We start from the raw sequence: 57671 nt of genomic DNA on the forward strand, positions 1-57671 counted from the left end.
ATAATCATCAGATGAATTATTGTATTTCATCTGACAACCATAAAGGGATTATCGCATCGGAAAATTTTCCGAATCCTTTTTTAATTTAATTATTTAGCTGTTGAAGAATTTGATGATGATGAACCTGAAACATACCCTGAAAGAATATCTTTAAGATCATTATCCTTGATTGAAACATCAGCCTTCTTCAAGACTTTAGAAATAACTTTTTGCATAACGGTTGAATCTTGCATCCATTCTGCATAGATCTTAGATTTCAATAGAGCCTTGTGATCAGCAAGTTTACCCTTAGCAGGTTTCTTAACTAATTTGATTACTGAGTAACCATAACTTGTTTTAACTGGTTCTGATGTAATATCGCCAACTTTATCAAGCTTGTATGCGGCTGTCTTGAAGTCTGAATCAATTGTTGTACTGTCTTTGTCAAATGCTGCCATCTTACCACCATTATTCTTTGTGGCAGAGTCAGTTGAGTATTCTTTAGCTAAATCAGCGAACTTCTCACCGTTATTAAGTTTATCAATAACTTCTTGAGCAGTAGCCTTCTTCTTAACTAAGACTTGAGCAACAGTAATTTTTGGTTGATATGATTTCCATTCGCTCTTAAGCTTCTTATCAGAAATCTTCTTGTTATCTTTCAAAGCAACTTTTGTAAGAAGGTTAGTACGGATATTCTTCTTAAATTGTTTTGTTGTCATACCATTTTGTTGAAGAATTGAACTGAATGAAGAACCATATTGTGACTTGTACTTGTTATATTCTTTAGTAACTTGCTTGTCACTAACTTTTTTACCATATTGTTCTTCAAGAGCTTTAGAGATGATCATTGTTTGAAGTGTTTGCTTACCAGAAGAAGAACTCTTCATTTCATCGTAGTATTCTTGTTGAGTGATTCTTCCACCCTTCATAGAAGCAACGGTCTTGTTACCGGAACAACCAGCAACAACGGTTATCATTAGAAGACCAGCAATTGCTAGGATCCACTTAGTAAATCGTTTATTCATCCTTTACACATCCTTATTTAATATGTCTACAATTGAAGAGAATACCATAAAATGGCACTTTAAGTCGGATAATTCGGGAAAAAGTCATAAAATCTTCATAATTTATCTATTTATGCTCTTAAACTCTTCCATATTATCTTGCAACTCAGATATTGAAGATTGTATGTTCTCTACATCAGGTTGTATATCGTTAGTATAGTCCGAAAAATCTTTTTGAAGGTCTTTAACGACTCCAGGGACGACTTTAACGCTGTCAGATAGTTCTGAAATAGATTCTTTAATAGTTGAAACGGTGGATAAAACCTTATTTGCATCGTCAGTAAAAGAACCTTTTTGGAAGTAATTTAATGCAATACCAGAGACAGCTCCAATAATAAAACCAGTAGAAAATTTCATATATTTAGTCCTCCAAGTTTTTCTTGATGGCATCAGCACGTTCTTGAAGTTGTTCATTAGATGCTAGGCCAGTATTGTCAGCCCATTTCATTGAAAAACCGTCATCTTTAGAATATCTAGGTACTAGATGAATATGAGAGTGCATAACGCTTTGATATGCGATTTCTCCGTTATTTAAGCAAATGTTCATACCAATAATATCAGGATTAGATTCCTTGATGGCACGGGCAATCATTGGGACTTTTTTAAAGACTCTTTGAGCAAGGTCTTCGTCGTATTCAAAAATGTTCTTAATGTGTTTCTTTGGTACTACTAAAGTGTGTCCAGGAGTAACTTGAGAAATATCAAAGAATGCTTTGATATCGTCATCCTCGTATATAGTAGTATTTGGAATTTCGTTTCTGATTATTTTACAAAAGATACAATCGTCCATAAAAATCTCCTCTCGAAAACAGTGTATTTACTATAATGCTATCATAATTGATTGAAACTGTTTACACAATTCTATATAACTCTGTGATAGTATTGATTATTTTTAATTAGGTAAATGTTCTGTAGCGTAATTAGCTTCATCAGAAGTAAATTGATCACCATCTTTTGAAGTTAATTGTTCATAAATCTCTTGTTTAGATAGCGACATTTTCTTGTAGTTTTTGGCAGTTGCTAGTGCATTTTTATTCCAATTTGCTTTGACATGATCAATGGCATATTGAGCTTCTGTTGTTGACATGTTATCTCCAGATTTTGAGGTTATCTGCTCATAAATTCCAGCTTTAGACATGTTCATATCTTTAGCATAGATTTTAGCTTTTTTAAGAGCTGTTTTGTCCTCAGAAGTTGGATCGTCATCATCAGTGGTTTTTACATCATCATTGTTTGTATCAGAGGCATTAGCTTGTTCTTCAGATGATTTACCATAATTATCATTTGCAAAGTTTACTTCGTGCAGCTCACTTTCAAGAAGGCCTTTTGATTTAGAAGTGATAGAGAAGGTAGTATACATTAAATCTTTACTAGTTTGACCATTATCTTCTAATTGTGCTGACCATTTTTTGCTTTTGCCAATTCTAATATTTTTGACTACCTTGTAGCTGTCTTGATTATCTTCAATCTTTACAGTTGAACCCTTTGGAGCTGTTCCTGAAACCTTGATTGATTTAGTGCCTTTATCAACGTATAGATCACCGAATTCATCTTGCCCCTTGATAGTTAGTTTAGTATGAGCACTAGATGGAATTGCTCCGACCTTTATTTTTTTTACTTCAGATGAGCCATTTTTGTTCTTGGCATGTAGTTTGTAAGTCGCACTAGCTTCAAGGTGCTTTAGTGTAAAGCGGCCATTGCTATCAGATTTTACTTTTATGTTTCCAGTAAATCCATCGTAATTTTTTGCGATTACATTGGTATTAGCGGAAGTTTTACCACTTAGATTTCCCGTAGTGTTTGTACCGGTTATCTTTACGTGGTTGGTATCTACAGAAATCGTGGGCTTTGAGTGGAAACTAGAGATTAAGTAGATTAATGCAATAATTACAAATACAGCAATTACGGCCATAGAAATCAAAATATTACGGTTTTTTCTTTGAACTTCTTTAGTATCGACCTTGTTAAGATTGTTATTATTCGTTTTTATTTCTTCAGTTTTAAAATCCTTTGAAATTGTAAAGTCAGGCTGTTTTTTTCCACAGTAGGGACAAAAAACTACATCTTTTTCTATTTCTTTACCACAGTGCACGCAAAATCGTTTATCTGGCTCCATGATTTCTCCTTAAATTTATTTGATTTTTGATGTTTACTTAGATGGCCCCTAAAAAGCCGCTAATAAATCCAATCATAAATAAAATTCCAAATAATATAGCTGATGGGATCCAAAGCCCCATACCCGCACCTTTGTGGTTAAATTTCTTTTGAATAACTATACCTAGAGCTAAGGAAACAAGAAATCCTAGATCAAGACCAGGAACAAATGAAAATACAAATACGACCCAACCGATAACATCTAAGATGACCCATGTCTTAGAATCAACATTTTGCGTGTTGATATTGTTGTTGTTTGGATTATTTGATGTATCATTTATTACTTTTGATTCCGTTTTTATTGTGTTAGATTGTGGTGCTTGATCAGCTCCACAATACGGACAAAATTGAATATCCCCAGTAAGTTCCTTTCCACATTTATAGCAAAATTTTTTGCTGTCATCTCCCATAACTAAAACTCCCTTATGTTTTCAGTTTTTAACGTCGTCTGATTTTAGACGTAGAACCCTTTAAAGAGTAGCATTGCGTTGATATTTGGACAATGAATTATTTTATGTATCAGAGTAATTACAGAAAATTATATGTAATAATTTTCAACAATGTAAATTGATTAGTGCTTGGGTTATAATATTAATAAGAATAAGCACAGTTCAAAGTCAGATCGGCTTAGAATTGTGCTTTTGTAATTAAAACAGGTATAGGTGGTTATCTATGACTCTAGAACTTAAAGAACTGACTGGTGGTTATGGCCAAGTATCAGTCTTAAAAAAAGAAACCTTTACAGTTGAAGATGGACAAGTAGTTGGATTAATTGGTCTAAACGGAGCAGGTAAATCAACAACTATTAAACATATTATTGGCTTGTTGACTCCTCGTGGCGGTCAAATTTTGATCGACGGCATGAGTTTACAAGATAATGTTGAAGAATATCGAAAAAAAATTGCGTATGTGCCCGAAATGCCAATTCTCTATTCAGAACTGACTCTAAAAGAACATATTAACTTGACGATTATGGCTTACGGGCTTGATCACGACAAAACATGGGAAAAAGCACACGAGCTTTTAAAGACTTTCCGTCTTGATAATAAATTAGATTGGTTCCCACAAAATTTTTCAAAGGGTATGAAACAAAAAGTAATGATCGTCTGTGCTTTTATGACTGATGCCAGACTGTTTATTATTGATGAACCGTTTACTGGTCTAGATCCGTTAGCTGTTAATGATTTATTGAATATAGTTGAAGAAAAGAAGCAAAAAGGTTGTTCAGTATTGATGTCTACTCACGTTTTAGCAACCGTTCAAGATCATGCTGATAAATTTATTCTATTGAATCATGGCCAAGTTAGAGCTGATGGTACTTTAGATGAACTAAAGGAGAAGTTTGACATGCAAAATGGTAATTTAGATGATATCTACATCAAAATGTCAAACGAAGATCAATAATGACTGATTTGTGGAAAGAAAGATTAAGAAGACATCAACTTGATCAATTTAAATATTTAAGACTTATTTTCAATGATAATTTTGTATTGGCTTTTATTGTCTTAATAGGTGCTTTAGGATTTTGGTATTCCAATTTCTTAGATACTATTAATCAAGTCAATATTTTTGGTAAACCAATAGTTATTATTTTGTATTGGTTAATTGCTCAATCGGGTAGTGTAGCTACTTTACTAGAGGAACCAGACAGTACTTTCTTGCTGGTAAAAGAAAAAGATTTCTATGACTATTTCAAAGCCGCAAAAAATTATAGTAGCATGTTGCCAATTGTTACTATTGCCCTGGTTGGGTTTTTAATGTCACCATTTGCTTTTAAAGCGGCGGGATTGTCCGTTTTGTCAATTGTTATCCTGACATTAGGGGTAATTGTTTATAAGTTTACAATGATAAATTTTGAAGTATTTGGTATATATGGTAAAGACAGCTTTAAAGGGATGTCAGCCAAGAATTGGTTGAACTTGTTACTGTTAGCTTTACTTATTGTATCTACTTATCTAAGTAGTTTTGTTTTGGTGATTGTAGCCGTTATTTTATTAGGAGTTGTCATTTCAAAAAGTCAGGCGATTTGTGAATCGGGTCAACTTCAATGGCAAAGTGCGATTGCTAAAGAAAATCAAAGAATGTTTAGAATCAAACGATTCTATAATTTATTTACTGATGTACCTGGTGTTAATAGTAAGATCAGACGTCGTAAATGGTTAGACTTTTTATTCAAGGGAATCAAGCAAGAACAAGGTAATACATATCTATATTTGTTTGCTCGAGGATTTGTTAGAAATAATGAATATATTGGATTGTTCTTTAGATTGACAGTTATTCAAGCAATTATGTTATGCTTGATCGATAATTTTTACATCTCTTTAATAGTAGAAATGTTATTTATTTACTTAGTAGGGTTTCAGTTAAAGCCTTATTTTAAAGAGACTATGCAAAACTTAATGCAAAGAATCTACCCAGTAAAACAAGCTGATAAGATCAAGGACTTTACTAAATTAAGTACCTTTGTATTGTTTGTTCAATGGTTGATCAGTGCTTTTGCAATTTTGTATAAATTTAGTTTTAGTATGAATAGTTTGATTATTATTGCAGCTGGACTTGCTGTATTAGTATTTGTTGGATATTTCTATATTCCAAGACAACTTAAAAAAATAATTTAATAGTGGAGTGTATTTAGATTTATGAGATTAAGAAACAAACCGTGGGCTAAAGATATGATCAATGACAACCTGGATTTGATTTCGGTTCAACCGGAAAACATGCAAGGTAAATGGCAAGAAAGATTTGAGGAAAAACAACCTTTGTATCTTGAACTAGGTTCAGGTAAGGGTGCTTTTATCACAGAATTAGCTAAAAGAAATCCGCAAAATAATTATATTGCGATGGAAGTTCAAGAAGGAGCAATTGCTTTGATCCTGAAGAAACAAGTTGAAAATAAATTGCCTAATTTACAATTACTTTTAGCAAATGGTTCTAATTTATCTGATTTATTTGCTGAGAATGAGATTAAAGGTCTTTATCTTAATTTCTCTGATCCATGGCCTAAGACTCGTCATGAAAAGAGAAGATTAACTTACAAGTCATTCTTAGAACAATATAAATATGTACTTGAAGATGATGGAAACATTGAATTTAAAACTGATAATCAAGGTTTGTTTGAATACTCATTAGTAAGTATGAATAATTTTGGAATGAATTTTAATGAGTTGTCCTTAGATCTTCATAATGATGAAAAGTTAAACGAGAACAATATTCAAACTGAATATGAAGAAAAGTTCTCAAAAAAAGGCTTCAGGATAAATTACCTGAAAGCCTCATTTTAAAATTATTATGTAAGTACTGATTATTGAACTTTTTTAATGTTTAGTAATTCGCCAGATACTGCATCAGCAATAAAATGGTATTGAGCAACATCGAATTCATCCATGGTTGTTACGCCACCAACGATTCCCCATGAGGATTGTCCATTGATATCGACACGTTGGTAGAATGGTTCAACCCATGAACCAATTACTTTGCTGTCTTCGCCAAGAACTGATTTAACTTTATCAATAATTTTTGCACTATCTAGATGATGCTTTACTAAAACAGTAGTAGCGGCACTAGCTACAAGCACAGCACCACAAGCAATTAGAGAACCGAAACCTTTTTTACTCATTTTGAATCACTCCTTGATGTTTTATTAACCATATATTAACACTATTATATATTAATCTACTAGCCAAGGACATTTAATTGACCGAAATAGAAATAAAAAGTATCTTAATTACGAGAGGTGAATGATATGAAAGAATTTGAAGATTATGGAATAAAAGATTGGCATGAAGTAACAAAAGAGGGGAAGTTTATTTTATTCTTCCACGCTGACTGGTGCCCAGACTGCAAATTTATCGAACCTAAGTTACCTGAACTAGAAAAAGAGTATTCTGATTTCAACTGGATCAGTTTTAATCGTGATAATAACATGGATATTGCCAGAGAATTAGATATTATGGGAATTCCTAGCTTTGTTATTATTGAAAATGGTCAAGAAATTGGTAGACTAGTAAATAAAGATCGTAAAACTAAAGAAGAAGTTGAGACCTTTATTGATTCAGTAATAAATAAATAATAATTGAGTGAGGAAATAATGTTATTAAGCTTTTATAACCCAGATGTCCTAGGTGACATTTTGATTGTGGAATTAGCAGATGATGCTGGAATTACCCAATCAAACGAGAATAAGAATAATGTTGTAAGAATTTTTAATGATGATACAAATGAAGCCATCGGCTTCAATTTTTTTGGTCTAGGTAAAAAGCTTAATTTGACCGAAAAGGGTCAAGTATTTTTGGATGACGACCAAGTTTCAATTTTAAATGATGCAATTTCAAAAGCTGGATTTAGTGACAAGCTTGTTGCTGATAATAGTCCTAAATTTGTAATTGGTCATGTTGATGAAATGAAGGAACATCCTGATTCTGATCATCTACATATTACTCAAACAGATGTTGGTCTTGAAAAGCCTGTTCAAATCGTCTGTGGAGCACCTAATATTGAACAAGGTCAATTAGTAGTGGTAGCTCTACCAGGAGCTGTAATGCCAACTGGTACTGAAATTTGGCCAGGTGCATTACGTGGTGTGGATAGTTATGGAATGATTTGTTCTGCTAAAGAATTAGGCATTCCAAATGCGCCACAAAAACGTGGTATTTTGGTGTTAGATTCAGGTAATGCTGGAGAAGCATTTGATTTTGATAAAGCAGCAAAAATGTTCGATTAGGAGTTTTTTTATGGAAAATACAGTCTATCATTTCGTTGGTATTAAAGGTACAGGAATGAGTGCTTTGGCACTTATTTTGAAAGATTTAGGATATACAGTTCAAGGTTCTGATATTGATAAATATACATTTACTCAAAGAGGACTTGAACAAGCAGGAATCAAAATTTTACCATTTGATGCAGATAACATTCATGATGGTTTAACAATTGTTAAAGGTAATGCCTTTGATGATGATCAAGTTGAAATAAAAAAAGCTAATGACATGCATTTGCCAGTTGTTACATATCCACAAATGGTAGGTAAATTAGTTTCAGAATATACATCTATTGGTATTGCAGGATCTCATGGTAAAACAAGCACAACCGGTTTATTAGCACATACTTTAAGTGGTATTGCTAAGACATCATACTTGATTGGTGATGGTTCTGGTAAAGGTGTTAAAGATGCTAAATTCTTCGTATTTGAAGCTGATGAATACCGTCGTCATTTCTTAGATTATTCACCAGACTATTTGATCATTACAAATATCGATTTTGACCATCCTGACTACTTCTTTGGTGGAATAAACGATGTTGTTGATGCCTTTGAGTCTGAATCACGTAAGACAAAGAAGGGTATCTTCATCTGGGGTGAAGATAAGCATGCTAAATCTATCAAAGCAGATGTTCCTATCTACTATTATGGTTTAGATGAGTCAGACGATATTCGTGCCACAAATATTAAGAGAACTGTTAAGGGTTCATCATTTGATGTAACTATAAAAGGTGAAAACATCGGTAACTTTGAAGTTCCTTTGTATGGTGAACATAATGTTCTTAATTCATTGGCAGTTATTGGTGTTGGACATATGGAACACCTCGACCATTCATTGATCAACAAAGAATTACAAACATTTAGTGGTGTTAAGAGACGTTTCAGTGAAAAGAAAGTTGCTGACATGGTTATCATTGATGACTACGCTCACCATCCACAAGAAATTAAAGCAACAATTGATGCTGCTAGACAAAAGTATCCTGACCGCGAAGTAGTAGCTGTATTCCAACCACATACTTACACAAGAACTCTTGCCTTAATGGACGATTTTGCCAAGTCATTAGATCTTGCAGATGAAGTTTATTTAACTAATATCTTTGGTTCAATTCGTGAAAAACATGGAGATATTACAAGTAAGGATCTTGGCGATAAGATTCATAAGGGTGGAAAAGTCCTTGAACTTGAGGATATGTCACCATTATTGGATTACCATAATGCTGTTATTATCTTTATGGGCGCCGGAGATGTTCAAAAGTATGAAACTGCTTATGAACAAGTCTTAAGTAACTTGAATCCTAATCAACAATAAAATTTAAAAATAAAGAAAGTGGAACAAAACATGTTCAGCTTTCGAGCATTAAGGCAAATAACGCCAGTAATCCGAATTTGGATTGCTGGCGTTATTTGATTTAAGCGGAAAAAGCTATGTTTTGTTCCACGTTTATGCTGCATATTTAAAGATAATAATAGTTTTGTCCCAAACTCTTTTTTTGTATTTCAAATAAAATTATTTATAACGGGAAAAAGTTGGTGACAGAGCTAGTTGGGCTTGGTTATAATGTTATTGTTATAAGGAATTTTATAGGAATAGGGAGAAAACTAATGACAGAGGCCATTCAAGAAGCAGACCTTAGAACAATTGAGAGAAATTTGAGCGTTTTGGCAAACAATATAGGAAATGTTGATGCCAATGTTCAAGAAGTTGATAGTAAAGTCGATTCAGTTCAAGATGAGATTTTGACCTTAAGACAAGAATTCAACGACTATGTTGAACAGCAAATGTTAAGTAACAATTTAAGTATTGCACATACTAAAATAGTACAAATTGAGCAAGAAATCGAAAAGAATTATGGTCATTATGATGAAATAAGAAGAACTACGGTCGGTATTCTGCAAGCAGATGATTTAGAAATAGTTCGAAAAGAAGTAATTACCTCTGCTAGTGAAAAAATGATGATATCAGCCCCTGGATATTGGCTAGCACCTTGTTTAGTAGCACTATCTGCCTGGATAAATAACGACCACGAATTGGCGGATAAAGCTTTGAATGAGGCTTTAAAAAGAGATAAACAAAAAACATCATTACTATTTGCTTTGATTTGTCGTAGAGCGGATCGTAAAAACGCCAGCTTAAAATGGACATCTTATTACCTTCAAAGTCAGGATGAAACACAGCTTGACCGAAATTCCATTATTATCATAGATGCTTTTTCTAATGGCTTGTTGGGTGTTGATGCAGAGGGTGCTGTATCAGGTACTCTTGAACGTTGGTTAAGCAATCTAGAAAATCGTCCTAACTTTGCCCAAGAACAAGAAGAACAGTGGGGTGAAGCTCTAGCGCTCTACAAGCCAGAAACACTAGATAATCCATATCCAATGTTGCAACAATATTCCTCCAGCTGGGGTGATCTTGAAGATACTTTGAAAGGTGCATATCTTCACCGAGAGATTTTGGATTATTTTGAAGAAATATTTAATAAAGTTGATTCAACTGAAAATATTAAAATGCAGTTGGATGATATTTTATTGTCATTAGTAACTGGATTTGATAATGAAGAATTGAAGTATAAACGTGAAGAACGTCTTAATGAACTTATTATTAAATATGACGGTAACAAATCAAGAGCCAGACAAGATATGGAAGTAGAAGATAAATCATACGTCGAAAAGAAAGACTTCTCTCAATTATTAACTGATGCTGCTTTAATGAATGGTGGTAGTGGTGGAAGTTCTTCAACTCAAAAGTTTGCCATTGCTCTTTCAAAAGATTGGATCAAAGATGCCTATGGTGATTTAGTCTTAAAAAATAGAGCTAGAGTTCCTGAAAAAATAAATTATCACATAAATGGATTTTCAGATTCGACCGAAAATGGTGAAAATGAAATTGAAAGTATAAATAATTACCAAGCTGATGTTGAATCTAAGAAACAGACTGAACTAAATAAAAATAAAATAAGTAAAAATGGATTCTACGTTGGTGGAGTTCTAGGTGCAATAGGAGTTATTTTGGCTTTATCCGGTCATGCAATTATCGGAGTAATTTTAGCCTTGATGGGTGGATACTGGGCTATTCATTCTAAACGAAAAATTGATGAGGCTGAGAAGAGAAAGCAAGAATTGATTCAGCAATTTGAAAGTCAAAAAACAGATGGTGCTAATATAATCAGACAAATTATGGCTGAAACAGTAGATATTAGAGAAGAGTTTGATGAAATAGATACAGAATATGATAAAGTTATCGAATTTTTAGAGCAATTGACACCACAACAATATATACGCAATCTAAAAACTACAGCTCGTCACATTAATATTAAAAGTGAGGTTTAGTCATGGATAATAAAAATAACTCTGTATTTTCATCGATCGATGAAGAAAAAAATACTTTTAAACCAGTTGAAACTTCTAATGACTCAAAGATTAAAAATCAACTTGATGACGTTTTTGCAAAAGGTCTACCAGACTGGGACTTAGTTCCAGGTAATGTTGTAGTTAGGAGACACCAATAATGGTAAATATTTCGACATATCGTGAGTGGGCAAACCTTTTTAAGAAATTTGATGCTAGGGAAAATGATGAACAAGTTTTGGAAGATGCTAAACATGGTACTTTAGTTTGGCAAACTGGTGTCGCCGATAGATTTATGAAACGTCTAACAGCTTCCATCAATAAACGAATGAATGATTCAGTTTCTGTCTTTGAAAAGCAGATAAGTCAATCAGGAATACCTGAAGCCAATTTTGTTAAATCAATTCATCAATTAAAAGATGAATTTGAAACAATGAGAAACTTTACTAATATTGAAGCCATTCCTACAGAACAAAGACGAAAATTGGTAGAGATGTTATACGAATCTCGTAAGGATCTACAGAGTAACTTAGAAGAATCCGCGAAAACTGATCAAAGCGGAAAGTTGTCTAGTTTGGTACGTAATAATCGCATAGATAACTAAGGAGAAAATATGAGCGGAATCAAAGAAACTAAAGAGTTGTTAACTAGATATTCCATTGCCAGAATACCTTTTATTGCTTTGAATACTATTGAACGTTCCAGAGCTTTGGGACTATTAAAATCAATATCAGAAGAATTAAATTTAGGCTTTTTAGTTCATACTCTGTCTAAAGGTACTTATAATATTGAAAACGATCAGGTTGTTAATGAGGACAAATCTGTCTACGGTGCTATGGACTATATTGGAGAAGAGATGAAGCATCGTCAGAATCTTACTTTGATTTTGACAGAAGTGCCTGATATTTCGACTGATAACGATAGTGCTAAACAAGTTCTTGATTTGGTGACTTTAGCAAATGAGTCGGGTGGAATGGTTATTACATTAACTAATACTTCCGTATGGAGTCAGTTGCAGCGCTTGGGGATGGTTCTCAAGCTAGATCTTCCTGACGAAAATGAAATGTATGGAATAATATCTGGATATATTGATGATTATCGCAATGAAATTCCGATTGAATGGGATGACGAAGATGTTAGAGAGGCTGCTACATCATTAGTTGGCGTTACTAAAATTGAAACGGAAAATGTTATTGCATCTTTGATTGCTAAGAAGTCGATCAAAAAAGATGACATAGATGAAATTAGAAAGTCTAAAGATAGATTATTTACTAATATATCAGGATTAGAAAAAATAACTGTTGATGATAGTGTTAAAGAAGTTGGTGGACTATCAGGATTACAACAGTGGTTAGCAGCAAAGAAGAAATTATTAACACCAACAAAGCACGCTGAATTACGCAAACGTGGGTTAAGACCTCCTAGAGGGATTCTTTTAGTCGGAGTACCTGGTTGTGGTAAATCATTGTCGGCTAAATCAATTGCAGCTAATTGGAAACTGCCATTATACAGATTGGATTTTGCTACAGTTCAAGGTAGTTATGTCGGTCAAACTGAACAGCAACTAAAAGATGCGCTTAACACAGCTGATCAAGTATCTCCTTGTGTGTTGTGGATTGATGAGATTGAAAAAGGATTATCAGGAGCAGGTTCTAGCAATGATGGTGGAGTTTCGACTAGAATGGTTGGTCAATTTTTGTTTTGGCTTCAAGAAAGTAAAAAACAAGTCTTTGTTGTGGCGACGGCAAATGATGTCAGTAAGTTGCCTTCAGAATTGTTGAGACGAGGTCGTTTTGATGAATTATTCTTCGTTGATCTTCCAACAGCTGAAGAGAGACGAGATATTGTTTCAATTTATATGCGTAAATATCTTAAGGTAGAATTTGCCGGTCCATTGTCAGATGCGGTTGTTGAAATGTCTAATGGATTTACTGGTGCGGACTTAGAATCAGCTGTACGTGATTTAGCCTACACAACACTTTCTGAGGAGACTGAGCTATCGGAGAAATTGATTACAGATACTTTCCAAAATGTAGTCCCATTATCTCAAACAAGCCCTGAAAAAATCGATGATATAAGGGAATGGGGTAAAAGTCGTGCTGTACCTGCGTCAGGTCGACCAATTGGTGCAGAAAAGAACGATTTAAATAAGGTTTCTAAGACTAGAAAGGTACTTTTGTAATGCCAAGAAAGCTACTCAATATGAGTTCTAATAGTTCTATCAGTTTATCTAGTAAAGAAAGTGTGAAAGCCAATACCAGTACTGTCACTAATACTGGCAGAATTGCTAACATCTTGCGAAAAAAACGTTCCAAAGAATATATGAGTGCCCTTAATAAGCTAGATATTGGTGATGGAAGGTTAAAACAAACTGAAATAGATCAAATTATTAATACGATTAAAGGTGAATTTCCAGAAGTTAATTTAAATGGAATTTTGAAAGGGTATATCTCTAAATGTTATTTAGGTGGTACTTATGAAGTACATACTTTGACATTTGTTTTAGAGATACTAACTCACTATCATACCGGTGAAGTTTTACCAGATGATATGGAACGCGCACGTTCATTAGCTAAAAAAGGGATGTATGAATATATCGAAGTTTATTCTGATTGTTGTAGAGCAGTTAGTGAAAGTGGCGATGTGTCGGTTATAAATATATAAAAAATACGCTAAATTCCTAAATTGGAATTTAGCGTATTTTTACGGTTAATTAACGGTTCACATCAATATCTGCTGCTTTAACGAATTCGTTCGTTGAAACACGATAATATTGTTCACCATTAATAGTTGTAATACTGTCAGTCTTCCAACTGCTGTGAGCACTTAGGCTTCTATTTGAAACTAAGTCACCTTTGGCGGTATAAAGACGTGCAGAAGAACCAGAATGTGTTGTGACGATTTCGTTTACTGGTGTATATTCGTAAACATCTTTTTCGTCAACAAATTCATTAGTTGAAACACGGTAGTGTTTTGTACCATTGATTACGTATGTTTGGTGATCAGCGACCCAGCTACTATTTGCAGCGAGTGATCTGTTTTTAATTAAATCACTTTCTGCTTTATAAAGAGGTTTAGCAGAATCACTGTATGCTCTAACGTAAACATTAGGAGCAGTATATGGATAAGCTTGACTCATCTTTGCCCATTCGTTAGTTGAAACACGGTAGTAACCAACACCGTCAACTGTAATAACAGCATCACTTTGCCAATCAGTTGCTGTTGCAAGTGAACGATTTGTAACAAGAGTCATTTTACCATCTTGGCCTAGTTGATAAAGCTCAACGGCAGGCTTGTCAGCGTATGTGGAAATTGTTTGATTCTTGTATTCGATGTCACCATTTTCTTGATTGTCAGTGTTTCCTGAATTAGTTGGAATTGGTGTGTATGTTAGTTTGTCAGTTGATAGGACGGTCTTATTAGGATCACTGGCATAGCTAATTGTTGGAACACCACCGATTGTGTAAGTAACGATAACGGAAGGTGAGGTATATCCATTTACGGAATCAGCCGTGTAAGTGATAGGTGCATCACCATAGTTACCAGCACCTTCAGGGATGTCAATAACTTGTGTAGTACCATCTGGCTTTGTAAATGTGATAGTTGTTGCTTTGTTTGGAGTACCGATGTATTTTGCTGGTGCTTCTTTTGTAATAGGGTTACCAGTTGCCTTATCAACAATTGTAAGTTCACCGTTAGGACCGTATGTAACAACGATTGTTGGATTGGTATAGCCCGGTTCATCTTTAGTAAGAGTAATTTCTTGGGTATCTCCAACTTTACCAGCTTTTAAAGTAACCTTTTGCGTTTCATCGTCGCCACCCGCTATTGCTGGTATATCGATATCTTTAGATTCTACAGGATTACCAGTTAAAGTAAGAGGATTATCATTGTCGATAACTTTTCCATCTTTATCGGTATAAGTAACAACATTTTGACCATTTACAACATTGGTAGTAGCTAAAATATCCTCAGATTGATAACCAGGAGTAGAAACAGTGACATGAACTGTGGTACCGATCGTACCAGCAGGGACAGTAACAGTAACAGGAATGTCCTTATTAGTACCTTGATTAGTAAATACTGAACCATCGTTGATAGCTGCAACATCGTCACCAACTAGTTCAATAGTGGATGTTGATGTACCAGTTATATCTGGATTATCTGTAGTTGGACTAATGAATTTTACTTCTATATCCGTTGATTCTGCATTGTTAGCTAGATGATATCCGGGTGCTAAGTTTTTGATTTGGTCGTTTGTTACAGTTACTGTTTTAGTATCTCCAATGGTGTCTGTATCAGCTGCCGTAACAGGAATATCAATTGAAGTTCCATTACTTGTTTTAACACTTACGTTACCGCTTTTGGCTACAGCTGGAGTATATGGAACTGTATCTGTGGCTGTTGCTTCAGTGAAACCAAGGACTACAGGAACTGTTTCAACAGAAGTAACATATGGGGATTTATTTGGATCGAATGAATACGAAGTTGGTACTTTTACATTAACCGTGCTATTCCAAGTACCGTGTGCTGTAGTAGTGATATCGGATGTAGTTCCATCGTGAGTAGTGTGTATTGTAACTAGATTTGAAACTTGTGTAGTACTATCTGGTACTCCACTAGCATTCCATACAAGATATTTATTTTTTAAATCATCTTTACCCTGTAATTGTGTGGTGCTTATCCCAGTATATAAAGAACCTAATCCACCGGTTGGATTTCCGTTTTCGTCAAAAGTTGGAACACCGGAGAATGATTGACCAAATGTGGTATCAGTCCATTTAATACCTTTACTAGAAGTTAAAGCCGTTTTGGGATTAAACTTTAAAGTAGCGCTGATTTTTATACTAGATAAATTGGTACCATCAAACATACCTTCACCTAAAGATGAATCACCAGTTTCCGTTCCATCTTTCCAGCCCCAAGTTGTTAATTGGATTGTATTTAGTGACTTATCATTTTTAAACATAGATATAAGATTTGCGACGGTATCTTTTTCAACATACCAAGCATTTGTACTTGAATACTGAGGTGAATATTGACCTAGGAAGTCAGTTAAATTTTCACAATCGGCAAAAGCGTAACTACCATTTACAATACTTTTAAATGGCATTGCACCTAGTTGAATGGTTATAAGAGCATGATCATTTTCAAACATATGACTAATGTTTTCCATCTTTGAAAAGTCATTGTTGGAAAAATCAGGAGTAGTTAAACTTGTATCATTTGTAAACATTCCTTGAGCATTTATTGTATCGCCTGTTTCCAAATGAGAAAAGTCCGAATTAGTACTTGTCAAACTTGTCATATTAGCAAAAAGATATGACGAATCAACAGGAGCGATTGCTCCTTCTACAGTTTTGATCGTTGTAATATTGGCAGTGTTTCCACCCCAACGATCCTCTTGGTATGAACCATTTCCTTCATCCAATTGACCATTAATTGTTAAAGTTGTTGTATCAGGATCATAGCTCCAACCATTACCGGAATTTTTAGTAGCTGAAGTATCTTCAACAATAGGTGTTGATTCTGCACTAAATGCTTGTACTTGAGGTTGATTTTGTGTATTTCCGTCACCATTTGTTGTTTCAGTACCATTATTACCAGTACCATCACTATTTGTAGTGGAGCCTGATGTAGCTGATTTATCATCAGTACCATTAATTGGTGTATTTGTATCTTCAGAATCTGATTTTACTGTTTCTTTTGTACCATTTGTTGCTGAACCGGTTACACCATTGTCTGGTGATGAAGTATCAGTAGAACCATCAGAAGCAGTTGTTGATGTCGTGCCCGAATCTGAAGATGTAGGTGTCACAACTTCTTGTTGAACGGCATCAGTAGTAGTTGCGGCATTAGCAACATAACTTGGTGCGCCCAGTAAAAATAGTCCTCCTGCAATTGACAGGCTGCTTACTACAACCCAGTTTTTCTTTGATTTAACTAATTTTTTTCTCATGACTGTATTTGGGTCACGATTTAATTGTTGAAATCTCATATTTTATCCCTCTATCCTTGATAATTGTCAAATTATAATTACCCTGTATGACATAACTAAATTATATTATTCATTTAATAATATATATTTCAGTTATCGTAAGAGATGTTTTCCGAAAATGAATTTTTCCTTGCATAATTCATTAAGTTAAATAGAAAAATTATGAAAATTGAATTTATATAATTTAGGCAAAAAAATAAAGTGTCTCTTTATCCCTTAATATATAGGAAAGGAAACACTTATTTTTTAAATTAATTTCAAGAAAACCGAGGCAATAATAACTGATGCCATTGAAACTGTTGCGAAACCACCAACCAGCATTTTAGGCAACATGTTTTGTGTTAAGTATTCTTCTTCTTGATCGTTGTCGGCAATTGTATGACAAACTTCTGTTGTTAAAATGAAGTCTGCTGGAAATCCGAATAAGGCAGTCAACGAACATGCGAAAGCCATTTGTTTGCTCATACCAAAAGGCTTAGCTAGTAGATATGAAGCAATGAACATTCCTAAAATTCCTAATGCAATCAAAACTAAAATCTGAATAAGAATTCCACCAATGATATCTGGCGTAGTTAAACTTAATTGAGAGAAGACATAGGCCATTAATCCATAAATCAACCAATTGAAAACACCGGCACGAGTCAAGGCGTTATCTTCAAGTAAACCTAATTGATGAGCCAAAACACCTAGAATAAGACAGATAACATTAGCGTTTATAACTCCGTTCATTAATCCTGCTAACCAGTTTCCCAATAAAGCAATTAAAGCAACACGAACAATGATAAATACTGGTGATTGAAATTGCTCTGGTAAGTGCAAGATATGTTTTTTAGTATCTAGTGAATCTGCCATTCCAGTTATCTTGGGAGCATTTGGATCAATATGACCTTTGCCACTCTTGAATTCTTCCTTTAATCTGCGTCCTTCTTTTCTTAAAAGAATTGCAGTCATTGGATAACCAATAAATGAATGCAGAATGAACATTGAAACTGGCAAAGCTACCAAAGCTGTTGCACCAGCAGCTTTTAATCCATCTGTCATTAACAAAGTTGCGACCATACCACCTGTTAGTGGAGGAATAGCAGCGACAACCGTGTGCCAGTCAAATATCAATGTACCAACAGTTAATGTAAGAACTAATGTACCTAAAACCCCTAATAAAGCAATACATACTGCTTTCCATTGATTAATAAGTTCTTTTAAACTCATTAAAGTACCAAGATGTACTAATAGCAATGAAACACCCATACCAGTAAAAGCTGTGTTGAAGGATGCCTTTGCAACAATATCCTTAGGGATGATCGTCCAAAATCCGATAGCAAAAAGAACCGCCGTAATAAAAATAGATGGTATGAATGCTTTAGTGACCGCTGAAACCCAGTCACCGATCAACATGAATACCATAACAATTGTGAATGCAATTAAGTATTCCATAAAAATAGATCCCCCTTGAATATTAAATAAATAATAGGTCTAAATTTAATCTTTTCTAATCTTTATGTCAATGACAAATCCACTTAAAACAATGTTTTTAAACTGCAAACGTTTACTTTAACTAATGAAAACTTCATGAAATATAAAATTTCTAATTTTAGTTTGACAATAATTAAAATTACTCTTAGTATTTAATATACATTTTAAAAAGCTAGGCCTTTTGACCTGACCGATAAGGGGAGAATTTTTTATGACAACATTCACTAATTTAAATTTATTTAATGGAACTGATAATAAGATAATAGAAAATAGTTATCTAACTGTAGATGAAAACGGGAAAATCACTGCAGTTGGTACAGGAGCACCAAAAGCTAGTGATGACGTTGTCGATCTTCATGGAAAATATGTTATGCCAGGACTTATCAACGCCCATACACATTTAATGATGGATCCAGATAATAGTGACAAACTTGAATATTTATCTGAAACAGAAGTAACATACTTGGCTTTAAAGAATCTAGACACTTTATTACATTCAGGTGTTACATATATTAGAGATTGTGGCTGTGCTTTTAATACTGATATTAAATTAGCTAACATTCAGGCTGAAGGTGGCTTGAAGGGTACTGAGATTTTGCCATCAGGACGTCCTATGACAATGACTGGTGGACATGGTGACTTTACTGAAGGCCTAAACGGTGAAACTACCATGGGTCATTTAGTTGATTCACCTGATGCAATGCGAAAAGCTGTTCGTGAAAACTTCAAACTCGGCGCTAAAAATATTAAAGTCATGGCTACTGGTGGTGTAATGTCTTCAACTGATCAAGTTGATGATACTGAATTAACTGAAGGCGAGATGGCAGTTGCCGTTCAAGAAGCACATACAAAACATATGACAGTTGCTTCACATGCCCAAGGTAATCGTGGTATTCAATTATCCTTAGATGCTGGTGTTGATTCAATTGAACACGGTATCTATGTTGATGAAAAACAAGCTGAATTTATGAAGGAAAATAATGTTTACCTTGTACCTACTTTAAATGCTTGTGCCGGAATCGATAAATATGGAGTTGGTAAAATTCCAGATTACATGATCAAAAAGAACGACATTGTTAAAGATGATTTCTTCAAAAATATTGGTATGGCACTTAAAAAGGGTGTTAAAGTTGTTGTCGGTACAGATGCCGGAACACCATTTAATAGTTTTGAAACAGGTACAACTGATGAACTAGCATTGTTAACAAGTATTGGTGCAACACCATATCAAGCACTTCTTGGTACTACAAAGTATGCTGCTGAATTATTAAGAATTACTGATGAGTATGGAAGTCTTGAAGAAGGTAAAGTTGCTGACTTCTTAGTATTGGACAATAATCCATTGGAAAATGTTGAAGCAGTTGCTCAAGCGGACAAAGCTATTTACAAAAAGGGTGAGTTGGTTAAGTAGTTTTTGAGATTGCATCTTCAATACAATATATGTAGAAATAATAGTAATGTGACTATCTATTAAATTCGATAGTCACTTTTTTTGTGGCATTATTTAACTCAAAACCGACTGCAACCTCCAGAGTTATTTGCATCTAAACCATAATTCAAGTAATATACAACACATCTTATAAAGAAATTAGGTGAATACTGTGGACATTGATAAAATCATAGTTTGTGTCCCAGCAAACGGTTTAGGACGTTTTTCTGCAAAGTAACTATTTAGGAGAGAAAAATGAAGAACGTCCAAAAAAGAGTACCATCATTATTATTGATTATTGTGTTAGTAGGATTTCCACAAATAAGTGAATCCATCTTTACACCCGTATTGCCTCAAATTAGTAGCAATATGCAAGTCAGTGCATCCAGATCACAACTGACAATGAGTATATATTTCATAGCTTTTGCAATTGGAGTCTTTTTCTGGGGTAGATTGTCGGATAAAGTCGGTCGAAGAAGAGCTATGTTGTGGGGAATAGTTGTTTATTTAATTGGTAACTTGGGATTATTGCTCAGCTTTAATTTTCAAATTTTATTATTAAACAGATTTGTACAAGCCTTTGGGGCAAGTATTGGTTCAGTTGTTACGCAAACTATTATGCGTGAAAGTTTTGACGGCATAAAAGGCGCCAAGGTATTTTCTAAAGTAGGTGCTGCTATGGCTTTATCACCGGCTTTTGGTCCATTGATCGGTGGAGTTGTTCAGCAATATTTAGGATATCGTAATGTTTTTAGTACATTAGTCGCAATGGCTATCTTGGTCTTGTTATACAGTTTTTATAGATTACCGGAAACACAGATTACAACAAGTGTTGAAAATACTTCATTAATAGAAGTAACGAAGAGACTTTTGACTGATTCTCGTGTTTGGTCCTATGGAATTTTAATTGGAGGTATCAACGGAATACTCTTTGGTTATTATTCTGAAGCACCATTCATTTTTATGAATCATTTTGAATTTACTTCAGTCCAATATGGAAGTTTAGGTATTGTCCTAGCATTGGCAAGTTTACTAGGATCTCTGTTGGTAAATTATTTAGTAAATTACTTTAAGTCAGAAACAATTTTAATATCAGGTTTGATTTTTAGTGTTGTTTCTAGTGGATTGTTAATTCTTCTACTGAGATTTGACCAATCAATTATCATGATAATTGGATTTTTTATGATATTTTTAGGTTTAAATATTACGTTACCAATTGCATTAAATTTAGCTTTAAAAGGTTATGAAGATGTAATTGGAAGTGCTAGTGGAATATTTAGTTTAGGCTATTATCTTATTGTTAGCTTACTGACATATTTGATCAGTCTTATCCATAATGGATCGATTGGTATGCTGCCTGAGTTTATGTTTGTTTTGAGTTTAGTGATGTTGTTTTCTTGTATTAATTTGTATGTTAAATCTTACGCTGTTGAAGAATAATGATACTTTGACAATGTTATTAAATTGGATTAAAGTAATATTTGCTCGAGGGAGACCTCAACTTAAATTTATATCTGTGACGGAGATATCGTTGATTGACGATATCTCTATTTTTTTGGAAAAGAGGATGAAAATGTGGATCAAAAAGTATCTACACGTGTTAAGTTATCTATTTTAGCAGTTGGATTGTTATCCTTTGTTGGGGTTCTTGTTGAAACTTCAATGAACGTAACTTTTCCGACGCTTACTAAAAATTTAAATGTTAGTTTAGGAACAGTTCAGTGGCTTACAACAGGATATCTGTTGTTGACCACGATTGTAATGAGCACGACAGCTTTTGTTTTAAAAAAGTTTAAGCCAATTAAGGTATTTAGTTTTGCGGCATTGTTATGTTTGTTAGGAACTTTGATATGTATGGTTGCTCCTAATTTTAGTATTTTATTATCCGGAAGATTGCTACAGGCTATCGCTACGGGATTATCGACGCCGTTAATGTTTAATTTGATTTTTGAGGAAGTTCCACCTGCCAAATTGTGTGCTTATACGGGATTTGCAAGTATTATTATTTCTTTAGCTCCAGCTCTTGGTCCTACATATGGTGGAATAGTCAATGGACTTTGGTCATGGAGAGCAATTTTCGTTGGAGTTATTCCAATTATTATACTTTTGTCAGTCATCGGTTGGTTTTCTATACAAGGTGATGCTAGAGGAACAAAGGGGATGTCATTTGATTATATTGGTGTAGTTGGTTTTGCAGCAATTTTTTCGATGATTTTATTTACCTTTGATCAAGCTGGAAAACACGGATTCATATCATCACAATTTGGTGTTTGGATATTGATGACCGCTGTTATCATTGCAGCGTTTATCATATATAATCTTAAAAGTAAGAAACAATTAATTGATTTTTCTATTTTGAAGATACCGGTTTTACGTTTTAGATTGTTTGGTTATTTTGGTTTACAGTTTATTAATATTGGGTTATCTTTTGTACTGCCAATTTTTGCACAAACAGTTTTAAAACTAAGTTCTGCTCAAGCAGGATTAATGTTATTACCGGGTTCATTGATCGGTGCGATGATTGGACCATACGCTGGCTATATTTATGATAAAAAAGGGCCGACGATTCCTTTAATAACTAGTGGATCATTAGTAACAATAGGTGCATTTTTATTCTTGGTTGTTGGAAAGAATTTAACCTTGGTCAGCATTACTTTAATATACTTATTGTTAAGAATAGGGTTTAATTTTGGATTTGGTACAACGTTGTCAGATGGAAGTGTACAAGTTCAGGATAAGAATAAATCTGATCAAAACTCATTGTTCAGTATGATGCAACAATATGCAGGTTCACTTGGAACTAACGTATTGTCAGTAGTCATTTCTGCAGCAACATTGGGCAATAGTGATGAAATAGTTAGTACCATTACAGGAACAAGAATTGATTTTGTTATTTTAACTATTTTAGCTGCATCTATTTTGATTTCAGTTATATATGTTGAAAGAAAGTATCAGACAAAAAAATAGTATGACTTTAAAGGAGATCGTGGACTTTCACGTTCTCTTTTCTTGTTTGACCCTTTGTTTTTCAATAAGAGCGATACTTTGTTAAAATAGATATGATTAATTTCGTTTTTAATGGGAGAAAATATGACGGAAAAGAAAAAATTACTTTTAATTGATGGGAACAGTGTTTCTTTTAGAGCATTTTTTGCCATGCATAATGTACTAGATAAATTTGTTTCAGGTGATGGTATTCATACCAATGCCTTATATGCCTTTAATAATATGTTGGAAATAGTTTTAAAAGATGAAAAACCTACACACGCATTAGTAGCTTTTGATGCTGGTAAAACAACTTTTAGAACGGAAATGTTCTCTGACTATAAGGGTACACGTGCTAAAACTCCACCAGAATTGATGGAACAACTTCCTTTGATCCAAGAATTATTAAATTTGCGTGGAATCAAAACTTATGAACTGAAGAATTACGAGGCTGATGATATTATTGGAACGATGTCTCGTGAAGCTGATCAAGAAAATATGGACGTTACTGTGATCACTGGTGATCGTGATTTGACTCAGTTAACGACTGATAATGTAACGGTTAAAGTTAATGTTAAAGGTGTTACAGAAACTGAAGCTTATACTCCAGAACACGTTAAGGAAAAGCTTGGGATTAGTCCTGAGCAAATAATTGATATGAAAGGATTAATGGGAGATAACTCTGACCATTATCCTGGTGTTGAAAAGGTTGGCGAAAAAACTGCCATTAAGCTTTTGAATGAATATGACACTATGGAAAATCTTTACGAACATGTTGATGAAATGAAGAAGAGCAAGCTCAAAGAGCATTTGATCAACGACAAAGATCAAGCATTTTTGAGTAAAAAACTTGCTACTATAAATAAAGAAGCACCAGTAGAAATTAAATTAGGCGACTTGGAATATCATGGTGATAACCAAGAGCAACTAATTAAGTTTTATCAAAAGTTAGGTTTCAATTCATTTTTAGAGAAGATGAACGTCGAACCAGAAGAAACACAAGAAGCTATGGCTGATATTAAGTACTCAGACTTAAATGAAGATGCTACTAAAATTATTCTAAAAAGTTCTGATCCGCAAACAATTGTCGTAGAAAGTTTTGGTGGAAATTATCATATTGATCCCATTATTGGTTTAGCTGTTAAAAGTGGAGATACATATTACGCTACTTCAGATGTTTCTATCCTTGAGAATGCTGACTTCAAACAGTGGATAGAAGACGAATCAAAAGAAAAATATACTTTCGATAATAAGAAAACTATTGCCTTATTACATCGTTATGGATGTGATTTAAAGGGCGTAAGTTTTGATTTATTACTTGTTTCATATTTGCTTGATACAAACGACAACAAATCTGATTTGGGAATTGTCGCTCAAAATTATGGCTATAACCTTCCTATGGAAGAGGAATTCTATGGAAAAGGTGTAAAAAAGGCTGTACCAGAAGATAATCAAGTTTTAATGAACTTCCTTTGTCAAAAAGCTCAAGTTATCGATACTTTAAAAGAAAAAATGCTATCTGAGTTAAAGGATAATGATCAAGATAGTTTGTATGATGAAATTGAATTGCCATTATCAAATGTTTTAGCTGAAATGGAAATCAAGGGTGTAAAAGTAGACGCATCACGTTTAAAAGAAATGGAAAATACTTTTGCCACGAAATTAACTGAAATAGAACAAAAGATTTACAAAGAAGCTGGACAAGAATTTAATATCAATTCACCCAAACAGTTGGGTGTAGTCTTGTTTGAAGATTTGAAATTACCAGTTATTAAGAAGACTAAAACAGGGTACTCAACTTCGGTTGATGTTTTGGAAAAATTAAAAGACAAATCTCCAGTTGTACAAATGGTTTTGGATTACAGACAAATATCTAAAATTCAATCTACTTATGTAGTTGGATTACAGAAGTTTATTCAACAAGATAATAAAATTCATACTATTTATTTGCAGACCCTTACTCAAACAGGTAGATTATCTTCAATCGAACCTAATTTGCAAAATATTCCAATAAGGATTGATGAAGGTCGTCAAATAAGACGTGCATTTGTTCCAAAGAATCCTGATTGGGAAATGTTCTCAGCTGATTATTCACAGGTTGAATTACGTGTTCTAGCTCATATTTCTGGTGATGAGCATATGCAAGAAGCATTTAAAGAAGATTATGATATTCATGCCCATACTGCTATGAGAATTTTTGGATTGGATAGTACTGATGAAGTAACACCAGATATGCGTAGACAAGCTAAAGCTACTAATTTTGGTATCGTTTATGGTATTAGTGACTATGGATTATCCCAAAATATTGGTATCACTAGAAAACAGGCCGCAGCGTTTATTGATTCATACTTTGAACAATATCCAGGTGTTAAAAAATATATGGATGATATAGTTAAATTTGCACGCGAAAATGGCTATGTAGAGACAATTATGCATCGTCGTCGTTATTTACCAGATATTCATTCTAAGAACTTCAATGTCAGAAACTTTGCCAAGAGAACTGCTATGAATACACCAATTCAAGGTAGTGCAGCTGATATTATTAAGGTTGCTATGATCAATATGCAAAAGATGCTTGATAAAGAAAAACTTCAAGCAAATCTTCTATTACAAGTACATGATGAAATGATTTTTGAAGCTCCTAAAGAGGAAATACCAATTCTTGAAAAATTAGTTCCAAGCGTTATGGATTCTGCTGTTAAATTAGATGTTCCATTGAAAGTGGAATCGGCACATGGAAAGACTTGGTACGAAGCAAAATAATTATTTAATAAATCAAAGTAGGTGAATTAAATGCCTGAAATGCCTGAGGTTGAGACAGTAAGAAGAGGTCTTATTAAACAAGTTAAGGGTCGCAAGATTTTAAATGTAGAAATACGCTATCAGAATTTGATTACTGGGGATGTTGATCAATTTATCGATATGGTTACCGGCACAAAAATTACTGATATAGGTCGTCGAGCAAAATTTTTATTGATTCATTTGGATAATGGTTATACAATTATTAGTCATCTTCGTATGGAAGGTAAGTATCGAGTTTCCAGTGATCCGGCAATGATCGACAAACATTCTCATGCCATTTTCACATTAGATGATGGTCAAAAGCTTATTTATAATGATGTTAGAAAATTTGGACGTATGCAACTTTGGCGTACTAGAGACCTTTCAATTAATAAATCAATTCAAAAATTGGGACCAGAACCATTGTCAAAAGAATTTATATTTGAAAATGTAAAGCCAAGAATTATGCGTCATCGAAAAGATATTAAAACAGTTTTACTAGACCAATCAGTGATGAGTGGTTTAGGAAATATTTATGTCGATGAAGTTCTTTGGAACGCAAAAATACATCCAGAAACTCCGGCTAATCATTTGAATGATGAAGATATTGAAAATGTGATCAAATATTCCAATATGGAAATGAAAATGGGAATTGAAGCCGGTGGATCAACAGTACGTTCGTATCTTGATTCAACTGGTCACGCTGGTCATATGCAGGATTTCCTACATGCCTATGGTAAAGAGGGAACACCTTGTGATCGCTGTGGAACCGAGATTGAAAAAATTAAAGTTGGTGGTCGTGGAACGCACTTTTGTCCACATTGTCAGGTAATAAAATGAGTAAAATCTATGGATTAACAGGCGGAATCGCCTCTGGTAAAACAACTGTGTTGGATATTTTATCCGAAAATGGTTGTAAGATATTTAATGCGGATAAAATTGCGCGAGAAGTTGTAGAAGTTGGAACTGTTGGATTAAGACAAATAGTTTCAGAATTTGGTGAAGATATTTTATTACCAGACGGTAGTCTGGATCGCAAAAAGATGAGTAAAATTGTCTTTAGTGATAAAACTCAGTTAAAAAGGCTAACTGATATAACAGCACCACTCATTCGTAAAAGAATTTTAAATATTATTGAAAATGTTCATTTATTAGATGACAAAACTATTTACATTTTTGAGATACCATTATTATTTGAGAGTAATTATCAGCCTTATTTTGATGCTGTTATTAGTGTTTATGTAGAATTCGATATTCAATTAAAAAGATTAATGAAGCGAAATAACTTGGATAAAAAATCAGCTGAAGATCAAATAAATTCACAAATGTCTATGGCAGAAAAGAAGAAATTGGCTGATTATGTGATAGATAATTCTGGTGATTTATCTGAATTACAAAGTGAAATAAAAACATTACTAAAAAATCTATAATTAAGAAAAGAGGTCTGTCTTATGATCTGTCCACATTGTCATCATGATTCATCAAAGGTTGTTGACAGTAGACCAAGTGATGAAGGGCGTGCCATTCGCAGAAGACGTGAATGTGAGTATTGCGGTACTAGATTCACCACATTTGAGCGAATTGAAAAAGCACCTTTATTAGTAATTAAAAAGAATGGTAACCGAGAAGAGTTCAGCCGAGAGAAATTACTTCGAGGTTTGGTTCGTGCTGCTGAAAAGCGACCAGTTACTATGGATCAAATGAACGAAATAGTTGATAAAGTAGAGAACCAAATTAGAGCAACTGGTGAAAATGAAGTACGTTCACAAGTTATTGGTGAACATGTCATGAAGATATTGGCCGATGTAGATGATGTTACTTATATTCGCTTTGCCAGTGTTTATCGTGAATTTAAAGATATGAACAACTTTATGAAAGAAGTTCAAGAGATGATAGCCAAAACAAACACGATTAAGGATGGGGAATTTGGATAGAGATAACAATTCTGATTTAGAGATAACTCCTTTAACTGGTTATTGGTGTTTGCCACATGGTCAAATAAATGATTATGATCGCCATATTTTGACTGATCTTTATTTGCCACTTTTAGGTACCAATGCATACAGTGTTTATTTGTTGTTGTGGGAAAAAGTACCTAATAAAGAAGTGGTTACTGCTAGAAAGAGTCATAGTGATTTGTTAAGTCTTTTAAACATTGATTTAAAAAAATTTAATGCGGCACGTATGAGAGCAGAGGCCTTGGGACTTATTAGAACTTTTACAAAGTCAGATGATTTAGGAGAATATTGTGTTTATCAATTATTTGAACCTTTGACTCCACAAGAATTCTTTAAAGATGATTTAATGAGTATCTTTTTATACGAAAAAGTAGGTCAAATAAATTACAAAGAATTAGTAACAAAGTATTCTAGATCAGAGAAAATTTTAGATGATTCAACTGAAATAACTAAGGATTTTTTGGAAGTATTTCAGTTAAATAATGATGATTTGATCAATACTCCAGCTGAAGTTAAAAATGGTCAAAGTGAGTTTGCCGACCAATCTAATAAAAATGCGCCTAAGGTAAATAAAGCGGCCATGCAACAACTTGATTGGGAATTGATTCAGGATAGAATCAATCAGTTATATAAAATTGATTCAAAAAATCTTTTACAAAATCAAGAATTACTTATTAACTTACACTTGTTTTATGGTATAGATGAGATGGCTTTGATTGATTTGATCGGTAAAACAGCTAATATCGTAGATAATAAAATAGACCCTGCACGTTTGCGCAGAGCCGTTCAAGATCGATTTGAAAAAAATGCTAATATTACTGTTAAAAATGCGGTTAAACCTGAAACTTCAAAAGCTCCCGTAACGAATAATTTTAGTAGGGCGGATAATTTGTTGTTGCAACAAGCTAAATCAATGGTTCCTGCTGACTTTTTGGCTGCTGAAAAGCAAAAAAGTGGTGGATTCACCGGAGCAGCAGAATCTAAGGCTTTACGAGATATGGCTATGAAAACTTACTTATCGCCATCTGTTTTGAATATTTTGGTTGATTATATTTTACAAAATTCACCGACTCTTTCAGTTGCTTTGATGGAAACCGTCGCTAATGATTGGCAACAAAATGAGGTTAAGACTCCTGAACAAGCTTTACAAAGATTACGAGATTTTCAAAACAGACCTCGCAATCCGCGTAGATATAATAATCGCAATAAGAAAGTGGAAAAAGCGACTGATTGGAGTAAAGTTCAGTCTAATACTGCACCTAACGATAAGAATGCACAAATTAAGCGTCAAGAGTTACAGGAACGTCTTAGAAAAATGCGGAATAAGGATAATTAATCATGGAAAATTTAGGAAAAACATTATCAGATTATTTAAGTTCAAAGAATTTAACCGACGATTATCGGAAATTGTTGAATAAAGCTTTAAATGATGTTGATGTTCAGAGATTTCTAAAGGAAAATCAGGAATCGATTAATAAAGATGCAATCTCCGTTAGTGCCGCCAGTATTTATGAATTTTATAATCATAAGACTAATCAAAGTGAACTTTCCAAGGGCTATTATCCAAAACTTGTTGTAAGCAATCATAATATTGAAGTTGCCTATGTACCTAATGCTAAAAAACGTGATCAAGCCAAGAAATCGGAATATGAATCTCGTTTTGTTTTGATGGATATGCCAAGTGACATTAGAAAAGCAACTTTAGATGATTATGATGGGGCTGGAAGACAAGAAGCACTTGCTAGTGCCTTAGATTTTATTGAAAGCTATAATAATCATAAAGGCTATGTTCCAGGACTTTATTTAGCTGGTGATTTTGGTGTAGGTAAAACGTATTTGCTGGGTGCAATTGCAAATGAATTGTTTAAGTCAGATGTTAGAACAATCATTATGCATTTTCCTACTTTTGCTGTTGAAATGAAGAATTCTATTGGTCAAAACAATGTTTTAGATAAAGTAAATAAAATTAAAGACTCAGAAATTTTGATGTTAGACGATATTGGGGCTGACTCAATGTCCAGTTGGATTCGTGACGAAGTATTGGGAGTTATATTACAATATCGAATGCAAGAAAATTTACCAACATTTTTCTCATCTAATTTTTCAATGGATGAATTAGAAGAACATCTCGCCGTTAATCAGCGTGGAGAGCAAGAGCCAGTGAAGGCTAAGAGAATTATGGAAAGAGTTAAATATCTTTCAAGACAAGTAATTGTTACAGGTCCAAATAAAAGATTTCAGCGATAGGGCTTGCAAAATTAAAAAATTAATGTTTCAATAAGTTCATGAAAGACAACACTTCGGTTCTAATTCAGGGAGGGTACGATTACTGAAAGCTTACCCATTACTGAAGTTACCACTTTCACGTTAAAACTGTATATTTGTAGACGGTAACTTTATAACTAAAGAGAGAAAACTGTTCTTTATGTCCAGTTTTAATGTGGGTGGAACCGCGTAGAAATGCGTCCCTGAAGTATATATACAAATTTTGTATATTGTACTTCAGAGACGCATTTTTTTATTTGTTGTCAAAAAATTAGGAGGAAACAAGATATGTCAAAAATCAAATTGCAATTCCCAGATGATTCTGTTAAGGAGTTTGATCAAGGCACTACAGTCTTAGAAGTTGCTAAGTCAATTAGTACATCTCTAGGTAAAAAAGCTGTTGCTGGTAAAGTTAATGGTATTTTAGTTGATATCGATAGTGCTATTAAACAAGATGGAAAAATTGAAATTCTTTCACAAGATGATAATGAGGATTCATTGATTACATTGAGAAATACAGCCAGCTTGGTATTCGGTGCTGCTGCTAGTGAAGTTAAGAAGAACCTACACTTTGGTGAAAAACAAAGTAATGATGATGGTTTCTACGTAGATACCGATGATAAAGATGGACAAATCAGTGTTGATGAACTTGAAGACATTGAAAAAGCTATGGAAAAGATCATCAAAAAGAATGACAAGATCGAACGTACATTGATGGACAAATCAGACCTTGTTGAAATGTTCAAAGATGATCCATACAAGTCATCATTGATCAATGCCATCGAAGCTGTTCAAATTCCAGTATACAAATTAGACAACTTTGTTGACTTCGGTTACCAAGCTGTTCTTCCTAGTTTAAGTGGTTTGAAACACTTCAAGCTTCTATCAGTTGCTGGTGCATATTGGCAAGGTAAATCAAGTAATCCAATGCTTCAAAGAATTTATGGTACAGCATTCTTTAACCAAGATGATCTTGATGCAGATATGAAGCGTCGTGCTGAAATTAAAGAACGTGATCACAGAACATTAGGTCGTGATCTTGACTTGTTCTTCGTTGACCCAGAAGTTGGTGCTGGACTTCCATACTGGATGCCAAATGGTGCTACAATTCGTCGTGTTATTGAAAGATATATCATCGACAAGGAAGTTGCTTGGGGTTACCAACACGTTTACACACCAATTCTTATGAACTTAAATGCTTATAAGACTTCAGGTCACTGGCAACATTATCGTGAAGATATGTTCCCACCAATGGACATGGGTGATGGCGAAATGCTTGAATTACGTCCAATGAACTGTCCTTCACATATTCAAATTTACAAACATCACATTCGTTCATACCGTGAATTACCAGTTCGTATCGCTGAATTAGGTATGATGCACAGATATGAAAAATCAGGTGCTTTAAGTGGTTTGCAACGTGTTCGTGAAATGACATTGAATGATGGTCACACATTCGTTGCTCTTGATCAAATTCAAGAAGAATTCAAACGTACACTACAATTAATGGTAGAAGTATACAAAGACTTTGATATTACTGACTACTCATTCCGTCTAAGTTACAGAGATCCTGCTAACACAGAAAAGTACTTTGATGATGACGAAATGTGGAACAGATCACAATCAATGCTTAAAGGTGCTATGGATGACCTTGGTTTGGATTATTATGAAGCAGAAGGTGAAGCTGCATTCTATGGTCCAAAACTTGATGTTCAAACAAAGACAGCTCTAGGTAACGATGAAACATTATCAACTATCCAACTTGACTTTATGCAACCAGAACAATTTAAGTTGACATATGTTGGTTCAGATGGTGAAGAACACAGACCAGTTATGATACACCGTGGTATCGTTTCAACAATGGAAAGATTTATTGCTTACTTGATTGAAATGTACAAGGGTGCATTCCCAACATGGTTAGCTCCATTGCAAGTTAAGATCATTCCTGTTAACCAAGAAATACATGGTGAATATGCTAAGAACCTTCTTTCAGAATTACGTGCAAAGAATATTCGTGCTGAAATTGATGATCGTGACGAAAAGATGAACTACAAGATTCGTGACGCTCAAACAATGAAGGTTCCATATACAGTTGTTGTTGGTGATCAAGAAATGGCAGATGCTACTGTTTCAGTTAGAAAATATGGTGAAGATAACTCTAATTCAGAGAATGTTGCCATGTTTGTTGGTAGTGTTGAAGCTGATATTAACAACTTTAGTCGTAGAAATGGATAAAAAAGTTTACAATTGGTTGACAGTTTATTAATAAGATAGTATTATTAATAACTGTTGAGATTAAGCAGAAGCGCCCGCTTCTCACCTATGCATTCGCCTCTAGGTTATAATACGATTGTATAAATAATGGTGGGCGTTGTATGCGCCCACTTTTTTTGTGGGTCCAAATAATTATGGAGGTGGCTACTCATAGCAAGAGATCTATTAATAAACGATCAAATACGTGCCAAAGAAGTACGATTAATTTCTGAAACCGGAGATCAAGTTGGGGTTAAACCAAGAGCAGAAGCACAACGTCTAGCTGACGCAGCTAGTATGGACTTAGTGCTTATGTCTCCTGGCGCAAATCCTCCCGTAGCTAGAATCATGGACTACGGTAAATATAAATTTGAGCTTCAAAAGAAGAATCGTGAGGCACGTAAAAAACAAAAAACCGTTAGTTTAAAAGAAGTACGACTAAGTCCTACTATTGAAGATAATGACTTTAATACAAAGCTTAATAACGCTCGTAAGTTCTTGTCTAAAGGTGATAAGGTCAAAGTTTCTCTTCGCTTTAAGGGTAGGGCTATTACTCATAAAGAGATAGGTAAAGAAGTTTTGGACCGTGTCGCTGAACAGACCAAGGATATTGCAAACGTAACTACAAGGCCTAAGATGGACGGTCGTAACATGTTCTTAATGCTTGATCCAATTAGTTCAAAAGATAATAAGAAAAAATAGTGGAGGGACTTTCAATGCCTAAACAAAAAACACACCGCGCATCAGCAAAAAGATTTAAGAAAACTGCTAATGGTGGCTGGAAGAGAAGTCATGCTTATACAAGTCACCGTTTCCACGGTAAGACAAAGAAGCAACGTCGTCAATTGGCTAAGCCAGGCATGGTAGATGCAAGTGATATGAAGCGTATCAAACAAATGCTCGCTACATACTAATTAATTTTTGATAATTTAAAGGAGGAGTCATTATGCCACGTGTAAAAGGTGGAACAGTAACTCGCAAACGTCGTAAGAAAGTTTTAAAATTAGCTAAGGGATATCGTGGATCAAAACATATCACTTTTAAAGCAGCACATACACAAATCATGGTTTCATATCGCTATGCATTCCGTGATCGTCGTCAAAGAAAACGTGATTTCCGTAAGTTATGGATCGCTAGAATTAATGCTGCCGCAAGATTAAATGAAATCAGCTACAGCAAGTTGATGCATGGTTTGAAGTTGGCAAATGTTGACATCAACCGTAAGATGCTAGCACAAATCGCTATTGAAGATCCAAAAGCATTTACAAGTTTAGTAGACACAGCTAAGAAAGCCTTAGCTTAATGATTAAAACGTAATTTGGACATTCCAAATTACGTTTTTTTACTAAGGATAGAGGATTAGAAATGTTTAAACCATATATTATGCTCAATAAAATTACTGATATTAATGCCCAAGACTTAAAAGATATGGGTGTTACAACAATAATGACAGATCTTGATAATACTTTGCTGCCATGGGATAGTAATGAATATAATTTATCTCTAAGAAAATGGCTCAATCAAATGAATCGTGCAAATGTCGAGGTAATGGTGGTTTCAAATAATAGTTATGAACGTGTGGAAAAAGCCGTTTTGGATCTGCCAGTAAGTATTGTGGCTAGAGCTGTTAAACCATTACCATTTGTAATTATGAAACATTTACATGAGATGCAAATTGATCCACAAAGTGTTTTATTTGTTGGAGATCAGGTAATGACAGATGTTTTAGCCGGTAATATGTCAGGTCTAAAGACAGTCTTAGTTAAGCCATTAGTTGATACTGATGCTAAAAAAACTCGTGTGAATAGATTTTTTGAACGTCCTCTTTTAAAATTTATGCAGAGTCATGATTCAAATTTAAATTGGAAGGATTCATTAAATGACAGAGACTAGTGAAAAAATGTATTGTATTGGTTGTGGAGCTGAACTTCAAACAGAAGATAAAGATAAGCCAGGCTATGTACAAAAGTCTACCTTGAGAAAATATCAAGAAGATGATTCACGTGAACTCTTTTGCAAGAGATGTTTTAGATTAAGAAACTACAATGAAATAACAGATGTTGATATAAGTGACGATGACTTCTTGAAGTTATTAGATTCTATCGCACAAGAAGATGGATTAATCGTTAACGTAATTGATATTTTTGACTACGAAGGTAGTGTTATTCCTGGTTTGCAACGTTTTGTTGGTGATAAAGATATCTTAGTAGTAGGAAACAAAGTAGATCTATTGCCAAAATCAGTAAATCAAAATCGTTTGTTAAATTGGTTACAACAAAAGAGTAAAGAGAATGGTATTAAATCAGTTGATCAAATTATGGTTTCAGCTGAAAAGGGTACTAATATCGATAAATTAATGAGATTGATCGAGAAATACCGTAATGGTAAAGATGTATATGTTGTGGGAACAACTAATACTGGTAAATCAACACTTATTAATAAGATAATTAGTCAAAATTCTGATGTTAAAGATTTGATCACAACTTCAAGATTTCCAGGAACTACTTTAGATCGTATTGATATTCCATTAGATGATGGTAAGAGTTTGGTGGATACACCAGGTATTATTCATAAATATCAATTAGCTCATTTTCTAAATGACCAAGATTTGAAGACTGTTACGCCTAAGAAACCACTTAGACCAGCAACTTTCCAATTAAGAGATGGACAAACTATTTTTGTCGCAGGTTTGGCTAGATTTGATTTTCTTGATGAAAAGACCAATGTTGTATTTTATGTGAACCAAAATCTTTTATTGCATAGAACAAAGACAATCAACGCTGAAGAATTCTATCAAAAACACTTAGGTGAAATGTTAACTCCACCTTCTGATATTGATGAATTTCCAACATTGAAACAAGAAGAGTTTGTTGCACATCAAAAATCAGATATTGTTATCTATGGTTTGGGTTGGGTAACAATTCCAGCCGGAAGCAAAGTAAAAGTCTATGTTCCAGATGGTGTGAGTGTTTCTATTCGCGATGCCATTATTTAATTGTTAAACTGGAGATAAGGAAAAAATTAATGATAATAAAAGGTAAAAGAAATCGTTATTTGAGAAGTCAGGCCGCTACTATGAAGCCATTGATCCAAGTTGGTCGTGAAGGAATTAGTGAAAACCTCTTGAATCAACTTGAACTATTGATCAATAAAAATGAGCTTATCAAAGTATCACTACTTCAAAATACAATGGTTGAACCTAGTGATTTAATCGAAGCATTGTCAGAATTTGATGAACAGATAGTTCACGTTCAAACAATTGGCTCAAAGATGGTCTTTTATAAGAAAGCACCTAAAATCAAATATCGTAAATATTCAATTGAATTAGAAAATATTTAGTAATAAGTGATGAAAAATGAACACACAACAACAAATATTAACTAAAGTAAAACCACAATTTCAAACTGGTCATAAGAAGCGACATGTCGGCATTTTGGGTGGGACGTTTAATCCCATACATATGGGACATTTAGTTATTGCTGACCAAGTTTCAGAACAACTTTGTTTAAATAAAATCTTATTTATACCAGATAAAATTCCGCCTCATCGTGGGGTAAAAAAGCAGAAGCCAATAAATAGTGATGATCGTATTGAGATGATTAAACTTGCTATTGAAGATAATATTCACTTTGATTTAGATTTAACAGATGTAAACCGTGGTGGTATTAGCTATACTTACGAAACAATCAAATTACTCAAACAATATAATCCCGATACTGAATATTATTTTATTATTGGTGGAGATATGGTTGAGAATTTATCAAAATGGTCTCATATTGATGAACTAGTTAATATGGTTCATTTTGTCGGAGTTTGTCGAAAGGGCTTTGAGAAAAAATCTAAATATCCTATACTTTGGGTAAATACTCCAGAATTGGAAATAAGTTCCAGTATGATTCGTCGACACGTGAAAAAGGGTCGATCGATCAAGTATCTCGTTCCTAAAAAAGTCGAGGAGTATATAAAAGATAGGAGGTTGTATCTTGACTAAATTTAATTATGAAAATGTTAAGCATGATTTCGATCGCGATGAACTATTGAATCGTATGAAAAAGCAGTTGAGTGATTTTAGATTTCAGCATTGTCTTCGAGTAGAAAAAGAGAGTCGAGGATTGGCAGCTGAATATAAGATTGATGTTGATAGAGCAGGATTGGCAGGTCTATTGCATGATTATTGTAAGGAACGTTCTGATAAAGAGTTTATTGAGGTTATTAAATCTAAACATTTAGATAAAGAACTGCTCAATTATGGAAATGCCATTTGGCATGGAATTGTTGGTGCAGAAATTATTAAGGATGAATTGGGTATTTATGACGAAGATGTACTGAATGCCATTCGTCGTCATACAGTTGGATCGACTAATATGACAGGAGTCGATAAGTGTGTGTTTGTGGCTGACTTTATTGAACCAGAAAGAGATTTTCCTGGGATCGAAAAAGCTCGTAAGTACGCAGACAAATCTTTGGATGCAGCGGTTGCTTTTGAATTAAAGCATTCCGTTGCATACTTAGTTAAAAAGAATCGTGTAATTTATCCTAAAACATTTGATAGTTATAATTATTGGATAGCTAAAGGGGAACTTTAATTGAATTCAAAAGAAAAAATGGAAATTGCTGTTAAAGCAGCAGATAGTAAACATGCTAATGATATTAATGTTTTAAATATTAGCGAAGTAATTATCATGGCAGATTATTTTGTAATCATGGATGCTAGTTCACAACGTCAAGTTGGTGCTATCGTTCAAGCTATTTTAGATGAAATGGGCAAGAATAATGTCGATGTAGGTCATGTTGAAGGAAAACGTGATTCTAAGTGGATTTTGATTGACCTTCACGATGTTGTTATTCATGTCTTCTTTTCAGAAGAACGTGATTTTTACAACTTGGAAAAACTTTGGTCAGATGCACCGGAAGTTGATATCTCAAATTTGGTAACTGAATAATGATTTATAATTCATTTGCAAAGGTTTATAGCGAATTAATGGATGATTCGTTATATGCAAAATGGGCAGATTATGTTAAAAAACAAGCGCCCAAGTCTAAAGAACTGTTAGATGTTGCTTGTGGTACAGGTGATTTGACAATACAATTGGCAGATAGTTATCAAGTTACTGGAACTGATTTGTCAGAAGAAATGCTCAAAATTGCAGAAGAAAAATCTAAAAATAATCATGTAGAGATTCCTTTTATTCAGAGCAATATGATGGATCTTTATGAGTTTGGTAGCTATGATGTGATAACTTGCTTTGATGATTCCATCTGTTATTTAAATGGAGAAGAAGAGTTAGAAATTGCATTCAATCAAGCATATCAACATTTAAATGATGGTGGACATTATTTATTTGATGCACATTCTTTATATCAAATGGATCAAGTATTTCCTGGATATATGTTTAATCATAAGAGTGAAGATTCTGCATTCATGTGGAGTAGTTATGAAGGAGAGTATCCTCATAGTATTGAACATGAATTAACATTCTTTAATTGGAATGAAAAAATCGGCGGCTATTCTGTTAATACTGAAATTCATCATGAAAGAACATATCCAATTGAAGTATTTGTTGATATTTTGAAAGAAACTGGCTTTAAGAATATTAATGTAAGTGCGGATTTTGGTACTTCTGAAGTTAAAGATGATTCTAATCGCTGGTTCTTTTCTGCTCAGAAATAGAGGTTAATATGCAAAAAATCTACGGATTTGTCGCTGAATTTAATCCATTTCATAATGGACATAAAAAATTCATAAATGAAATAAAACAAAAATTTCACCCCGATGTTTTAATTGCTGTCATGTCTGGCAATTATGTACAACGAGGTGATTTTGCCGTTCTTGATAAGTGGAAAAGAGCACAAATTGCTATCGAAAATGGTATTGATTTGGTTGTCGAATTGCCATTTTCATATGCTGTTCAGCCAGCAGAATTGTTTGCAAAAGGTGCCACCTCATTACTAAATGATTTAGGCGTTAATAATATAGTATTTGGTACTGAAAATGATCTTGATTTTGAGTCTATTGCATTAAAAATGTTAAATTTAGATACTGAGTTTAAACAAGATTACAAAAGAAATTCTGCTAGTAACCTGAATGAGTTTTATAAAAGTTTTGGTATTGATGTTCTTGAATCACCTAATCAGCTTTTGGGAATAAATTACGTTCAACAAATCTTAAAAAATGACTATCGTATACATGTAAAGACTATAACTAGACAAAATTCTTCATATAGTGCGACAAAAATTAGACAGAATTTACATGATGAAAAATCTATTTCTGATTTAGTGCCTGATAGTACATTAAAAGCATTAAAAAATGATAAAATTATTTCGTGGGATGATTTCTTTCCCTTTTTGAAGTATCGTATTGTTAGTGATTCAACAAGTGATTTACATAATGTTTATCAAATGGTTGAAGGTCTAGAAAATAAGTTCAAAAAAGAAATATCAACTAAAGAATTTGAATCATTTATTAATGCAGTCAAGTCAAAGCGATATACAAGGTCGAGATTAAGAAGACTATCTATGTATACGTTGATCAACGTTAAAGAGTCTGAAATCACTTTTGCTTATGATAATCCCTATTTGAGAGTCTTAGGATTTAATAATGTAGGTCAAAACTATTTGAAGAAATTGAGGAAACAGACAGGCTTTATTACAAAGGTAGGAAAGAATGAGCAAGATATTTTAGGTTTAGAAATAAGAGCCGACAATATTAGAAGACTCATTGATAATAGAGAACAAAATTTTGGAAAAATTCCTTTTATGGAGGGAAAAATTAATGCTTAATTGGAATGTTTCGGATATTCGAAAGTACAAAGATAAGCCTTTTGCTTTTAAAGAGGAAATCGATTTGGAAACAGAGTTAAAGAGCCGTTCAAAAGATATTTTGAATGCAGATAAGGTTATTGTTGATGGTCAACTTTTCAATGATAATGGATTGGTCATTTCTGATATTAAAGTTTCAACAAATGTTACTTTGCCATCGACAAGAAGTTTAAAAGAAGTTAGTGTTCCATTAAATTTCCGTATTAACGAAGCATATAACATTGATAATATTGATACAGAAGAATTTGAAGAAAATACAATTATTATTCCGATTGATGAAGAAGATCCAGTCATCAATGTTTATGAATCAGTGGTTGATAATATTTTGTTGAATGTTCCAACGCAAGTTTTGACAACGGAAGAACGTGAAGAAAACGTTATGCCATCAGGAAATAATTGGACGGTAATTTCTGAAGAAGAATACAACAAGCAAAAAGAGGAAGATAAGCAAGTAAATCCTGAATTTGCAAAATTAAAAAATTTATTTAAAGATAATAACAAAGAGGAGTGATATTATATACTCCTTTTTTATTTTTTTGTTACTATTAAAAGTGTACGTAATTACAGGTCGGAGGTATTAGTATGTCAAAACCACAAATTGGTGTTATTGGAATGGCTGTTATGGGTAAGAATTTGGCCCTTAACATTGAAAGTCGTGGATATGAGGTTGCTATTTTCAACAGAACTGGTTCAAAAACTGAAAATGTTGTTAAAGAACATCCCGACAAAAAATTGGTACCAAGCTATACAATTGAGGATTTTGTAAACTCATTGGAGAAACCACGTCGTATTTTGATGATGGTTAAAGCTGGTGCAGGTACAGATGCTGTTATTAAAGAATTAATTCCATTACTTGATAAGGGTGATGTGTTGATCGATGGTGGTAATACATTCTTTGAGGATACAATTAAGAGAAGTCAACTATTAGATAAATCAGGTATCAACTTCATTGGAATGGGAGTTTCCGGTGGTGAATTAGGTGCCCTAAAGGGACCTTCATTGATGCCAGGTGGTCAAAAAGAAGCTTATGATTTAGTTGCTCCAATTTTGGAACAAATTTCTGCTAAAGCAGACGAAGATGGTGCACCTTGTGTATCATATATCGGACCAAATGGTGCTGGTCATTATGTAAAGATGGTACATAATGGTATTGAATATGGTGATATGGAATTAATTTCTGAAAGTTATAACTTATTAACTCACTTATTCAATAATGATTTGAATAAAGTTGCTGATGTCTTTAAAGATTGGAACAAGGGTGAACTTTCAAGTTACTTGATCGAAATTACTGCTGATATTCTAACAAGAAAAGATGACGAAGGTAGCGACGACTTTATCGTTAATAAGATTATGGATAAAGCTGGTAACAAGGGTACAGGTAAGTGGAGTTCACAAAGTGCTCTTGAACTTGGTGTTCCTCAATCTCTTATTACATCAGCCGTTTATTCACGTTATATTTCAGCATATAAAGATGAACGTGTTAAGGCAAGCAAGGTTCTCGCTGCACCAACAAGCAAACCTGAAGTAAATATTGATGAATTTGTTGAAAAGATCCGTAAAGCTTTGTACTTCAGTAAAATCATGAGTTATGCTCAAGGATTTGCTCAAATGAAGGCTGCTTCTGATCATTATGATTGGAATCTTCAATACGGTGAAATCGCACAAATCTGGCGTGCGGGATGTATCATTCGTGCTCAATTCCTACAAAAGATAACTGATGCATATGATAAAGATGCTGACCTTGATAACTTGTTGTTAGACAATTACTTCAAAGATATCGTTGAAAAGTATCAAGCTGCTGTTCGTGACGTAGTAAGCTATGCAGTTCAAGCTGGAATTCCTGTTTCTGGCTTTATGTCAGCTGTTTCTTATTATGATCAATATCGTTCTGAAGTATTGCCAGCTAATCTAGTACAAGCACAAAGAGACTACTTTGGTGCTCATACTTATGAAAGAAATGACAAACCAGGTATTTTCCACTATACATGGTATGAAGAACAATAGTATTAATTTAAGCCTCTGATAATTAATTTTATCTGAGGCTTTTTTTTACTTTCTAAATATTTGTGAAAGAATAAAAAAAAAAACTTGTCTTCTTTTAATATTTGCTATATGTTAAAATCATTAATGCATGTCCATAAAGGGACAATACAAATAAAAATGATTAAGCTATAATTAAAGATTATTTAATATATAGGAGAATAAGATGGCTAAAATACTTGTTATTGAAGATGAAGAAAATATGGCCAAATTCGTTCAACTAGAGTTACAACACGAAAATTATGATGTAACTGTAAAGAGGGATGGACGAACAGGCTTGGAAGCCGCATTAGGTGAGGAATGGGATTTGATCCTTCTTGATTTGATGTTGCCAGAATTAAATGGGATCGAAGTTTGTCGTCGTGTCAGACAGGAAAAGAATACTCCTGTTATTATGATGACTGCTCGTGATTCAATCATTGACCGTGTATCAGGACTTGATCATGGTGCTGATGATTATATTGTAAAACCATTTGCTATTGAAGAATTATTAGCAAGAATTCGCGCCTTATTAAGAAGAATCGATTTAGATATCGATGTAACAAGAAATAATGACCAAGTTTTGAAGTACAAGAACTTAGTTATTGATAAGACAACTCAAACATTGAAACGAAATGGTGAAGTAATTGACCTTACAAGACGTGAATATGATCTTTTGAGTGCCCTAATGGAAAACGTTGGTACGGTCTTAAGTCGTGATGACTTATTGGAACGTGTTTGGGGTTCAGGATCAAGTACTGAAACTAATGTTGTCGATGTTTATATTAAATATTTGAGAAATAAGATTGATCGCGGTGGTGCACCTAGCTATATTTCAACAGTTCGTGGTAAAGGATATGTGATGAGACGATGAGAATCTCTATTAAATTTAAATGTACATCGTTAATATCATTAATTATTTTAGCTGCATATATAATTGTGGCTGTAATTGCATCCAAAACTGTTGATAGCGTAGCCAGTGTTAGTGAGATACATTCTTTTAACATGAAGTTAATATTTGGTGGAGTAGTTATTTTCCTTATTGGAGTATTGATCAGCTACTTTGCCGTTAATCAAGTTTTAAATAATTTGAAGGTTATTAATAGAACAATCGATGATTTAAATAAAAAACCAGATTCAGATTCTAGAATTAAGATCAGAAAACGCGATGATGAGATTTATGATTTAACAGTTAATATCAATAAGATGTTAGATCGTATGCAAGCTTATACAAACCAACAAAAAGAGTTTGTTGAAGATGTTTCTCATGAGTTGAGAACTCCAGTTGCTGTTTTGGAAGGTCATTTGAGTATGTTGCAGCGTTGGGGTAAAGATGATCCTGAGGTCTTAAATGACTCGATAAATTCTTCTTTGCAAGAGTTGAAACGTATGCAGTCATTGATTCAAGAAATGCTTGATTTAACACGTGTCGAGCAGATCGATAGTGATTACTTGAAACAGACAACAGAAGTAAAGCCTTTGTTTATCCAGGTTTATAATGATTTCAAGATGTTACATCCTGATTTTGTAATAAACTTTGATGATGATATTAAAGAAGGTAGTTTAGTTCAGATCTATCGAAATCATTTGGAACAAGTTTTAGTTATTTTATTAGATAATGCGTTTAAGTATTCAGCAGATCGTAAGGAAATTAGCTTGTCAGCATCAACTAACTCAGCATTGTTAGAAGTAGTTGTTCAAGATTATGGCCTAGGAATCGCTAAAAATGACCTTAAACGGATTTTTAACAGATTCTATAGAGTTGACAAGGCCCGCTCTAGAAAACGCGGTGGTAACGGATTAGGACTATCAATTGCCAAGAGATTGATTGAGATATATCACGGTAGTCTAGAAGTTGAAAGTGTTGTGGGTTCTGGTACGGTTTTCAAAATTGAATTACCAATTGTAACTATTGAACCTGGCGATGATGAAGATAAGTCAAAAAAAGATAGTAAGAAAAAAGACTAATAAAAAGATTCGACTTAAATGATATAAATTTTAGTCGAATCTTTTTTGTATATTTAGGAGAAGATTATGAGTAATATTTATGATAATGAAAATTTCTTTGAGAAATACAGTCAAATGAATCGCAGTGTTAAGGGACTCTCAGGAGCAGGAGAATGGAGTACTTTGAAAGAATTATTACCAGATTTTTCTGACAAATCAGTTCTCGATTTAGGCTGTGGATATGGGTGGCATGATAGATACGCAATTGAAAATGGCGCTAAGTCAGTTATTGGAGTCGATTTATCAGAAAAGATGCTCGCTGTGGCTAAAGGTAAAACAAAGACCGATAAAATTACTTATTTACTGGATGATATTACAAAGGTGGATTTTAAGGAGAATCAATTCGATGTCGTATTAAGCTCATTGGCGATTCATTATGTGAAATCGTTTAGTGAATTGGTTGAAAAAGTCCGTAAATACTTAAAACCTAATGGCACTTTTGTTTTTTCCGTAGAACATCCCATTTTTACTGCGCTAGGTAGTGAAGAGTGGAATTATTATGAAGATGGGAGAATAAAGGATTTCCCAGTAGATAATTACTTTTATGAAGGTAAAAGAGAAACTGATTTTTTAGGTGAAAAAGTAATTAAGTATCACAAGACATTAACCACATATCTTGATGGATTATTGACAAATGATTTTCAGATAAATCGTGTTGTAGAGCCAATTCCTCCAAAAAGTATGATGGACATTCCGGGGATGAAAGATGAAATGCGTCGTCCTATGATGTTGATTATTTCTGCAAGTAATCAAAGAGTGTGACAACACATGGTCTGTTTTAAGCGGAAAAAGCTATGTGTTGTCACACGTTTATACTGCATATTTAAAGATAATAGTAGTTTTGCCTCAAACTTTTATAGACTAAACGTGCAGCAAAAGGCTGCAATCTCATTTTTTTACTTAAAAAACGCCGCTGTATTATCGTAAATATGTTTAGCAGTTTGTGCACTATTCATTGTATAAATGTGGATCCCAGCAACGTCATTTGTTACAAGATCTACAATTTGATCTATCGCATATGCTAAACCTGCGTCTCTTAATGCAATAGGATCGTCTTTATATTTATCCAGAATGGCTAAGAATTTTTTAGGCAAGTGCGCCGAACAATTTTCCAAAATATGAAGTGCTTGTTTACGATTAATTATAGGCATAATACCAGCTAGAATAGGAACGTTTATATCGGCAATCGCGCATTCTTCTTGGAATCGAAAAAACTGCTCATTATCATAGAAAAGCTGGGTTATAAGTTGGTCACATCCAGCATCTACTTTTTCTTTTAGATGTTTTATGTCATCAATTCTATTGGTAGATTCAGGATGAACTTCGGGGTAACAAGCTCCACTAACTTCAAAGTCAGGCTTTTCTTGTTTAATAAATTTAGTTAGATCACTAGCGTATTTAAAATCATTTTCTGGAGCATGACCATCAATTATATCTCCACGTAAGGCTAAGACTTGGTTGATATTTAGTTCTTCCAACTCATTGAGAATTCGACTTACTTGTTTTTTATTGACGTAAGCTGCAGGCATATGAACCATCGCGGGTACTTGAAGATCATTGTGAACATGTTTTGCTAAATCAATAGTATTTTTTTCATAATCAACATTATGATTACTACATGTAACACTGATAAAACTAGGCTTTAGTTCTTTTAATTGATCTAGTGTTTTTGTTAAATTTTCTATGCCAACTTTAGAATTAGGAGGGAAAACTTCAAATGATAAAGTAGATCCAGTATTTGTTTCTGCCATATTTAAAGCTCCTTTCGAACTTCCTTAGCAGCTGTGGTCAAATTTTCCACGCTAGCTTTTGCTTCGGTAATTCCACGAGTTTTTAATCCGCAATCTGGATTGATCCAAACTTTTTCTTTAGGTACTTTAGAAAGAATTGCATGAATAGTTTTTGTGATTTCTTCAACTGATGGTATACGTGGTGAATGGATATCATAGACACCTGGACCAACTTGCAGTTTAAAGTGTTGTTTTTGTAGTTCATCTAAGATTTCCAGATTTGAACGTGATGCCTCAAAGGAAATAACATCAGCATCCATACTTTCAATTGCGGGAATTATATCAGTGAATTCGCTATAGCACATATGTGTGTGGATCTGTGTTTCAGGTTTAACTTTGCTATGAACTAATCTGAATGCAGGAATAGCCCAATCTAGATATTCTGAATACCAATCAGTCTTTCTGAGTGGTAGTTTTTCACGAAGGGCAGCCTCGTCAATTTGAATAATCTTGATACCGTTTGCCTCAAGGTCAAGAACTTCTTCTTGAATTGCTAAAGCTATTTGTAAAGTAGACTCTTTAACTGAAATATCTTCTCGTGGGAATGACCAATTAAGGATGGTTACAGGACCTGTTAACATACCTTTAACGATCTTCTTAGTCTGACTTTGAGCATACTTAGACCATTTGACTGTGATTGGTCGAACTCTACTGACATCGCCCCAGATAATTGGTGGTTTAACACCACGAGTACCATATGATTGCACCCAACCATTTTTACTAAATAAATATCCATCTAAGTTTTGTCCAAAATATTCGACCATGTCATTTCTTTCAAATTCACCGTGAACCAAAATATCTAGTCCAATGTCTTCTTGCCATTTTAGCCATTCATTGATGTGTTTAGCAATAAAGTCGTCGTATTTTTCTTGTGAAATTTCATTATGTCTGAATTTTGAACGGAATTGTTTTACTTCTCTTGTTTGTGGAAAGGATCCAATTGTTGTTGTTGGTAGCAAAGGTAAATTGAATTCTTTTTTCTGGATCTCAGCTCTTTTTTGAAGAGAAGGAGTTCTAGTAAATGAATCTTTATTTAAATTATTAATCGCTTGGGAGACCTTTTTATTAGGTGTTACCCGAGCTTTTTTGAATAAGTTATTATTTTTAATTTCAGCATTTTTGTCGGAACCATTTAAGATCTTTTGTAGTTCAACTAATTCTGATAATTTCTCTTTGGCAAATGCAAAATGCGATTTTATTTCGATTGGAAAATCTTCATTTTCAATTGTAAATGGAACGTGTAATAAAGAACATGATGTAGATAGAACAATATTTTTAACGTTCAAATCTTTTAATAATTGTAATGAATCTTGATAGTGATTACGCCAGATATTCTTCCCGTTTACAATACCAGCAAATAGGATTTTATCATCTGGAAATCCAGTTTGAACAAGTTCTTTTGACTTGCGACCTTCGATGAAGTCTAAACCAATACCTTCAACTGGTAGATCTATTAGGTCACTATAAACATCACGAACGTCACCAAAGTAGGTTTGGATAAGTACTTTTAGTCCAAATTTGTTTTGTAGTAGTTTTTGGTAGATTTCGTTAAATAATTCCCTGTCGGATCCAATAACATCCTTTACTAGTTCAGGTTCATCTAGCTGGATCCATTCAGCACCTTGATCGGCTAATTTCTTGAAAACCTGTTGATATACAGAAATTAAATCATCTACGAAATTTTGAGGTTTTGAATCATGAAATTCACTCAAACTTAATAGGGTAAATGGTCCTACGATAGTAGGGCGTGTTTTGATCCCGGCTTCTTTTGCCTCTTGAAATTCGTCGAAAATTTTTGTATCAGTTAATTTTATATCGGTTGTTTTAAAAAATTGAGGAACTAGGTAATGGTAATTAGTATTGAACCACTTTTTCATCGGGAGAGCTTTTATATCGCCTTTATCACCTTGATAGCCGCGTGCCAGTGCGAAGTATCTGTCCAATTTTGATAATTTTAATTCTTTGTCAGCTTCAGGAATTATATTAAAAAGAAAAGCAGTATCTAAAGTTGTGTCAAAGAATGAAAAGTCATTACTTGGAATATAATCGATTCCAGCTTGTTTGATGATTTGCCAATGTTTTAGACGTAGATTTTTAGCAAAATCTTTTAATTCTTGTTCAGTTATTTCGTTGCGAAAATATTTTTCTGTTTGAAATTTTAATTCTCGTTTTTCACCTATTCGTGGAAAACCAATGATTGATGTTGTCATATAAAAGCCCCCTTGTTATTGGTATATACGATAACATCGTTAAGTTTGATTTAATAACTGTAAAAAACAATTATCTATTATAGTTTTAAACTATAACGTAGAATATACTTAATCTTAAGTGGAGGTTAAGTATGAGAATTCAACAATTGGAATATCTAGAAACTATTGTGAAGATGGGTTCTATTAATGAGGCTGCTAAGGCACTTTATCTTACACAGCCAAGTTTATCTAATGCTATTAAAGAGCTAGAAAAAGAAATGGGTATTACGATTTTAAATAGAAGTAAATTAGGGGTCTCATTAACTAATGAAGGTCGTGAATTTATGATTTATTCACGACAAGTTTTGGATCAAGTTCAATTATTGGAAGGGCGTTATCAAAAACAAGTCGTTAGAAAGCAAGCATTCTCAGTCTCTGCACAACACTATGCATTTGTGGTTCACGCTTTTGTACAACTGATCAAGACAGTTAATGCAGATGAATATCAGTTCACTTTAAGAGAAACTGAAACAGATAATATTTTGAGTGATTTAACTAATTTTAAGAGTGAAATTGGAATTTTATATTTAAATCACTTTAATGAAAGAGTCATGCAAAAACTTTTTAAGGAAAAAGATTTGATTTTCACGCCTTTATTTACTGCCTTACCACATGTTTTTGTTGGCAGACAAAATCCCTTAACAAAAAAAGAAAAAGTAAGTTTGGATGATTTAGTTGATTATCCTTATTTATCATATGAACAAGGAGAAAACAATTCATTTTACTTTTCTGAAGAAATCCTTAGCACAATAGACCATAAAAAGAGTATTAAGGTTAGTGATCGAGCAACAATCTTTAACTTGATGGTGGGACTAAATGGTTACACCATAAGTTCGGGGATTATTAGTAGTGCTTTAAATGATGATAAGATCGTCGCCATTCCTTTAGATGTCGATGATTCAATGACTTTAGGGTGGCTAAAACCACGACAGTCAAAACTTAGTTCGATTGCCGAGACTTATTTGAAGATGTTGAAGCAACATATTCGAGGATATGGGTTTGAAATCATTTAATAACTGAAAAATTAGACAAAAAAATAGACCTGCACCAATCCTAGGTACAGGTCCGGGACTACATTATAGTAAATCTTTGGAATGTATAATGTAATCTCATATGCAAGTAGGCTACTTGCATATATTACAATACACGTTTTTAACTAAAATAGCTAACTATTTTTTGTCAATATTTTGTTTACCCTTATTTAATTCACGTATTTTATCATGTTCATCCTTAGGAACATTTGTTGTTTCTGAATTATTAGAGGCATTTGTTGACGTATTATTTGAAGAACCACTAATTATCTTTTCAAGAATTTCTTCGGTAACAACGACTTCAATAGGATGTTCTTTTAGATATTCATCAGTTTCTCTTCTAACTTTTGGAACCATAACGTAATTAGTTAATGCTTGTTGAATTAAGATAACAACACCACCAACTAAGAAGTATAGTGCCAGTGCAGCTGAAGCGTACATTGAGATAAAGAATGTGAACATAGGATTCATAAACAACATCATTTGCATTTGTTTTCTTTGTTCAGCTGGTACAATTTGCAATGACATCCAACTTTGAATGATATAGAAAACAGTAGCAACAATTGCAATTACAAAACTTGGTTTTCCAAGAGGAATTGTCAAGAAAGCGGCAGAACCAATTTGTTTAGAATATTGCACAGCTTGGTAAATAGCAATTAGGACAGGCATTTGTAGTAATAAAGGCAAGCAACCCATGCCACCTGTGATACTAAGGTTGTTCTTCTTATAAATGTCCATCATTAAAGCACTTAATTTTTGAGAAACGGCAGGATCTTTAACTTCTTTTTGCTTTTCTTGGATCAAAGCTAATTGAGGTTGAACGGCACGCATTTTTTCTTGTTGTGTAGTTGATTTGTATTGTTGATTTAAAGAAAGAGGCAATAGCAACAAACGAACTACGAAAGAAATAATTACGATTCCCCATGCATAAGCATTTTTACCACCGATTATTCTAGCAGTTGCCAAAATAAGGTTTTGGAAAGGAATACCTAAATACTTATAGATAATTCCATAAGGTCCACCAGTTGGAGCATGTTGAGCACCAGATTGAGCACAACCCGATACTACCAATGCTAGTACAACAACAAGTGATAGCACTGATACGTATTTGATAAATTTTTTATTCAATTATAAACCATCCTTTTAATCATATAAAAGTAATATACTGTAAAGCATTTGGTCTTTCAACCAATGACCTTGAAATTACTATACGATTTTAAATTATCGGAAAAAGTATAATCCAAATGCTTAACTTTTCCAAATGGTGAGGGCGATTGTTGAACTTTGCTTAAAAAGATATATAGCAGTCGTTCATCACCTTCAGCTTCAATCGAAACTGAACCGTCACGTTCGTTTTTCACAGTACCGGTGACGCCCACGTCCGTAGCTAAACGTACAGTCGAATATCTGAAACCGACTCCTTGTACTAATCCATTTACTTTAATTGAAAGGTGTTTCATTTTTATTTTCACTCCAAATTGTTGTGTATGTTACTATCTAATTATAAAACAAGAGGGAAGAAACCTATGAAATACATTGAATCTAAAAAAAATGATGAGATAAAACAAATTGCTAAACTTTCATCTACTAAGTATATCAAGAAAACTGGAACATATTTAATCGAGGGTTTTCATTTAGTACGAGAAGCTGATGCTAATGACCAAAAGATCCTTAAAATATTAGTTACAGAAAATCATGAAGATGATCGATTAGTAAAGAAATATTATGACAATGCAATTGGAATTTCTGATGATGTTGCACAAAGTTTGTCAGAGACAAAGACTCCTCAAGGAATTTTTGCAGTAATTGAGGTTCAAAAGAAAGAAGAATTAACTGATTTATCAGGTCAATGGGTCATGCTTTCAGATGTCCAAGACCCAGGTAATGTCGGAACTATCATTAGAACAGCTGATGCTGCCGGTTATGATGGTGTAATTACAAGCCTTGATTCAGCTGACTTTTATCAGCCTAAGGTTCAACGCTCAATGCAAGGAAGTCAATTTCATTTGCCTATTTATAGAATGGATCTTCATAAAGCTATTGATTTGGCAAAAGAATCAGGTTTAATAGTGTATGGATCTGAGGTCAATGACCAAGCTGAATCATATACTGAATTAGAAAAAACATCAGATTTTGCAGTAATCATGGGAAATGAAGCTCATGGATTAACTGAGGATGTTTTAGAGAAGACTGATAAAAATATCTATATCCCAATTTTGGGTAAAGCTGAATCGCTCAATGTTGCGGTTGCTGCAGGTATTTTGTTATATGGATTAAAGATTTAACAACTTGCTAAAATAAATACCTTTTGTATAATCGTATGTATATTAATAATTAAAACGTTGAAGAAAAATAGTAACTAATAAGTTTGTGACAGGAAGAATCGGAAACTGAGAAGATTTGGCAAACAAATTAGTGAATTCACTTTTGGAGTTTTAAAGTCGGTCACTATATAACCATTTGAGTGCATGTATTTAACATGAACTAGGGTGGTACCGCGAGTCCTCGTCCCTTATTTGGGATGAGGACTTTTTTATGTACAGATAGTAATTGTGTAGGAGGAAGAAAATGTCATTAAACGATAAGTTAAAAGATCTAAGAAAAAATGGTGTTAATGAAGCAAAACGAGCTGAAAAATTACAGGAATTAAATGATTTGAGGGTTAATTTACTTGGTAAAAAGGGACCAATCACCAAAGCATTACGTGGAATGAAAGGTGTTCCAGCTGAAGAACGTCCAGAAATCGGTACTTTAGCTAATAATGTTAAAAAAGATATTCAATTAGCTATTGAAGAAAAAATGGACGAATTAAATAAACAAATGATAGCTAAGAAGCTAGAAGAAGAAACAATTGATGTTACTTTGCCTGCACAATCTAGAAATATTGGTACAAGACATATTTTGAAACAAACAATTGAAGATATCGAGGAATTCTTTATTGGCTTAGGTTATCGTGTTGATGCTGGTCATGAAGTCGAAGAAGATCATTATAATTTTGAAAGATTGAATATCCCAAAGAACCATCCTGCTCGTGATATGCAAGATACTTTTTATTTAACTGATGAACTACTTATGAGAACACAAACATCTGCACAAGAAGGTCGAGATATGGAATCTCACGATTTCTCTAAGGGTCCTCTAAAGGTTATCTCACCAGGTGTTGTTTATCGTCGTGATGATGATGATGCAACTCATTCACATCAATTTCACCAAATTGAAGGATTGGTTGTTGATAAAAACGTAAGTATGGCTGACTTGAAAGGGACACTTGAAGCCCTATGTCGCCATGTCTTTGGACCTAATAGAGAGATACGTTTTCGTCCAAGTTACTTCCCATTTACTGAACCATCTGTTGAAGTTGATGTTTCATGTTTTAATTGTAATGGTGAAGGATGCCGTATTTGTAAATATACCGGTTGGATCGAAGTTTTAGGTGCTGGATTAAGTCATCCTAATGTTTTGGAAATGTCTGGAATTGATTCAACAGTTTATAGTGGTATCGCCTTTGGTCTTGGACCTGAAAGATTTGCCATGCTTAAATATGGAATCACAGATATCCGTGACTTCTATTTAAATGATGTTAGATTCTTAGAACAATTCAAAGGAGTAAATTAGTAATATGAAAATTTCATTAAGTTGGTTAAAAGAATATATTCCTGTTACTCATACAGTCGAAGAGATTGCAAACAAGGTATCATTGACAGGTATTGAATCAAGTCCTGTTAAATTGGGCGAAGGATTAGATAAATTAGTTGTTGGTCATATTACTAGTATTAAGCCACACCCAGATTCTGATCATTTAAATATTTGTACAGTAGATGTTGGTGAAGATGAGGATATTCAAATCGTTTGTGGTGCTCCTAATGTGGCTGATGGACAATATGTCATCGTTGCAAGACATGGTGCACATCTTCCAGAAGGTAACCGTATTAAACGTGGTAAGATCCGCGGAGTTGAATCAAACGGAATGATTTGTGGTTTAGATGAAATCGGTGTTCCTGAAAAGTATGTTCCAGAAGCCTATCATAACGGAATCTATGTATTTCCAGAAGCTGAAAAAACTGGTGCAAATGCATTGGAACTTTTAGGCTTAACTGATGAAATGGTAGATTTGGATATTACTCCTAATCGTGCTGATACACTAGGTATGAATGGTGCTGCTTGGGAAATTGGCGCTACTTATGATGAAAAACCAGAAATCAAGAAAGCAACTATCGATGAGTCAAAAGTTGTTAAATCAAGTGATGTTACTGCTGAAGTAAATGATGAAAAATTGGTTCCTGACTTTTTACTACGAGAATTAAAGGGTGTTACCGTTGGTGAAAGTCCATTATGGATGCAACGTCGTTTGTGGAATCAAAATATTCAACCAGTAAATAACATTATTGATTCAGCTAATTATGTCATGATTGAATACGGTCAACCAATTCAAGCTTATGATCTAGATAAACTACAAGAAAATAAAGTAGTTGTAAGAAACGCTAAAAGTGGTGAGAAGTTTACTTTAGAAGATGATACTGAAAAAGTATTGAGTCACAATGACTTGATCGTAGCTTCAGGTTCACAAATTCTAGGTATAGCCGGAGTTGCTGGTAGTATTAACGCAAGAGTAACAAAAGACACTAAAAATGTTCTATTAGAAAGCGCAGTGTTTGATGGGGCTAGTGTTCGTAAATCAGCGCAACGTCATGACTTGCGAGGAGATGCCTCTAACCGCTTTGAAAAAGGTGTTGATAATGGGAACGTCTCAGAATCCTTAGTTAGAGCTAGTCAATTAGTTGATGAACTTGCAAAAGTGGAATCAATTTCAGAAGAAATAGTTGGTAGTAAAACTGAAGCCAAACCAACAGTCATCGAAGGAAGTATTTCTCATATAAATCACTTAATGGGATTGAGTTTATCCTCTGATGAAATAATGAATATCTTTGATCGCCTTGGATTTGAAGCAGATCTTAATGGTGACAAGGTAACAGTTACAATTCCTACAAGACGTTTTGATATGTCAATTGAAGCTGATTTGATTGAAGAAGTTATTAGAATTTACGGTTATGAAAACCTTAAAGGAACTTTACCAGCAGGAATGGAAACAAAGGGTGGCTATTCAGCTAAACGTGAGTTTAGTAATAAATTGCGTAATGTATTACTAGGCCAAGGATTAGACGAAGTAATCAATTTTGCCCTTTTGAGTAAAGAAGAAGTTAATGATTTCAATATTAAAGATACAAATCTAACAAAACTTCTACATCCAATGACTGAAGATCATGAGTACTTAAGGACTAGTTTGATACCTGGACTAATTAATAACGTGGCTTATAATCAAGCAAGAAATAATGATGACATTGCAATCTTTGAACAATCAAGAATTTTCGATAGATCACAAGGTGAAGACCGTCCTAATGAAGTAGAATATATTTCAGGTGCTATCAGTGGAAATGTTACTAACGACTCATGGAATACAACAAGTAAAGAAGTTGATTTCTACGATGTAAAAGGAATTGTTGAAGAACTTCTTTCATTTACAAATGCTAAAGCTCATTTTGAGTATATAGCAACTAATCAAATCTCTAATTTGCATCCTGGCCAGTCAGCATTTATAACAGCGGATGGACAAAGAGTTGGATATATTGGTAAACTACATCCTAGCTACCAAAGTGATCATAATGTAAATGATACTTTTGTTTTTGAATTGAATGTCGATGAGTTATTTGATCTGAACAAACGTAGAGTACAATCGCAACCTGCTCCTAAGTATCCTAGTGTAAGTCGAGATTTAGCTATCTTGGTTGAAAAGGATATTGAAAGCGGACAAATCGTCAATGACATTTTCGCTAATGGTGGTAAATACTTAATTGATGCTAATATCTTTGACCTTTACCAAGGTTCACATGTAAAACCAGGTCATAAATCATTGGGTTACCATTTGGTTTTCCAAAATCCTAATGACACATTGACTGATGAAACAGTTGAAAAGGCTTTTGATGTAATTAAAGATAGTCTTGTTCAAAAATTTAATGTGGAAATAAGATAATAGCGCCCAAACTAATGGTATAATTTAATAAATTAACTCGGGAGGCTGTGTCTTGAGCCAAAAGGATGACAAGAAAGAAGCATTAAAAAAAGAATCTGAGGATAAAATTTCAACACGTGCCAAGGAACGAACCGTTGCAAATCACATTGCATATTGGATTGTTGGTGTAATTGCCGTATTAGCAGTAATTGTAGCTATTATTGGATTTAACTATGTTAATAGTTCATTACAACCATATAATTCCAAAAATACGGAAGACATTGTTGTTAAAGTACCCGTAGGTTCTTCAAGTAAAGATATTGCTAAAGAACTTGAGCAAGATAAGGTTATTAAGAGTGGTACAGTTTTTAATTTCTATATAAAAGCTCAGAATTATACTGATTTTCAGGCCGGTTACTATCATTTTACGCAAGCAATGTCTATGAATGAGGTTGTTAAGCAGTTGCAAAAGGGTAGTAGTGCTGAACTAACTGGTAAAGCAACTAATACAGTATTAGTCCGTGAAGGTGTTACGATCGACCAAATTGGTGACCAAATTCAAAAAACAACTAATTTCAAGAAAAAAGATTTCTTGAAATTAATGAAGGATAAAAAGTATCTAGCTTCACTTCAAAAGAAATATCCAGAATTATTGGACTCTTCAATGAAGAAAAAGAACGTTAGATATCACCTTGAAGGTTATTTATTCCCAGCTACTTATGGGATGTATAAAGGGATGACCTTAAAAGACTTGGTTAACCAAATGGTTTCTAACGAAAATGACAAGTTAAAACCTTATTATTCTCAAATAAAGGAAAAGAACTTAACAGTTCAGCAAGTCTTGACTCTTGCATCCTTAGTTGAGCGTGAAGGTGTAACTAACAAAGATCGTAAGAAGATCGCGGGTGTATTCTTTAATCGTATTGATATAGATATGCCACTACAATCAGATATCTCTGTTATGTATGCTTTAAATACACATAAAACTAGTTTGAAAAATAAAGATACCAGTGTAAAATCTCCATATAACTTGTATAAGAATAAGGGATATGGACCTGGTCCATTTAACACGCCAAGTTTACAATCTATTGAAGCGGTATTGAATCCGTCAGATAGAGATGAAGATTATCTATACTTTGTTGCTAACTTGAAGACAGGTAAAGTTTATTACTCACATACTCTTCAAGAACATGAGAATAGAAATTCTTCTCTAGGACAATAGTCCATAATTAGATATAATGGATAAGTGTCATCTAGCCTTTGGTTAGGTGACATTTTGAAGTTTTCAATAATATAAATTAAAGATATTTTTAAAAGTGAGGAAGTTTAAAATGGCAGACAAAAGTTATCCAATGACTGCAGAAGGTAAACAAAAACTGGAAGAGGAATTGGAAAATCTAAAAAAGGTTAAAAGACCTGAAGTAATTAATAGAATTAAAATCGCCAGAGGTTTTGGTGATTTATCAGAAAATTCAGAATACTCATCAGCAAAAGATGAACAAAGTGTTGTTGAATCACGTATTTCACAAATTATTGAAATGCTTCAATATGCTAACGTTATTGATACTGACAAGGTTGCAAATGATGAAGTCTCTGTTGGTAAAAAGGTAACTGTTCAAGAAGACGATGATGATCCAGAAGAATATATTATCGTAGGATCAGCTGAATCTGATCCAGATGCAGGTAAGATTTCAAATGATTCACCAATCGCTAAAGCTTTAATCGGTAAACACGTCGGTGATGTAGTTACAGTTGAAACACCTGTTGGAAGTTATGACTTAACTATTAAAGCCGTCGGAGTTGCATAATGTAATCGTTTTCTGCTATGTTTATTTTATACATATAGTGGGGTGAAAGAAATGAAAATTGAATTAACTGAGGAAGCATCAAAATGGTTTGAAGATGAAGTAGGAGTTAAACCAGGTGATGGAATTCATTTTTATGGTAAGGTTTACGGCAAAACAATGGTTCACGAAGGCTTTTCAATCGCATTTAGAACTGAGAAACCTGTTAAACCTGAATCAAGTACAGAAATCAATGGTGTTACTTACTTTATTACTGATAGTGATGTTTGGTTCTTTACTAGATATGACCTTTTAGTAGAATATGATCCTGAATTGGATGGTCCAAAGTATATCTTTAAATCTAATGAATAATGCTTTTTAATGTTTTGAAGGGAAACCTATGAGAAAAATACTCGATATAATAAAGAAAAGAACAGGTAGTCAATCAAAGTCTACTATTCCATTTAGACTGAACCTGCTTTTTTTTATTGTTTTTGCCTTGTTTGCTTTATTGGTAGGACAACTTGCATATTTACAAATCGTTTATGGTGGTAAATTTGTTGCTGAAGTTAATCGAACGGACAAAACAGTAATGAGCGGTAACGTACCTCGTGGAATGATTTATGATTCAAAAGGAAGATTGTTAGTCGGTAATTCAACGGAAAACGCAATAACTTATACAAAGAGTTCTAGTGTCAAATCCAGTGATATTTACCAAATTGTCAATCGTCTAACTAAATACGTTTCTTTTGAAAAAGAAAGTCTATCAACTCGTGATAAAGCTGACTATATCTTGGCCGCACCTGGAAAATCGGCAAAAGTTGCTAAACAGATGCCCAAGTCACAAAGAGTCGACTCAAATGGTGACCAACTCTCTCCAAGCAAACTTTATAATAATGAAATTAAGTATATTAAAGAAGAAGGAATTCATTTAAACTCAGAAGAACTTGCTAAAGCGTCTGTATTTAAGAAAATGAGTTCAGCTTATTCTCTTTCAACAGTCTTTTTGAAAGATACCAATCTTACATCTAAAGAAATTGCTCAAGTAAGTGAACATTTGACCGAGTTGCCAGGTGTAAATATTGGTACAAATTGGAATCGTGAATATCCACAAGGTAAGTCTATTGCAAGTATTATTGGTGGAGTTTCTACGGAAAAACAAGGTATTCCAGATGATGAGTTGAATCAAATGTTAGCTGCCGGATATTCTCGTAATGATCGTGTTGGTACAAGTTATTTAGAGAAGAGTTATGAGAGTATTCTTTCTGGTACTAAGAGTCAAAGAGAAGTACAAATTGGTGGTAATAACCAAATTAAGAAAAGCAAGCTAGTATACAAAGGTGAAAAAGGTGGAAATTTGAATCTTACGCTTGATTCAAAGTTCCAAAAGAAAGTTAAAAGTATTTTAGACTCTACGTATAGTGCTGCTCAAGCTGATGGTGTTACTCAGTATTCTGATGGTGCATACGTTGTAGTTATGAATCCTAAGACTGGTGCCATCATGGCTATGTCAGGTATTAGGAATGAT

Annotated in this window: 57 protein-coding genes and 1 other annotated feature (1 of these 58 running past the window's edge); of the genes, 45 read left to right on the forward strand and 12 right to left on the reverse strand. The window is 33.7% G+C overall.

Going from position 1 to position 57671, the window contains the following annotated elements:
- Positions 1-89 precede the first annotated feature (89 nt).
- The 5 genes from FC72_RS00005 to FC72_RS00025 form a co-directional block, all read right to left on the reverse strand.
- Positions 90-1004, reverse strand: coding sequence for a peptidylprolyl isomerase PrsA (locus FC72_RS00005; protein ID WP_057763478.1), 915 nt, complete (start codon positions 1002-1004; stop codon positions 90-92).
- Positions 1005-1106: 102 nt separating this feature from the next.
- Positions 1107-1400: a hypothetical protein gene (locus tag FC72_RS00010; protein ID WP_057763480.1), complete on the reverse strand. Its 294-nt coding sequence runs from the start codon at positions 1398-1400 to the stop codon at positions 1107-1109.
- A gap of 4 nt (positions 1401-1404) precedes the next feature.
- Positions 1405-1833 carry an HIT family protein gene (locus FC72_RS00015; protein ID WP_057763481.1) on the reverse strand — a complete coding sequence of 143 codons (429 nt, stop codon included), beginning with the start codon at positions 1831-1833 and terminating at the stop codon, positions 1405-1407.
- Positions 1834-1935: 102 nt separating this feature from the next.
- Positions 1936-3159 (reverse strand): Ltp family lipoprotein, encoded by a 1224-nt coding sequence (locus tag FC72_RS00020; protein WP_057763483.1) that lies wholly within the window; start codon positions 3157-3159, stop codon positions 1936-1938.
- A gap of 37 nt (positions 3160-3196) precedes the next feature.
- On the reverse strand, positions 3197-3607 hold the full coding sequence (locus tag FC72_RS00025) for a zinc ribbon domain-containing protein (RefSeq protein ID WP_057763485.1): 411 nt from the start codon (positions 3605-3607) through the stop codon (positions 3197-3199).
- Between the two features lie 262 nt (positions 3608-3869).
- On the opposite strand from FC72_RS00025, the gene FC72_RS00030 reads away from it, so the two are divergent.
- Genes FC72_RS00030 through trmB form a run of 3 tightly spaced genes read left to right on the forward strand, consistent with a single transcriptional unit; the run spans position 3870 to position 6478 of the window.
- Complete coding sequence (locus FC72_RS00030) at positions 3870-4601, forward strand: ABC transporter ATP-binding protein (RefSeq protein ID WP_057763487.1); 732 nt, start codon at positions 3870-3872, stop codon at positions 4599-4601.
- Positions 4601-5815, forward strand: coding sequence for an ABC transporter permease (locus FC72_RS00035; RefSeq protein ID WP_057763490.1), 1215 nt, complete (start codon positions 4601-4603; stop codon positions 5813-5815). Before FC72_RS00030 ends, FC72_RS00035 begins: the two co-directional genes overlap by 1 nt.
- Before the next feature lie 21 nt (positions 5816-5836).
- On the forward strand, positions 5837-6478 hold the full coding sequence (trmB, locus tag FC72_RS00040; RefSeq protein WP_057763491.1) for a tRNA (guanosine(46)-N7)-methyltransferase TrmB: 642 nt from the start codon (positions 5837-5839) through the stop codon (positions 6476-6478).
- Positions 6479-6498: 20 nt separating this feature from the next.
- Here the strand turns inward: trmB and FC72_RS00045 are convergent, their stop codons facing one another.
- On the reverse strand, positions 6499-6813 hold the full coding sequence (locus FC72_RS00045; RefSeq protein WP_057763493.1) for a hypothetical protein: 315 nt from the start codon (positions 6811-6813) through the stop codon (positions 6499-6501).
- A gap of 126 nt (positions 6814-6939) precedes the next feature.
- Between FC72_RS00045 and FC72_RS00050 the strand changes: the two genes are divergently transcribed.
- The 8 genes from FC72_RS00050 to FC72_RS00080 all read left to right on the forward strand — a co-directional run bounded on the left by FC72_RS00050 (position 6940) and on the right by FC72_RS00080 (position 13959).
- Positions 6940-7266: a thioredoxin family protein gene (locus FC72_RS00050; RefSeq protein ID WP_057763495.1), complete on the forward strand. Its 327-nt coding sequence runs from the start codon at positions 6940-6942 to the stop codon at positions 7264-7266.
- Positions 7267-7284: 18 nt separating this feature from the next.
- Complete coding sequence (gene ytpR / locus FC72_RS00055) at positions 7285-7917, forward strand: YtpR family tRNA-binding protein (protein WP_057763497.1); 633 nt, start codon at positions 7285-7287, stop codon at positions 7915-7917.
- Between the two features lie 10 nt (positions 7918-7927).
- The gene (murC, locus tag FC72_RS00060; RefSeq protein ID WP_057763499.1) at positions 7928-9259 is read left to right on the forward strand and encodes a UDP-N-acetylmuramate--L-alanine ligase; all 1332 of its coding nucleotides are present in this window, start codon (positions 7928-7930) and stop codon (positions 9257-9259) included.
- Between the two features lie 293 nt (positions 9260-9552).
- Positions 9553-11277 carry a hypothetical protein gene (locus FC72_RS00065; protein ID WP_057763501.1) on the forward strand — a complete coding sequence of 575 codons (1725 nt, stop codon included), beginning with the start codon at positions 9553-9555 and terminating at the stop codon, positions 11275-11277.
- A 2-nt stretch (positions 11278-11279) separates the two neighbouring features.
- Entirely contained in the window at positions 11280-11456 is a 177-nt protein-coding gene (locus FC72_RS10700; RefSeq protein ID WP_157051080.1) for a hypothetical protein, read from the forward strand.
- A complete protein-coding gene (locus tag FC72_RS00070; protein ID WP_057763505.1) occupies positions 11456-11899 on the forward strand; it encodes a hypothetical protein in 444 nt (147 codons plus the stop codon). Before FC72_RS10700 ends, FC72_RS00070 begins: the two co-directional genes overlap by 1 nt.
- A 9-nt stretch (positions 11900-11908) precedes the next feature.
- On the forward strand, positions 11909-13477 hold the full coding sequence (locus tag FC72_RS00075) for an AAA family ATPase (RefSeq protein WP_057763506.1): 1569 nt from the start codon (positions 11909-11911) through the stop codon (positions 13475-13477).
- On the forward strand, positions 13477-13959 hold the full coding sequence (locus FC72_RS00080; protein ID WP_083480697.1) for a hypothetical protein: 483 nt from the start codon (positions 13477-13479) through the stop codon (positions 13957-13959). The genes FC72_RS00075 and FC72_RS00080 overlap by 1 nt, the downstream gene beginning before the upstream one ends.
- Positions 13960-14008: 49 nt before the next feature.
- Here the strand turns inward: FC72_RS00080 and FC72_RS00085 are convergent, their stop codons facing one another.
- Positions 14009-17293: an SLAP domain-containing protein gene (locus tag FC72_RS00085; RefSeq protein ID WP_057763508.1), complete on the reverse strand. Its 3285-nt coding sequence runs from the start codon at positions 17291-17293 to the stop codon at positions 14009-14011.
- Positions 17294-17539: 246 nt separating this feature from the next.
- A complete protein-coding gene (locus FC72_RS00090) occupies positions 17540-18727 on the reverse strand; it encodes a hypothetical protein (RefSeq protein WP_057763511.1) in 1188 nt (395 codons plus the stop codon).
- A gap of 250 nt (positions 18728-18977) precedes the next feature.
- On the opposite strand from FC72_RS00090, the gene FC72_RS00095 reads away from it, so the two are divergent.
- From FC72_RS00095 to FC72_RS00220, 26 genes are all read left to right on the forward strand, one after another.
- A complete protein-coding gene (locus tag FC72_RS00095; protein WP_057763513.1) occupies positions 18978-20177 on the forward strand; it encodes a metal-dependent hydrolase family protein in 1200 nt (399 codons plus the stop codon).
- A gap of 273 nt (positions 20178-20450) precedes the next feature.
- The gene (locus FC72_RS00100; RefSeq protein WP_057763515.1) at positions 20451-21635 is read left to right on the forward strand and encodes a multidrug effflux MFS transporter; all 1185 of its coding nucleotides are present in this window, start codon (positions 20451-20453) and stop codon (positions 21633-21635) included.
- Between the two features lie 135 nt (positions 21636-21770).
- On the forward strand, positions 21771-23162 hold the full coding sequence (locus tag FC72_RS00105) for an MFS transporter (RefSeq protein WP_057763518.1): 1392 nt from the start codon (positions 21771-21773) through the stop codon (positions 23160-23162).
- Positions 23163-23285: 123 nt separating this feature from the next.
- On the forward strand, positions 23286-25943 hold the full coding sequence (polA, locus tag FC72_RS00110) for a DNA polymerase I (RefSeq protein WP_057763520.1): 2658 nt from the start codon (positions 23286-23288) through the stop codon (positions 25941-25943).
- Between the two features lie 30 nt (positions 25944-25973).
- Positions 25974-26801, forward strand: a complete 828-nt coding sequence (gene mutM, locus FC72_RS00115) for a DNA-formamidopyrimidine glycosylase (RefSeq protein ID WP_057763522.1) — start codon at positions 25974-25976, stop codon at positions 26799-26801.
- Positions 26798-27391 carry a dephospho-CoA kinase gene (coaE, locus tag FC72_RS00120; RefSeq protein WP_057763523.1) on the forward strand — a complete coding sequence of 198 codons (594 nt, stop codon included), beginning with the start codon at positions 26798-26800 and terminating at the stop codon, positions 27389-27391. Before mutM ends, coaE begins: the two co-directional genes overlap by 4 nt.
- A gap of 21 nt (positions 27392-27412) precedes the next feature.
- Positions 27413-27895 carry a transcriptional regulator NrdR gene (gene nrdR / locus FC72_RS00125; protein WP_057763525.1) on the forward strand — a complete coding sequence of 161 codons (483 nt, stop codon included), beginning with the start codon at positions 27413-27415 and terminating at the stop codon, positions 27893-27895.
- Positions 27888-29255 (forward strand): DnaD domain protein, encoded by a 1368-nt coding sequence (locus tag FC72_RS00130; RefSeq protein WP_057763527.1) that lies wholly within the window; start codon positions 27888-27890, stop codon positions 29253-29255. Before nrdR ends, FC72_RS00130 begins: the two co-directional genes overlap by 8 nt.
- A gap of 2 nt (positions 29256-29257) precedes the next feature.
- Positions 29258-30166 carry a primosomal protein DnaI gene (dnaI, locus tag FC72_RS00135; protein WP_057763529.1) on the forward strand — a complete coding sequence of 303 codons (909 nt, stop codon included), beginning with the start codon at positions 29258-29260 and terminating at the stop codon, positions 30164-30166.
- A 306-nt stretch (positions 30167-30472) separates the two neighbouring features.
- Positions 30473-32419, forward strand: a complete 1947-nt coding sequence (gene thrS / locus FC72_RS00140) for a threonine--tRNA ligase (protein WP_057763531.1) — start codon at positions 30473-30475, stop codon at positions 32417-32419.
- 189 nt (positions 32420-32608) lie between these two features.
- Entirely contained in the window at positions 32609-33139 is a 531-nt protein-coding gene (infC, locus tag FC72_RS00145; RefSeq protein ID WP_057763533.1) for a translation initiation factor IF-3, read from the forward strand.
- 14 nt (positions 33140-33153) lie between these two features.
- Positions 33154-33351, forward strand: coding sequence for a 50S ribosomal protein L35 (gene rpmI / locus FC72_RS00150; protein WP_057763535.1), 198 nt, complete (start codon positions 33154-33156; stop codon positions 33349-33351).
- Positions 33352-33383: 32 nt separating this feature from the next.
- On the forward strand, positions 33384-33740 hold the full coding sequence (gene rplT / locus FC72_RS00155; protein ID WP_057763537.1) for a 50S ribosomal protein L20: 357 nt from the start codon (positions 33384-33386) through the stop codon (positions 33738-33740).
- A gap of 62 nt (positions 33741-33802) precedes the next feature.
- Positions 33803-34330, forward strand: coding sequence for a YqeG family HAD IIIA-type phosphatase (locus tag FC72_RS00160; RefSeq protein WP_057763539.1), 528 nt, complete (start codon positions 33803-33805; stop codon positions 34328-34330).
- Positions 34317-35432, forward strand: coding sequence for a ribosome biogenesis GTPase YqeH (yqeH, locus tag FC72_RS00165; RefSeq protein WP_057763541.1), 1116 nt, complete (start codon positions 34317-34319; stop codon positions 35430-35432). The genes FC72_RS00160 and yqeH overlap by 14 nt, the downstream gene beginning before the upstream one ends.
- A 29-nt stretch (positions 35433-35461) precedes the next feature.
- Positions 35462-35776, forward strand: a complete 315-nt coding sequence (locus tag FC72_RS00170; RefSeq protein WP_057763543.1) for a YhbY family RNA-binding protein — start codon at positions 35462-35464, stop codon at positions 35774-35776.
- Positions 35777-35792: 16 nt separating this feature from the next.
- Positions 35793-36428 carry a nicotinate-nucleotide adenylyltransferase gene (locus FC72_RS00175; RefSeq protein ID WP_057763545.1) on the forward strand — a complete coding sequence of 212 codons (636 nt, stop codon included), beginning with the start codon at positions 35793-35795 and terminating at the stop codon, positions 36426-36428.
- Positions 36421-37023 (forward strand): bis(5'-nucleosyl)-tetraphosphatase (symmetrical) YqeK, encoded by a 603-nt coding sequence (gene yqeK, locus FC72_RS00180; RefSeq protein WP_057763547.1) that lies wholly within the window; start codon positions 36421-36423, stop codon positions 37021-37023. The genes FC72_RS00175 and yqeK overlap by 8 nt, the downstream gene beginning before the upstream one ends.
- Positions 37024-37380 carry a ribosome silencing factor gene (gene rsfS, locus FC72_RS00185; RefSeq protein WP_057763549.1) on the forward strand — a complete coding sequence of 119 codons (357 nt, stop codon included), beginning with the start codon at positions 37024-37026 and terminating at the stop codon, positions 37378-37380.
- A complete protein-coding gene (locus tag FC72_RS00190) occupies positions 37380-38108 on the forward strand; it encodes a class I SAM-dependent DNA methyltransferase (RefSeq protein WP_057763551.1) in 729 nt (242 codons plus the stop codon). The genes rsfS and FC72_RS00190 overlap by 1 nt, the downstream gene beginning before the upstream one ends.
- 8 nt (positions 38109-38116) lie before the next feature.
- Entirely contained in the window at positions 38117-39217 is a 1101-nt protein-coding gene (locus FC72_RS00195) for a nucleotidyltransferase (RefSeq protein ID WP_057763554.1), read from the forward strand.
- Positions 39210-39767 (forward strand): YceD family protein, encoded by a 558-nt coding sequence (locus FC72_RS00200; protein WP_057763556.1) that lies wholly within the window; start codon positions 39210-39212, stop codon positions 39765-39767. Before FC72_RS00195 ends, FC72_RS00200 begins: the two co-directional genes overlap by 8 nt.
- 71 nt (positions 39768-39838) lie before the next feature.
- Complete coding sequence (gene gndA / locus FC72_RS00205) at positions 39839-41260, forward strand: NADP-dependent phosphogluconate dehydrogenase (RefSeq protein ID WP_057763558.1); 1422 nt, start codon at positions 39839-39841, stop codon at positions 41258-41260.
- A 202-nt stretch (positions 41261-41462) separates the two neighbouring features.
- Positions 41463-42149, forward strand: a complete 687-nt coding sequence (locus FC72_RS00210; protein WP_057763560.1) for a response regulator transcription factor — start codon at positions 41463-41465, stop codon at positions 42147-42149.
- Positions 42146-43243 carry a sensor histidine kinase gene (locus FC72_RS00215; protein WP_057763562.1) on the forward strand — a complete coding sequence of 366 codons (1098 nt, stop codon included), beginning with the start codon at positions 42146-42148 and terminating at the stop codon, positions 43241-43243. Before FC72_RS00210 ends, FC72_RS00215 begins: the two co-directional genes overlap by 4 nt.
- Positions 43244-43306: 63 nt before the next feature.
- Entirely contained in the window at positions 43307-44044 is a 738-nt protein-coding gene (locus FC72_RS00220) for a class I SAM-dependent methyltransferase (protein ID WP_201781783.1), read from the forward strand.
- Between the two features lie 134 nt (positions 44045-44178).
- Here FC72_RS00220 and metF read toward each other — a convergent pair whose 3' ends face one another.
- On the reverse strand, positions 44179-45033 hold the full coding sequence (gene metF, locus FC72_RS00225) for a methylenetetrahydrofolate reductase [NAD(P)H] (RefSeq protein WP_057763566.1): 855 nt from the start codon (positions 45031-45033) through the stop codon (positions 44179-44181).
- Between the two features lie 2 nt (positions 45034-45035).
- Positions 45036-47282 carry a 5-methyltetrahydropteroyltriglutamate--homocysteine S-methyltransferase gene (metE, locus tag FC72_RS00230; protein ID WP_057763569.1) on the reverse strand — a complete coding sequence of 749 codons (2247 nt, stop codon included), beginning with the start codon at positions 47280-47282 and terminating at the stop codon, positions 45036-45038.
- Positions 47283-47413: 131 nt separating this feature from the next.
- Here metE and FC72_RS00235 point away from each other — a divergent pair, with 131 nt between their 5' ends.
- Positions 47414-48334: a LysR family transcriptional regulator gene (locus tag FC72_RS00235; protein ID WP_057763570.1), complete on the forward strand. Its 921-nt coding sequence runs from the start codon at positions 47414-47416 to the stop codon at positions 48332-48334.
- A gap of 156 nt (positions 48335-48490) precedes the next feature.
- On the opposite strand, the gene yidC is transcribed toward FC72_RS00235, so the two are convergent.
- Both yidC and FC72_RS00245 read right to left on the reverse strand, forming a co-directional pair.
- On the reverse strand, positions 48491-49480 hold the full coding sequence (gene yidC / locus FC72_RS00240) for a membrane protein insertase YidC (RefSeq protein WP_057763572.1): 990 nt from the start codon (positions 49478-49480) through the stop codon (positions 48491-48493).
- Between the two features lie 56 nt (positions 49481-49536).
- The gene (locus FC72_RS00245; RefSeq protein ID WP_057763574.1) at positions 49537-49812 is read right to left on the reverse strand and encodes an acylphosphatase; all 276 of its coding nucleotides are present in this window, start codon (positions 49810-49812) and stop codon (positions 49537-49539) included.
- A 66-nt stretch (positions 49813-49878) separates the two neighbouring features.
- Here FC72_RS00245 and FC72_RS00250 point away from each other — a divergent pair, with 66 nt between their 5' ends.
- The 7 genes from FC72_RS00250 to FC72_RS00280 form a co-directional block, all read left to right on the forward strand.
- Entirely contained in the window at positions 49879-50637 is a 759-nt protein-coding gene (locus FC72_RS00250) for a TrmH family RNA methyltransferase (protein ID WP_057763576.1), read from the forward strand.
- 48 nt (positions 50638-50685) lie between these two features.
- Positions 50686-50868, forward strand: a binding site (T-box leader).
- Positions 50869-50920: 52 nt separating this feature from the next.
- A complete protein-coding gene (gene pheS, locus FC72_RS00255) occupies positions 50921-51967 on the forward strand; it encodes a phenylalanine--tRNA ligase subunit alpha (protein ID WP_057763577.1) in 1047 nt (348 codons plus the stop codon).
- A 4-nt stretch (positions 51968-51971) separates the two neighbouring features.
- Entirely contained in the window at positions 51972-54380 is a 2409-nt protein-coding gene (pheT, locus tag FC72_RS00260; protein ID WP_057763580.1) for a phenylalanine--tRNA ligase subunit beta, read from the forward strand.
- Between the two features lie 52 nt (positions 54381-54432).
- Positions 54433-55581, forward strand: coding sequence for an endolytic transglycosylase MltG (gene mltG / locus FC72_RS00265; RefSeq protein ID WP_057763582.1), 1149 nt, complete (start codon positions 54433-54435; stop codon positions 55579-55581).
- A 109-nt stretch (positions 55582-55690) separates the two neighbouring features.
- Positions 55691-56167, forward strand: coding sequence for a transcription elongation factor GreA (gene greA, locus FC72_RS00270; RefSeq protein ID WP_057763584.1), 477 nt, complete (start codon positions 55691-55693; stop codon positions 56165-56167).
- A 51-nt stretch (positions 56168-56218) separates the two neighbouring features.
- Positions 56219-56515, forward strand: a complete 297-nt coding sequence (locus FC72_RS00275) for a HesB/YadR/YfhF family protein (protein WP_057763585.1) — start codon at positions 56219-56221, stop codon at positions 56513-56515.
- A gap of 28 nt (positions 56516-56543) precedes the next feature.
- On the forward strand, positions 56544-57671 hold the 5' portion of the coding sequence (locus FC72_RS00280) for a peptidoglycan D,D-transpeptidase FtsI family protein (RefSeq protein ID WP_057763587.1). Its footprint extends 990 nt past the window's final position; only the first 1128 of its 2118 coding nucleotides appear in the window; its start codon is at positions 56544-56546; its stop codon lies off the right edge, out of view.

This window comes from Companilactobacillus tucceti DSM 20183 (genome assembly GCF_001434665.1).
GTDB lineage: Bacteria > Bacillota > Bacilli > Lactobacillales > Lactobacillaceae > Companilactobacillus > Companilactobacillus tucceti.

Bases quoted from the DNA above. Each gene is read 5' to 3' on its own strand.
- FC72_RS00005 (WP_057763478.1), bottom strand. From the start codon at position 1,004: ATGAATAAACGATTTACTAAGTGGATCCTAGCAATTGCTGGTCTTCTA.
- FC72_RS00010 (WP_057763480.1), bottom strand. From the start codon at position 1,400: ATGAAATTTTCTACTGGTTTTATTATTGGAGCTGTCTCTGGTATTGCA.
- FC72_RS00015 (WP_057763481.1), bottom strand. From the start codon at position 1,833: ATGGACGATTGTATCTTTTGTAAAATAATCAGAAACGAAATTCCAAAT.
- FC72_RS00020 (WP_057763483.1), bottom strand. From the start codon at position 3,159: ATGGAGCCAGATAAACGATTTTGCGTGCACTGTGGTAAAGAAATAGAA.
- FC72_RS00025 (WP_057763485.1), bottom strand. From the start codon at position 3,607: ATGGGAGATGACAGCAAAAAATTTTGCTATAAATGTGGAAAGGAACTT.
- FC72_RS00030 (WP_057763487.1), top strand. From the start codon at position 3,870: ATGACTCTAGAACTTAAAGAACTGACTGGTGGTTATGGCCAAGTATCA.
- FC72_RS00035 (WP_057763490.1), top strand. From the start codon at position 4,601: ATGACTGATTTGTGGAAAGAAAGATTAAGAAGACATCAACTTGATCAA.
- trmB (WP_057763491.1), top strand. From the start codon at position 5,837: ATGAGATTAAGAAACAAACCGTGGGCTAAAGATATGATCAATGACAAC.
- FC72_RS00045 (WP_057763493.1), bottom strand. From the start codon at position 6,813: ATGAGTAAAAAAGGTTTCGGTTCTCTAATTGCTTGTGGTGCTGTGCTT.
- FC72_RS00050 (WP_057763495.1), top strand. From the start codon at position 6,940: ATGAAAGAATTTGAAGATTATGGAATAAAAGATTGGCATGAAGTAACA.
- ytpR (WP_057763497.1), top strand. From the start codon at position 7,285: ATGTTATTAAGCTTTTATAACCCAGATGTCCTAGGTGACATTTTGATT.
- murC (WP_057763499.1), top strand. From the start codon at position 7,928: ATGGAAAATACAGTCTATCATTTCGTTGGTATTAAAGGTACAGGAATG.
- FC72_RS00065 (WP_057763501.1), top strand. From the start codon at position 9,553: ATGACAGAGGCCATTCAAGAAGCAGACCTTAGAACAATTGAGAGAAAT.
- FC72_RS10700 (WP_157051080.1), top strand. From the start codon at position 11,280: ATGGATAATAAAAATAACTCTGTATTTTCATCGATCGATGAAGAAAAA.
- FC72_RS00070 (WP_057763505.1), top strand. From the start codon at position 11,456: ATGGTAAATATTTCGACATATCGTGAGTGGGCAAACCTTTTTAAGAAA.
- FC72_RS00075 (WP_057763506.1), top strand. From the start codon at position 11,909: ATGAGCGGAATCAAAGAAACTAAAGAGTTGTTAACTAGATATTCCATT.
- FC72_RS00080 (WP_083480697.1), top strand. From the start codon at position 13,477: ATGCCAAGAAAGCTACTCAATATGAGTTCTAATAGTTCTATCAGTTTA.
- FC72_RS00085 (WP_057763508.1), bottom strand. From the start codon at position 17,293: ATGAGATTTCAACAATTAAATCGTGACCCAAATACAGTCATGAGAAAA.
- FC72_RS00090 (WP_057763511.1), bottom strand. From the start codon at position 18,727: ATGGAATACTTAATTGCATTCACAATTGTTATGGTATTCATGTTGATC.
- FC72_RS00095 (WP_057763513.1), top strand. From the start codon at position 18,978: ATGACAACATTCACTAATTTAAATTTATTTAATGGAACTGATAATAAG.
- FC72_RS00100 (WP_057763515.1), top strand. From the start codon at position 20,451: ATGAAGAACGTCCAAAAAAGAGTACCATCATTATTATTGATTATTGTG.
- polA (WP_057763520.1), top strand. From the start codon at position 23,286: ATGACGGAAAAGAAAAAATTACTTTTAATTGATGGGAACAGTGTTTCT.
- mutM (WP_057763522.1), top strand. From the start codon at position 25,974: ATGCCTGAAATGCCTGAGGTTGAGACAGTAAGAAGAGGTCTTATTAAA.
- coaE (WP_057763523.1), top strand. From the start codon at position 26,798: ATGAGTAAAATCTATGGATTAACAGGCGGAATCGCCTCTGGTAAAACA.
- nrdR (WP_057763525.1), top strand. From the start codon at position 27,413: ATGATCTGTCCACATTGTCATCATGATTCATCAAAGGTTGTTGACAGT.
- dnaI (WP_057763529.1), top strand. From the start codon at position 29,258: ATGGAAAATTTAGGAAAAACATTATCAGATTATTTAAGTTCAAAGAAT.
- thrS (WP_057763531.1), top strand. From the start codon at position 30,473: ATGTCAAAAATCAAATTGCAATTCCCAGATGATTCTGTTAAGGAGTTT.
- rpmI (WP_057763535.1), top strand. From the start codon at position 33,154: ATGCCTAAACAAAAAACACACCGCGCATCAGCAAAAAGATTTAAGAAA.
- rplT (WP_057763537.1), top strand. From the start codon at position 33,384: ATGCCACGTGTAAAAGGTGGAACAGTAACTCGCAAACGTCGTAAGAAA.
- FC72_RS00160 (WP_057763539.1), top strand. From the start codon at position 33,803: ATGTTTAAACCATATATTATGCTCAATAAAATTACTGATATTAATGCC.
- yqeH (WP_057763541.1), top strand. From the start codon at position 34,317: ATGACAGAGACTAGTGAAAAAATGTATTGTATTGGTTGTGGAGCTGAA.
- FC72_RS00170 (WP_057763543.1), top strand. From the start codon at position 35,462: ATGATAATAAAAGGTAAAAGAAATCGTTATTTGAGAAGTCAGGCCGCT.
- FC72_RS00175 (WP_057763545.1), top strand. From the start codon at position 35,793: ATGAACACACAACAACAAATATTAACTAAAGTAAAACCACAATTTCAA.
- FC72_RS00190 (WP_057763551.1), top strand. From the start codon at position 37,380: ATGATTTATAATTCATTTGCAAAGGTTTATAGCGAATTAATGGATGAT.
- FC72_RS00195 (WP_057763554.1), top strand. From the start codon at position 38,117: ATGCAAAAAATCTACGGATTTGTCGCTGAATTTAATCCATTTCATAAT.
- FC72_RS00200 (WP_057763556.1), top strand. From the start codon at position 39,210: ATGCTTAATTGGAATGTTTCGGATATTCGAAAGTACAAAGATAAGCCT.
- gndA (WP_057763558.1), top strand. From the start codon at position 39,839: ATGTCAAAACCACAAATTGGTGTTATTGGAATGGCTGTTATGGGTAAG.
- FC72_RS00210 (WP_057763560.1), top strand. From the start codon at position 41,463: ATGGCTAAAATACTTGTTATTGAAGATGAAGAAAATATGGCCAAATTC.
- FC72_RS00215 (WP_057763562.1), top strand. From the start codon at position 42,146: ATGAGAATCTCTATTAAATTTAAATGTACATCGTTAATATCATTAATT.
- metF (WP_057763566.1), bottom strand. From the start codon at position 45,033: ATGGCAGAAACAAATACTGGATCTACTTTATCATTTGAAGTTTTCCCT.
- metE (WP_057763569.1), bottom strand. From the start codon at position 47,282: ATGACAACATCAATCATTGGTTTTCCACGAATAGGTGAAAAACGAGAA.
- FC72_RS00235 (WP_057763570.1), top strand. From the start codon at position 47,414: ATGAGAATTCAACAATTGGAATATCTAGAAACTATTGTGAAGATGGGT.
- FC72_RS00245 (WP_057763574.1), bottom strand. From the start codon at position 49,812: ATGAAACACCTTTCAATTAAAGTAAATGGATTAGTACAAGGAGTCGGT.
- FC72_RS00250 (WP_057763576.1), top strand. From the start codon at position 49,879: ATGAAATACATTGAATCTAAAAAAAATGATGAGATAAAACAAATTGCT.
- pheS (WP_057763577.1), top strand. From the start codon at position 50,921: ATGTCATTAAACGATAAGTTAAAAGATCTAAGAAAAAATGGTGTTAAT.
- pheT (WP_057763580.1), top strand. From the start codon at position 51,972: ATGAAAATTTCATTAAGTTGGTTAAAAGAATATATTCCTGTTACTCAT.
- greA (WP_057763584.1), top strand. From the start codon at position 55,691: ATGGCAGACAAAAGTTATCCAATGACTGCAGAAGGTAAACAAAAACTG.
- FC72_RS00275 (WP_057763585.1), top strand. From the start codon at position 56,219: ATGAAAATTGAATTAACTGAGGAAGCATCAAAATGGTTTGAAGATGAA.